Genomic DNA, 57,387 nt, shown 5'->3' on the forward strand with positions numbered 1-57,387 from the left:
GCTACGCTGCACCAGCAGCGGGGCTTTTCAAGGTTCACGAGGGCCTTACATGGGCTCCCGATCCAGGATCAGCAAAAACTACTTGATGATCTTGGTAACGCGTCCTGAACCAACGGTGCGGCCGCCTTCGCGGATTGCGAAGCCGAGGCCCTCTTCCATGGCGATGGGCTGGATGAGCGCAACGGTCATCTCAGTGTTGTCGCCAGGCATAACCATTTCCGTGCCTTCCGGCAGGGTGATAACGCCGGTTACGTCCGTGGTGCGGAAGTAGAACTGCGGGCGGTAGTTGGAGTAGAACGGGTTGTGACGCCCACCTTCGTCCTTGGAGAGGATGTAGACGTTAGCCTCGAAGTCGGTGTGCGGGGTGATGGAACCCGGCTTGACGACAACCTGGCCACGCTCTACGTCATCACGCTTCAGACCGCGGAGCAGGAGGCCACAGTTCTCGCCGGCCCATGCTTCGTCGAGCTGCTTGTGGAACATCTCGATACCGGTAACGGTGGTCTTCTGGATCGGGCGGATACCGACGATCTCGACCTCAGAGTTGATTGCCAGGGTGCCACGCTCGGCGCGGCCCGTAACAACGGTTCCACGACCGGTGATCGTGAAGACGTCTTCGATCGGCATCAGGAACGGCTTGTCACGGTCACGTACGGGGTCCGGAACGGACTCGTCTACGGCTTCCATGAGGTCCTCGACGGACTTGACCCAAACGGGGTCGCCTTCGAGAGCCTTCAGGCCGGAAACGCGAACTACGGGAGCGTCGTCGCCATCGAAGCCCTGTGCGCTGAGCAGCTCACGAACTTCCATTTCAACGAGGTCCAGCAGCTCTTCGTCGTCAACCATGTCCGACTTGTTCAGCGCGACCAGCAGGTAGGGAACGCCAACCTGGCGGGCAAGCAGAACGTGCTCGCGGGTCTGAGCCATCGGGCCGTCAGTGGCGGCAACCACGAGGATTGCACCGTCCATCTGTGCAGCACCGGTGATCATGTTCTTGATGTAGTCAGCGTGACCCGGAGCGTCTACGTGTGCGTAGTGGCGCTTCTCGGTCTGGTACTCAACGTGGGAAATGTTGATGGTAATGCCGCGCTGACGCTCTTCGGGAGCAGAGTCAATAGACGCGAAGTCGCGCTGCTCGTTGAGAGTCGGGTACTTGTCATACAGCACCTTGGAAATGGCGGCCGTCAACGTCGTCTTACCGTGGTCAACGTGACCAATGGTACCGATGTTAACGTGCGGCTTAGTCCGCTCGAACTTTGCCTTTGCCACAGGTTCCTCCTAGAACGTTTTCAAATGACTTACCCTTCAACCGCGCTTGTCGCGGCAGAAACTCCAGTAAGTCTACTTGGGGGGCTTTGGATTGGTGAAATTGCAGATTCAGGAACTAATACTAGTCCCTAGAGCCTGTTCGCGCGGATGGCCGGACCCGGCTTGACCGGGTTGCATCTAACCGGGCCACGGCCACCTGCACCAGGCGAATTTCCGGAGATCGGAAACGCACCCGAGTTTGTCGCTGGAACAGTCGCGAGGACTATTCGCCGCGGGTCTTCTGGATGATCTCGTCGGCAAACGCCTTCGGGACCTCGGCATAGCTGTGGAATGTCATGGAGTACACAGCGCGGCCCTGGGTCTTCGAGCGCAGGTCACCGATGTAGCCGAACATGCCGGACAGCGGAACGTGCGCACGGATAACCTTGACGCCCTGGGCATCTTCCATGGACTGCATCTGGCCACGGCGGGAGTTGAGGTCACCGATAACTTCCCCCATGTATTCCTCAGGGGTTCGGACCTCGACATCCATCAGCGGTTCGAGCAGGATGGGGTTCGCCTTGCGTGCGGCTTCCTTGAAAGCCATACGTCCGGCGATCTTGAACGCCATTTCCGAGGAGTCAACATCGTGGTACGCGCCGTCAATCAGCGTTGCCTTGATGCCGACGACCGGGTAACCGGCCAGCACGCCGTCGTTCAGTGCATCCTGAATACCGGCATCAACCGACGGGATGTATTCACGCGGAATACGGCCACCGGTGACCTTGTTCTCGAACTCGTACAGCTCACCCTCGGACGTGTCCAGCGGTGCGATCGCAATCTGGATCTTTGCGAACTGGCCGGAACCACCGGTCTGCTTCTTGTGCGTGTAGTCATGACGCTCTACAGCACGCTTGATGGTTTCGCGGTAAGCAACCTGCGGCTTGCCAACGTTTGCCTCGACCTTGAACTCGCGGCGCATGCGGTCCACCAGGATGTCCAAGTGGAGCTCGCCCATGCCGGCGATGATGGTCTGGCCGGTGTCTTCGTTGAGGGAGACCTGGAAGGTCGGGTCCTCAGCGGAGAGCTTCTGGATGGCCGTGGAGAGCTTCTCCTGGTCACCCTTGGTGTTCGGTTCGATCGCAACAGAGATCACGGGCTCCGGGAAGCTCATCGACTCGAGGACGATCTGGTTGCTGGAGTCGCACAAGGTGTCACCTGTAGTGGTGTCCTTGAGACCAATTGCTGCATAGATGTGGCCCGCGGTGGCGCCGTCGACCGGCATTTCCTTGTTGGCGTGCATCTGGAACAGCTTGCCGATGCGCTCCTTCTTGCCCTTGGTGGAGTTGACCACCTGCGCGCCGGCTTCAACGTGACCGGAGTACACGCGGACGAAGGTGAGCTGACCGAAGAACGGGTGCGTCGCAATCTTGAACGCAAGGGCCGAGAACGGCTCCTCGGAGGAAGGCTTGCGGGTCAATTCCTTTTCTTCGTCGCGGGGATCGTGACCGATCATCGGCGGGACGTCGAGCGGGTTCGGCAAGTAGTCAACAACTGCGTCCAGCATCGGCTGCACGCCACGGTTCTTGAAGGCGGACCCACAGAATACCGGGTAGAGCTCGGAGTTGATGGTCATCTTGCGGATGCCGGCCTTGAGTTCGTCGACGGTGATCTCTTCACCCTCAAGGTACTTCTCCATGAGCTCTTCGGAGGACTCTGCAACAGCCTCAATGAGGTTTGCGCGGTACTCCTCGGCCTTTTCGCGAAGATCGGCGGGGATCTCCTGGATCTCGTACTTGGCACCCATGGTGACGTCACCCTTGGAGTCGCCGGGCCAGACCAATGCACGCATGTACAGCAGGTCTACGACGCCGACGAAGTCGTTCTCGGCGCCGATGGGCAGCTGCATAACGAGCGGCTTGGCACCGAGGCGGCTGATGATGGTGTCGACGGTGAAGTAGAAGTCAGCGCCGAGCTTGTCCATCTTGTTGACGAAGCAAATGCGCGGAACGTTGTACTTGTCGGCCTGGCGCCAGACAGTCTCCGACTGCGGCTCCACGCCTTCCTTGCCATCGAACACGGCAACGGCACCATCGAGGACACGCAAGGAGCGCTCAACCTCAACGGTGAAGTCCACGTGACCGGGGGTGTCGATGATGTTGATCTGGTTGTTTTCCCAGAAGCAGGTCACGGCGGCAGACGTGATGGTGATGCCGCGTTCCTTTTCCTGTTCCATCCAGTCAGTGGTCGAAGCGCCGTCGTGCGTTTCGCCAATCTTGTGGTTCACACCTGTGTAGAACAGAATGCGCTCGGTGGTGGTGGTCTTGCCGGCATCGATGTGGGCCATGATGCCGATGTTTCTGACCTTACTAAGGTCGGTAAGCACGTCCTGTGCCACGGTGTCTCCCTTTCGGATGGACTACACGTTCGCCGCCGGCTCGTCTGAGCCGGCGGCGTCCGGGAAGTATTACCAGCGGTAGTGTGCGAAGGCCTTGTTGGACTCGGCCATCTTGTGGGTGTCTTCGCGGCGCTTTACAGCGGCACCGAGACCGTTGGATGCATCCAGAATCTCGTTCTGGAGACGCTCGGTCATCGTCTTTTCGCGGCGGGCCTTGGAGTAGCCAACGAGCCAGCGGAGAGCCAGTGCGGTGGAGCGGCCCGGCTTGACCTCAACGGGAACCTGGTAGGTGGCGCCACCGACACGGCGGGAGCGGACCTCGAGGGAAGGCTTGACGTTCTCCATAGCCTTCTTGAGGGCTGCGACGGGGTCGCCGCCGGACTTGGCGCGAGCACCTTCAAGGGCACCGTAAACGATGCGCTCTGCGGTGGATTTCTTGCCGTCAACCAGCACCTTGTTGATCAGCTGGGTGACCAACGGGGAGCCGTAAACGGGATCTAGTACGAGCGGCCGCTTGGGGGCCGGACCCTTGCGAGGCATATTACTTCTTCTCCATCTTTGCGCCGTAGCGGCTGCGAGCCTGCTTACGGTTCTTGACACCCTGGGTATCGAGGGCACCACGGACGATCTTGTAGCGGACACCCGGAAGGTCCTTAACGCGGCCGCCACGTACGAGCACAATGGAGTGCTCCTGGAGGTTGTGGCCTACACCCGGGATGTAAGCGGTGACTTCAACGCCACCGTTGAGGCGCACACGTGCAACCTTACGCAGAGCCGAGTTCGGCTTCTTCGGGGTGGTGGTGTAAACGCGGGTGCAGACACCGCGGCGCATGGGGCTGCCGTTAAGCGCGGGAGCCTTGGTCTTCTTGACCTTAGGCGTGCGGCCCTTACGGACCAGCTGGTTAATCGTAGGCACTCTCGTGTTCTCCGTTTTATCCGGAGCGGCCGCTGACAGCCGCTCTCCTGTTGCTTTGCCCCGCCGCTCGAGCTTTGAAGAAGTCTTCAGAGCAGCTGAGGCGAAGCCTTTAATAGTCTGATCGCAGACTTAGGGAGCGACTCACGTCATCAAAGGTCCCTAGGCATGCAAAAATGTGGCATACGTTGCACAAGAACCCTGCAAACCGGAAACGTCGCTCTGATCCAGCCTTTCAGCTGTAACGGCGCACTCATCCACTGCCACAATAACAATTGGTACCCAGTCTAACACGGACGGCCAGCAGACCTTAATCGGCCCTGCACAGGCCCAGTTCCCGATGGGTTAAACGGGGATGGTCCCCCACCTTGCGGTGCGGGACCATCCCTTTCTCAGACTTGAACAGACTGACTCTTAGCGGAAGTCGCTTCCGAGGTCGTAGTCATCCAGCGGGATGGCGTGGAACTCGGGAGCTCCGTCACCGCCCAGTGAGTCGTAGGAGAAATCGCTGAAGGCGCTCGGGCCGGTGAAGAGGTTGGCCTTTGCTTCCTCAGTCGGTTCAACTGTCACCTCGGTGTAGCGCGGGAGACCCGTGCCGGCCGGAATGAGCTTACCGATGATGACGTTCTCCTTGAGGCCGAGCAGCGGATCGCTCTTGCCTTCCATGGCCGCCTGCGTCAGGACGCGGGTGGTCTCCTGGAAGGAAGCAGCGGACAGCCACGACTCGGTTGCCAGCGATGCCTTGGTGATACCCATAAGTTCAGGACGACCGGAAGCCGGTGTCTTGCCCTCGGATACCACGCGGCGGTTGGCGTCCTCGAAGCGGCTGCGCTCAGCCAGCTCGCCCGGAAGCAGATCCGATTCGCCGGACTCGATGACCGTGACGCGGCGCAGCATCTGGCGGACGATAACCTCGACGTGCTTATCGTGGATACCGATGCCCTGGCTGCGGTACACGCCCTGGACCTCGTCAACCAGGAACTTCTGAGCAGCACGGGGACCCATGATGCGCAGAACCTGCTTGGGATCGACCGGACCGTTGATCAGCTTCTGGCCGACCGTGACGTGCTGGCCGTCTTCGATCAGGAGACGTGAACGGCGCAGTACCGGGTAGGCGATCTCTTCCGTGCCGTCGTCAGGGGTGATGACGAGGCGCATCTGACGCTCGGACTCTTCAATGGTGATGCGGCCGGCTGCTTCAGCAATCGGTGCAACACCCTTCGGGGTACGGGCTTCGAAGAGCTCCTGGATACGGGGCAGACCCTGGGTGATGTCGTCGCCACCGCTGGCCGAAACAGCACCACCGGTGTGGAACGTACGCATGGTCAGCTGGGTACCGGGCTCACCGATGGACTGGGCGGCAATAATGCCAACAGCCTCACCGATGTCAACGGTCTTGCCAGTGGCCAGCGAACGGCCGTAGCACAGGGCGCAGGTACCGACACTGGACTCACAGGTGAGAACAGAGCGGACCTTGACCTCGGTGATGCCGGCCGCGAACAGTTCGGCAATAACAACGTCACCGCAGTCGGTGCCGGCGGCAGCCAGTACCTTGCCCTTGGAGTCGACGACGTCGACAGCCAGGGTGCGTGCGTAGGCGCTGTTCTCGACGTTCTCGTCCAGGGTGAGCTCACCGTTGGCGTCAGCCACGGCGATCGGAGTGACCAGACCGCGCTCGGTGCCACAGTCCTCTTCGCGGACGATGACGTCCTGCGAAACGTCCACCAGACGACGGGTCAGGTAACCCGAGTTGGCGGTACGCAGCGCGGTGTCAGCCAGACCCTTACGGGCACCGTGCGTGGCGATGAAGTATTCCAGCACCGACAGGCCCTCGCGGTAGGAGGACTTGATCGGACGCGGGATGATTTCACCCTTAGGGTTGGCCACCAAACCACGGATACCCGCGATCTGACGAACCTGCATCCAGTTACCACGTGCACCGGAGGACACCATGCGGTTGATGGTGTTCATCGGGGAGAGGCTGTCACGCATCGCCTGGGCGATCTCGTTGGTTGCCTTGTTCCAGATTTCGATCAGTTCCTGGCGACGCTCGTCGTCGTCGATCAGGCCCTTGTCGTACTGGCCCTGGATCTTGGCAGCCATGGTCTCGTAACCGGCAAGGATTACGGGCTTGTCCTTGGGTACCTCGATGTCCGAGATAGCCACGGTGACGCCTGAACGGGTTGCCCAGTAGAAACCGGCATCCTTCAGGTTGTCCAGCGTTGCGGCTGTTACGACCTTCGGGTAGCGCTCGGCAAGGTCGTTGACGATCCGGGACAGTTCGCCCTTGTCGGCAACATCCTCAACCCAGGGGTAGTCCTCAGGCAGGGTCTCGTTGAAGAGGACCTGGCCGAGCGAGGTCTCAACCAGTGCGGTCTGACCCGGCTCCCAGTCCTCAGGAGCTTCCCAGCCGGGGTAAGGGACAAAGCCCTCGAGCCGGATCTTGACCTTGGAGTTCAGGTGCAGCTCGTGGAGATCGTAGGCCATAATGGCTTCCGCGACTGAACCGAATACCCGGCCCTCGCCAGCTGAACCAATGCGCTTGGTGGTCAGGTGGTAGAGGCCGATGATCATATCCTGCGAAGGCAGGGTCACCGGACGGCCGTCGGACGGCTTCAGGATGTTGTTCGATGACAGCATCAGGATGCGTGCTTCAGCCTGGGCTTCGGGGCTCAGCGGCAGGTGGACTGCCATCTGGTCGCCGTCGAAGTCAGCGTTGAAGGCGCCACAAACCAGCGGGTGGAGCTGGATTGCCTTACCTTCAACAAGCTGCGGCTCGAAGGCCTGGATGCCGAGACGGTGCAGGGTAGGTGCACGGTTCAGCAGCACAGGGTGCTCGGTGATGATCTCTTCGAGGACGTCCCAGACCTGCGGGCGGTAACGCTCAACCATCCGCTTGGCCGACTTGATGTTCTGGGCGTGGTTGAGGTCAACCAGGCGCTTCATCACGAACGGCTTGAAGAGTTCCAGAGCCATCTGCTTGGGCAGACCACACTGGTGCAGCTTCAGCTGGGGGCCGACGACGATGACGGAACGGCCCGAGTAGTCAACACGCTTACCCAGGAGGTTCTGACGGAAACGGCCCTGCTTGCCCTTGAGCATGTCGCTCAGGGACTTCAGCGGACGGTTGCCCGGTCCGGTGACAGGACGGCCGCGGCGGCCGTTGTCGAAGAGGCTGTCAACAGCTTCCTGAAGCATGCGCTTCTCGTTGTTGACGATGATCTCCGGAGCACCCAGGTCAAGCAGTCGCTTGAGTCGGTTGTTGCGGTTGATCACACGGCGGTAGAGGTCGTTGAGGTCGGAGGTCGCGAAGCGGCCACCGTCCAGCTGGACCATCGGACGCAGTTCCGGCGGGATCACCGGGACGGCGTCCAGCACCATGCCGAGCGGGCTGTTGTTCGTGGTCAGGAATGCGTTGACCACCTTGAGGCGCTTGAGGGCACGGGTCTTGCGCTGGCCCTTGCCGTTGGCAATGACGTCGCGCAGCAGGTCGGACTCAGCCTGCATGTCGAAGTTCTCAAGACGCTTCTTGATGGCTTCGGCACCCATGGAGCCTTCGAAGTACATGCCGTAGCGGTCGCGCAGTTCGCGGTAAAGGCCTTCGTCACCTTCAAGGTCAGCAACCTTGAGGTTCTTGAAACGATCCCAAACCTGTTCCAGGCGCTCGATCTCGGCGTCGGCGCGCTTACGCACGTTTGCCATCTGACGGTCCGCGGAATCACGGGCCTTCTTCTTATCGGCAGCCTTCGCCCCTTCGCCTTCGAGACGGGCAAGCTCGTTCTCGAGATCGCGGGCGATCGTGGCGATGTCGGAGTCGCGGTTGTCAACCAATTGCTTCTTCTCGATGTCGTGCTCAACCTGGAGGTTGGGCAGTTCCTCGTGACGGCTTTCGGCGTCGACACTGGTGATCATGTAGGCGGCGAAGTAGATGACCTTTTCGAGGTCCTTCGGTGCCAGGTCAAGGAGGTAGCCCAGACGGGAGGGAACGCCCTTGAAGTACCAGATGTGGGTTACCGGAGCGGCGAGCTCGATGTGGCCCATGCGTTCGCGGCGCACCTTGGCGCGGGTGACTTCAACGCCACACCGCTCACAAATGATGCCCTTGAAGCGCACGCGCTTGTACTTACCGCAGTAGCATTCCCAGTCGCGGGACGGGCCGAAGATCTTCTCGCAGAAGAGTCCGTCCTTCTCAGGCTTGAGTGTGCGGTAGTTGATGGTTTCCGGCTTCTTAACCTCGCCGTACGACCATCCGCGGATGTCTTCCGCGGTAGCGAGGCCGATTTGCATGAGGCCGAAGGAGGATTCGCTGGACATATGGTCCCTGTTCTCTCTTGTTCTCTAAATTCTGAAGTCTTGGTTACGGAAAGAGGGAGGAATCCGGGAAAAGCGGCGCCGCTGAGCGAACCGCTTCCCCCGGACGCCTGCTAAACCTCTTCTACGGAACTGGGCTCTGCACGAGACAGATCGATACCCAGTTCCTCCGCAGCCGTGAAGACTGCGTCATCAGAGTCACGCATTTCAATTGTGGTTCCGTCCGTGGAAAGCACTTCCACGTTCAGGCACAGCGACTGCATTTCCTTGATCAAGACCTTGAAGGACTCAGGAACGCCCGGTTCGGGGATGTTCTCGCCCTTGACGATGGCTTCGTAGACCTTCACACGACCATGGATGTCATCCGACTTGATCGTGAGGAGCTCCTGGAGCGTGTAGGCGGCGCCGTAGGCTTCGAGCGCCCACACTTCCATTTCACCGAAGCGCTGGCCACCGAACTGAGCCTTACCACCCAGCGGCTGCTGCGTGATCATGGAGTACGGGCCGGTGGAGCGCGCGTGGATCTTGTCGTCCACCAGGTGGTGGAGCTTCAGGATGTACATGTAGCCGACCGAGATCGGATCCGGGAACGGCTCGCCGGAGCGGCCGTCAAACAGACGGGTCTTGCCAGAGGAGTTGATCAGGCGTTCGCCGTCGCGTGTCAGGTTGGTGGAATCCAGGAGGCCTGTGATTTCCTCTTCACGCGCACCATCGAAGACCGGCGTCGCGACAGTGGTCTGGCCACTTTCGCGTGGCAGGTTCGGCAGCTGCTTCATCCACTCGGGCTCGCCTTCGATCTTCCAACCGGTCTTGGCAACCCAGCCAAGGTGCGTTTCCAGCACCTGGCCGACGTTCATACGTCCCGGAACACCCAGGGGGTTCAGGACGATGTCGACGGGGGTTCCATCAGCAAGGAAGGGCATGTCCTCGACCGGGAGGATCTTGGAGATGACACCCTTGTTGCCGTGACGGCCGGCGAGCTTGTCGCCGTCGGTGATCTTACGCTTTGCAGCCACGTAGACGCGGACCAGCTGGTTGACGCCCGGGGGCAGTTCGTCGTCGTTGTCGCGATCGAAAACGCGGACACCGATGACGGTTCCCGACTCACCGTGGGGAACTTTCAGGGAGGTGTCGCGCACTTCGCGGGACTTCTCACCGAAGATGGCACGCAGCAAGCGCTCTTCCGGGGTCAGTTCGGTTTCACCCTTAGGGGTGACCTTTCCGACCAGGATGTCGCCTGCTTCAACCTCGGCACCGATGTGGATGATGCCGCGCTCGTCCAGGCCTGCGAGGACTTCCTCGGAGACGTTGGGGATGTCACGGGTGATTTCCTCGGCACCAAGCTTGGTGTCGCGGGCATCGATCTCGTGCTCCTCGATGTGGATGGAGGAGAGAACATCCTCAGCGACGATGCGCTGGGACAGGATGATGGCGTCCTCGAAGTTGTGGCCTTCCCATGACATGAATGCCACAAGGAGGTTCTTACCGAGGGCGAGCTCGCCCTGGTCCGTTGCCGGGCCGTCAGCAATGATGCCGCCGACCTCGAGGCGCTGGCCTTCGCTCACCAACACGCGGTGGTTGTAGCAGTTGCCCTGGTTGGAACGGGCGAACTTGTTGATGCGGTAGTTGGTTTCCGTGCCGTCGTCGTTGAGCATGATGACGAGTTCAGCGGACACCTCGGTGACCACACCTGCCTTCTTCGCGATGACTACGTCACCGGCGTCGACGGCTGCTGCACGCTCCATGCCGGTGCCCACGAAGGGGGCCTCGGAACGGACCAAAGGCACGGCCTGGCGCTGCATGTTGGCACCCATGAGTGCGCGGTTGGCGTCGTCGTGCTCGAGGAACGGGATCAGGGCTGTAGCCACCGACACCATCTGGCGCGGGGAAACGTCCATGAACTGCACCTCGGCGGCGGGAACCAACACGGGCTCGCCTCCACCACCACGGGCGCGGACCAGAACCGTCTCTTCGGCGAACTTCTTGTTGGAGTCCAGCGGAGCGTTGGCCTGTGCGATCAGGACCTCTGCTTCGTCGTCGGCGGTGAGGTACTGGACCTCATCGGAAACGACGCCTTCGGCAACAAGGCGGTACGGGGTTTCGATGAAACCGAACGGGTTGATGCGTCCGTACGAAGCCAGCGAACCGATCAGACCGATGTTGGGGCCTTCAGGAGTTTCGATGGGGCACATACGTCCGTAGTGGGACGGGTGTACGTCTCGGACTTCCATGCCTGCACGGTCACGGGACAGACCACCCGGGCCAAGCGCAGACAGACGGCGCTTGTGGGTCAGACCCGAAAGCGGGTTGTTCTGGTCCATGAACTGAGACAGCTGCGAAGTTCCGAAGAACTCCTTGATCGCTGCAACAACCGGGCGGATGTTGATCAGGGTCTGCGGCGTGATCGCTTCGACGTCCTGCGTGGTCATACGCTCGCGGACGACGCGCTCCATACGGGACAGGCCGGTGCGGACCTGGTTCTCGATGAGCTCGCCCACGGCGCGGATGCGACGGTTGCCGAAGTGGTCGATGTCGTCGATTTCAACACGCAGCTCGTGATCCTGGCCGTCGCGCTTGCCCATGAGGGTTTTCTCGCCGGCGTGCAGGGCCACAAGGAACTTGATCATTGCGACGATGTCTTCAACGTGCAGGACCGAGGCTTCCTTGTCGCCAAGGGAGCGGTCGATGCCAAGCTTGCGGTTGATCTTGTAACGGCCAACCTTGGCCAGATCGTAGCGCTTGGAGTTGAAGTACAGGTTGTCCAGGAGCGACTGGGCAGCCTCAACTGTGGGCGGCTCGCCTGGTCGCAGCTTCCGGTAGATATCCAGCAAGGCGTCTTCACGGGTTTCCGTGGCGTCCTTCTCCAGCGTCGCACGCATGGAGTCGTACTGGCCGAACTCTTCGAGGATCTGGCCTTCGGTCCAGCCAAGGGCCTTCAGCAGAACGGTGACCGACTGCTTGCGCTTGCGGTCAAGGCGAACGCCGACCTGGTCGCGCTTGTCGATCTCGAGTTCAAACCATGCACCGCGGGACGGGATGATTTTGGCAGTGAAGATGTCCTTGTCACTGGTCTTGTCCGCGGTGCGCTCAAAGTAGGCGCCCGGCGAGCGGACCAGCTGGGAGACAACAACACGTTCGGTGCCGTTGACAACGAACGTTCCCTTCTCCGTCATCAGCGGGAAGTCACCCATGAACACGGTCTGCTGCTTAATTTCGCCCGTGTTGTTGTTCATGAATTCGGCCTTGACGTACAGGGGTGCCGAGTACGTAGCGTCCCGGTCCTTGCACTCAGCCATGGTGTACTTCGGGTCAGCGAACTCCGGGTCGGAGAAGCTCAGGGACATGGTGCCCTGGAAGTCCTCGATCGGGGAGATCTCTTCGAAGATGTCGGAGAGGCCGGAGGAAGTAGCGACGCTGAGGTCGCCTTCTTCCACAGCTTTCGCAACGCGTGCCTGCCAGCGTTCGTTGCCGACCAGCCAGTCAAAGCTGTCCGTCTGCAGGGCAAGCAGATTCGGAACATCAAGCGGTTCGTGAATCTTTGCGAATGAGAGCCGGCGAGTGGCACCATCGGTGCTGTCGGCGTTGATAGCGGTTGCGGCGTTATTTACATTAGAGGTGCTCGAGGCGACCAAGAGGGATCCTTCCACAGACCTTCAGGCGTATTCAGATCTTCCCCGCTAAGTACCCTGCGGAACTCTCCGCAGTGCTACCAGTCCGGTTCCGCTATATGACCCGGGACCCGTGCTGTACAAGAAGGAGCCGTCGTCGACGGCGCGTTCGTGAAACAGCTGCCAGGCAAAGCCCACCGCTATATGAAGGCTGAAGGTAAACAGGGAAGACGCAAATATCCACAATACGGCAAATGCGCCTACGTGTCTACCCCACTTCCCGCCGTAATGCAAGCACTGTTGCCGGGGGCACCTATCCGGTCCAGAAGAGTGCCGGATTCGTACAGATTCCGCGGGCCTCGGGTGGGCATTAAAGCCTGAGAGTAACGTCCACAGCTGTGCAGGCGGGGGCCGCGGCAAAGACTTGGTCGCGGACCGTGTCCTTCGACGCCTGCTCGGGCCCCTCGCCGGAACCCGCCGAGCCCGAGTGGTCGATGGCGATCAGGCTCAGGGCCGCAAACAACCCATATACGGCCTTCGGAGCTGTCTTCTTTGCCTCCTCGGAGACGAAGTAGATGTCCTCGTACGCGTTCACATCGTTGACAGATACCGCCTTATAGTCCGCGTACAGAGTGTTGAAAAGCTGGCACGCGCCCTTGACGTCGCCAGCCCCGGCGGCCCTCGCGGAAATTTCCGCATCCGTGGCGTTTGGACGCGCGGAGGTGGTCTCGGCGGAACCGGAGGTGGTCTCGGCGGAACCGGAGGTGGTCTCGGCGGCACCGGCGGTGGTGACCGGTACGGGCTCGGAGGCGGCACAGGACGTCAGCCCGGCGATGGTGATAACGGCAGCGACTGCTGCGGCTGTACCGGCAATGGTCTTCTTCAAAATAACTGCTCCTGGTCCCCAATTTGACGTCGTATCCCAATCTGGGGCCGTCCACGTACCACCCTACGCACGCAGGTTCAAGGGCGCAGTCTCCGGTCATGGGTAGTTCTCCCCTCCAGGACCACCCCACGCTGAACCACGGTGAACTGGACGGAATTGAGGGGGCAGTGGAAACGTTAAACAAAGAAGCAGCGGGCATCGCGGCTGTTCTGCCCGGGATAGCCTGTCCACACGGTTAGCCTGTCCATACGTCAACGGAACGGAAGATCACCATGACCTACTCGTCAGACGACAATGACGTTGTCATCCTGTCCGGCGCCCGCACACCACAGGGCCGGCTCAACGGACAACTGGCTGGCTTCACCGCCGTCGAACTCGGTGCACACGCCATAAGGGCGGCTATTGCAGCCAGCGGCCTGGACGCCGGGCGGGTGGAAGCCGTCATCATGGGCCAGGTGCTGCAGGCCGGTGCGGGACAGAACCCCGCACGCCAGAGCGCCGTCGGAGCGGGAATTGGCTGGAATGTTCCCACTGTCACCATCAACAAGGTTTGTCTTTCGGGGCTGACCGCCGTCATCGACGCTGCCCGGATGATCCGCAGTGGTGACGCAAGTGTCGTCGTCGCCGGTGGTCAGGAGTCCATGACAAGGGCGCCGCACATCCTTCCCGGCTCCCGGCAGGGGTGGACCTACGGTGCCATCCAGGCGCTGGACGTGGCCGCGCACGATGGACTAACGGATGCGTTTGACGGGCAATCGATGGGTCTTTCCACTGAAACCAAAAACGTTGTTTTGGGCATCGACCGCACCGCCCAGGACAATGTGGCCGTCGAGTCGCACAGGCGGGCAGCAGCGGCTTCCACGAATGGAGTGTTTGACCAGGAAATTGCGCCTATCAACGTCAAGCAGCGCAAAGGCGAGCCGGTGACTCTGACATCTGATGAAGGCGTCCGGCCTAACACCACTTTGGAGACTCTCGCCGGCCTCAAGCCCGCTTTCGCAACCGACGGCACCATCACCGCGGGCAACTCCTCCCCTCTTTCCGACGGGGCAGCAGCGTTGGTCCTGACCTCCCGCAAATACGCAGCAGATAACAACCTGGAGTACCTGGCAGTTGTGGGCAAGCCCGGACAGGTGGCAGGCCCCGACAATTCGCTGCACTCCCAGCCGTCCAATGCCGTACAGCACGCGCTCAAGCGGGCTGGCTGGACCACTGCCGACCTTGACTTCATCGAAATCAATGAGGCTTTCGGCTCTGTTGCTGTCCAGTCCCTGAAGGATCTGGACTACCCGCTCGAGAAGTGCAACCTCCACGGCGGCGCCATAGCACTGGGTCACCCGATCGGAGCGTCCGGTGCACGCTTGGCCCTGCATGCAGCGCACGAGCTGAAAAGGCGCGGGGCGGGCAAAGCGGCAGTTTCACTCTGCGGAGGCGGGGGCCAGGGCGAGGCCTTGCTCCTGTACCGGGACTGACATCGAGGATCCGGCACGAAGACCGCCCTTGGGACATTGCCCCGGGGCGGCGGACACGAACGAAAGAAGTAAATGACTGACGACGACGGCGGGACTACAGGCCGGCAGCGATTCCTGAGCGACGCTGCAAACAGGGGGCTGGAAGTACAACTGGTGGAGCGACCCCCGGCTAAGAGCCTTGAGGAGGCAGCCGCCATCCTTGGGATCCGGCCGTCGGACATCGTGAAGTCGCTGGTGGTCAAGCACAAGGACGGCAGCTTCTTCTTCGCCCTTGTGCCAGGGGACCGTCAGATTTCCTGGCCCAAACTCCGGAGCCTGTTGGGCGTCAACAAGCTTTCCCTTCCAGCGGCCGACGTCGCGTTCGACGCAACCGGCTATGAGCGCGGGACTATCACGCCTCTCGGCAGCACCACTGCCTGGCCCGTTTTTGCCGATCAGTCCATAGCCGGGCGCCGGATCTCGCTAGGTGCCGGACAACACGGCTACAGCGCTTTCGTTGACGCTGATGCCCTGACCGCTGCTCTTGGAGCAGTGGTCGCGGATATCAGCGAGGAAGCTTAGGCGGTGACCGTCAATGGCTCCCCGTTGACCACAAGCCTCCAGTTCTGCTGGCTGAACACGGCAGGGTCAAGAGTTCCCGTTGCCAGGACGTAATCGATAATCCGCTGGCGGATCTCCTGCTGGCTGTTGGAAAGCAGGGGCGCTTCCTTCACGCCAGGAAAGTTGCCTCCGCCGCTTTGGCGGTAGTTATTGATGGCCAAGGCGAACTCTTGTCCGGGCCCGATGGACGCGCCTCCATAACTGAGGTTGATGATGCGCTCCCCCACCGGCCGTGCGACGTCAATGTCATAGGTCAGCGGCGCGTCCAGGCCATACACGACGTCGTAGTTGTAATCGGGGGTGCCGGCCGGGGCCATAGAGGTGGGAGCGTTGGTGAGGTCCTGCGGCGCCACTGTGATGGTGCTGACCGCTTTGAAGTACCTGGCTGACCATTCGAGATAGTCCTTGACCAACGCCCCGTCGACCTTGATGGAGAGCAGGGTGTTGTCGAAGATGTAGAGACCGGCGACGTCTCGGATGGTCAGCGGCCCGGCCTTGACGTCGACCGTACGGGAAAAGGCTGCCGCAATGGAAAGAACAGGGAGCTGCGACGCCGGACCACCGGCAAGTTCAGCTTTGATTGTGGTGGCCTGGACATAGTTGATGGCGTCTATCGCAGGTGAATCGGACCAGCATGCTGTAGCGGTATTCAGATCCGCCGTCGAAGTCCCGATGACCGTGTTCACGTATTTAACGGTTGCGTCGTGTCCGGCTTGAACTGCGCTTACGACGGCGGGATCCGCTTCCGCTGTTTTGGCGTCCAGCAAGTGGGAGCTTGCGGAAGTCACCGACCACCTGCCGCGTTCCTTGGCCAGCACAAGGTCCATGACCGACACCCGCATCCCCCATTTCAGGGGTTCGGTGAGGAGAACCTGTTTTCCGGTGGCCTTGTTGAGCACGAACCGCTCAGGAATCTCGATGTGGGCATGGCCGACGAGGATGGCGTCGATACCGGGCACGTCTTCGGCCAGCTGCGTGGAAGCATTTTCCGGGAACGGCAGGGCATCACCGTAGGAGGATCCCGGCGTCGCCCCTGAATGGCTGGAAACAATAACCACGTCGGCTCCGGCCGCGCGGACTTCCGGGATCACGAGCTTGGCCTCCTCGACGATTCCATTGAAGTCAAGGCGGCCGTGAACGTTGTCGCGGTCCCAGAGGGCACAACCCGGGGTTACCAATCCAACCAGGCCGACGGTTACCCAGCCGTTCCCGGTATCGATGCGTTTGAGGACGTAAGGAGTAAACGCACGCCTGCCGCTGGCGACGTCGCGGACGTTTGCACCCAGCAGCGGGAAGTCCAGCTGGCTCTCCCAGGTGCGGAGCAGCGGAATGCCGTAATTGAATTCGTGATTTCCCAGGGCCACGGCGTCGTAGCCCACCTCATTCATGGCAAGCGCCATTGGATGCTTGACTGTTCCGGAAGCCGGTTTGACCTTGGCATAGTAGTAGGCAAGAGGCGTTCCCTGAATAGTGTCGCCGGCGTCCAAGGTGAGGCAATTCCCTGCTCCACGCTCGGCACGCATCGCCTTGATGAGGGTGGAGGCCTGGGCAATGCCGATACGGTTGCCCGCAGCGTCGGTGTAGGGAACGTCCTTGAAGTAGTCCCAATTGAGCACATTGTTGTGCAGGTCCGTTGTACCCAGCACCGTGAGGGTAAAGCTCTTCCCGCCTGGCTGCAGCCCCGGCCGCGCCTGGGCTGCAGGCGCCCCTGCCAGTGACGCGGCGGCAGCGCTCCCTCCCACGAGGGCTGCGGCAAGCATCGTTCGGCGGGACACGGATGAACCGGGATCTGTCATGAAGTGGGCTCCTGTGCGCTTTGCTGATCGGGTTCTTCCACAATCGCTAAAGCCACAGTCTAGGGTCCTCACGTTCCTAACCCGGGGATTAAGCAGGAAACCCCGCCCACAAAGTGGACGGGGTTTCCCGGAAGCTAGCGGCGGGCTCAGGTGCGGCCCGCCGGACACAGAATTACTTGAGGGTAACGCGTGCGCCGGCCTCTTCGAGCTGTGCAACTGCCTTCTCGGCAGCTTCCTTCGTAACGCCCTCGAGAACAGCCTTCGGTGCGCTGTCAACCAGGTCCTTGGCTTCCTTGAGGCCGAGGGAGGTGATGGCGCGAACTTCCTTGATCACTGCGATCTTCTTGTCGCCAGCAGCTTCGAGGATGACGTCGAATGCCGTCTTCTCCTCTTCCTCTGCAGCAGCGCCGCCACCGGCGGGGCCGGCTACAGCAACAGCAGCAGCGGTAACTTCGAAGGTCTCTTCGAAGAGCTTGACGAACTCAGAGAGTTCGATGATGGTCAGTTCCTTGAAAGCTTCAATGAGCTCTTCGTTGGTGAGCTTCGCCATGGTTGGCGTCCTTCCTGTAATGGTGATCAGCAGGGGCCTTGGGCCGCGCCTTCACACCGGAGTCTGGTGGTAAGAGAGTTAGTTCTCTTCGGTGGCTGCTGCGGGAGCTTCAGCCGGAGCTTCTGCTTCAGCGGCCGGAGCTTCTTCGGCTGCGGGTGCTTCTTCAGCGGCGGGAGCTTCGGCTACAGCCGGAGCACCGTTCTCTTCTTCAAGCTTGAGGCGCAGAGCGTCAATGATGCGTGCAGCAGCGGCAGCAGGAGCCTTGAGGACACCTGCAACACGGGCGAGCTGCAGCTCACGGGACTCGAGGGCTGCCAAAGCGATAACTTCGCTGGCATCCATCTTCCTGCCCTCGAAGTAACCGGTCTTGATAACCAGCTGCTTGTTGGTCTTGGCAAAATCCGTCAGGCTCTTAGCCGCTGCAACTGCGTCACCCTTGATGAATGCGATTGCAGTAGGGCCGGCAAGCTGACCGTCGAATGCTTCGACACCAGCTTCCTTGGCTGCAATTGCGGTCAGGGTGTTCTTGACGACCGAGAACTTGGTGTCCTGGCCGAGGGAAACACGCAGCTGCTTGAGCTGTGCAACAGTGAGCCCACGGTATTCGGTCAGGACAGCGGCGTTCGATTCCTTGAAATCGTTAGTGATCTCAGCTACTGCTGAAACCTTTGTAGGCGTTGCCATAACCCTCCTTCCGGGGATAGTGCCGGTATTCCGGGTCCCCGCTCAAGTGAGCTAAAAACTAAAAACGCCCCGCGCAGATGCACGGGGCTTGGCTCAACACAGTCTCGAAGACTGCGGAACTTCACTTCGTTCACCTGCGCCGGCCGCCCTATGTTCAGGGTCCTTCGTCTGAAAATCCACTGGCTCTTCCCGCACACGACTGCAGAAGTGAGTTGTGTTTGAAAGAGTGGATTCCAACAACCGACGGTCTTTGGTAGTTCAAGCTTACGGGAAGCCGTGTCCTTCGGCCAAATCCGGTCTCAATACAGGTCTAAGTCAGCTGGTGCTCACACGACAAATCAGCTGGTGCTGTCCCTGAAATCCGGCAATTCCTTCTGCCAGATCCCGGTGACGCCAGCGGTGGTAAACCCCAGTTGCCGGTTCACAGTCAGCAGGTAGCGGTTTTCCGGAGCATTCCACGTATAGATAACGCGCGCATCCGGAAACTGCTCCGTCAGCCGCTCCATATTGGCCACCTTGATGAGCAGGCCGAGTTTATTTCCGCGGTGCTGCTCCAGCACCATGGTGTCGTCCTGGAAGACGACGTCCTGACGCTGGGCCAGGACACTGATGGTTGTCAGTCCCACAAGCTCACCGGAGGCAACGTGCTCGACGGCGGTGACAACCGTGCGCCTTCCCTGCGAGATGGTGACAGCCTCAGCTTCCCGGAGGACATCGGCGTCGAAGACCATTCCAGCCTGCTCCTGTCCGGGCGGCAGGTTATCCACCCCGGCCTGGTTTTCCAGGGCGGCGACGGCCTCCAGCCACTCATCCGGGCAGCGGTCCGTCCAGTGGTGCAGCCGGTAGCGGCCGGCGTTGGCGGCCTCAGCCTCCGCCTCCAGCTCAGCAACAAGCTGGGTGTCCAGCGGAAGGGTGCATGCGCTGAATTGTTCGATGTGCTGCAAGGTGTATCCGGAACGCCGGGCGAATTCCACTTCGCGGCTCCCCAACGGGACAAATCCATCTCCGGTTCCGGGGATGAGTTGTTCGGATTCAAAATCGCTCAGCGAAGTGCCGGGATGGTTGGTGTCGACCAGGATCATGGACCGGCCTTCTCCCCTCGCCACATCCTCGGCCGCTTCGAGCAGTTGCTTGCCTACTCCGCGCCGCTGGTACTCGGGCAGAATGTCGAGCGTGAATTCCGCCAGGTCCTGGTTGTCCGCGAGAGGCAGCGCTATATCCACTGTGCCCACAATTTCATGACCCATCTTGGCCACGAGGATTACTTGCCGTTCGTAAGGATCTGCCAGTTCGAGGAGCTTCTCAAGCGGGGCGTAGGCGAGGTCGTCACTGCCCCACGTCTCCATCCGGACTCTCCGTCCCACCTCGACGGCGGCCAGGAAGTCTGCAGCGTCAGCTGCTTCCAGAGAATCCGGAATCCACAGCTGCTCTATCCGTACGTCATGTGCCATAAAGGGGATCATCCAGCCGTTTCTGCCACTCGCCTTCAAATCCGGAGGGCTTGAATCCGAGCGATGTATTTATCGCCAGCATATGACGGTTTTCACTGGCATTCCATGTCAGCACAGAGCGCGCCGCGGGCCACGCTTCCTGCGCCCGGCGGATATTGGCGATCTTTACCAGCATCCCGAGCCTGTGGCCGCGGTGGCCGAAGGCAACCAGGGTGTCCTCCTGAAACACCACATGAGGTTTGGTCTGCCGATATGAAAGCACTGTATAGGCAGCAAGTCGGCCGGTGCTGTTGTGCAGGGCGGCCGAAACCAACGCTTCCACGCCGCTCTTGACCCAGGTCTGCTCTTCCTCGCGGACGCGGTCGGTGTCCCAATTCACCTTTTCGAGTTCCAGCCCCGCAGTTGGGGCATCGGTGCTCATTCTGCCCCGCAACTCCGCATACGGCGCAACGAACTCCTCGGGACAGGAGCCTTCCCAGCCGACCAGGCTGTAGCCCGCCGCATGCTCCAAAGCCCCACTCTCCAGCTTGCCTAGAAGCTCCTCGGGCACAGGCAGCGCCAGTCGGCTGGAGGTTTCCACTTGCTCCAGGCTGTACCCTGCTCGCCGGGCGAAGATGCTGGAAGGCACGGCCAGGGGAAGGCTTCCGCTGCCGGACTTCGCATGCAGCATTTCGCCGGGACCGTCAGCACTTTCAGCAGGTTCCTCGCAAAAGCCCTGAAAAATACGCCGCCCTCGGTCTGCTGCCATCTCCTCCGCCGTCTGCAGGAGCCTGCGGCCTATCCCCCGCCGCCGGTGATCTTCAGCAACGAGTACATTTATCCACGCGGTATCGAGGTTGTCCTTCAGCGAGAATTCCACCGAGCAGCTGCCCACCGGCATTCCGTTCTTGCTGGCCAGGAACAGAAGCCGCTCGAAATAGCTGTTTCCGCGCCAGTAGTAGAGTGCCTCACCGAACGTGCCACACCGATCGGTGTTCCCCCACACGGCGTGGTTGTGCGCTTCTTCGAGGCGGAGGCACTCCCGCAGTTGGGGAGCGGTGGCCGGACTGTCCGGCTGGGCATCCTCAGGGATCACGACGGCGGTAAGGTCCAGGTCGGTCATGGAAGCATCCGCTGCCACTCGCCGTCGTACCCTGCCGGCAGGAACCCCAACGCAACATTGATGGCCAGCATGTGTTCATTTTCGGCCGCGTTGAAAGTAAGGACCCGCTCCACTGAAGTGTGTGCGGCCATGAGGCTCCGGAGATTGTGTATTTTGACGAGCATGCCGAGACGGTGGCCCCGGTGTGCCTTCGCCACCAAAGTGTCATCCTGATCCGCCATCCACGGCTTGGCGCGTGAAAACTGCAGGACCGAATATGCTGCGAGCTCTCCGGTGTCCTTGTGCATGGCAGCGGCCACGAACGATTCCTTCCCGGAAAGTTTCCAGGTGTCCTCCACATGGCGGACACGGACAGCGTCCCAATCCGCGGCCTCAATGTGGAGACCTCCCGCGGGGGCATCGATGCTCATGCGGCCCATCAGGACGGACAGCTGATCCAGATACTCCTCCGGGCAGCGATCTTTCCATCCCAGCAGTTCGTACTGGTCGCCGGCCACAGACCAAGCCTGGGCCTCCAGGGCGGCCAGGGTTGCTTCCGCCGGCGGCATGTCCAGAGCGCTGAACCGTGCGACCTGTTCGAGGCGGTAACCTGCGGCAAGGGCAAAGCGGACAGGACGGTCATTTGCCGGAACGCCCCCAGTCCGCGTGGCGGGTTTGAGCAACCCAGGCCCGTCCGGATCGAAGGCCGCCGGATGTTCCGTGAAACTCTGCAGAGTCCTCCGCCCCCGCTCAGCTGCGAGGGTCTCGGCGTGCCGGAGCAACTGCTGACCCATCCCCTTGCCCTCGAAGGCGTTCAGGACGTCTACCCGGACCAGGGCGTCACCGAGGTTCTCCTTCAGCGGGAACCAGATCCAGGAACGGGCCACCATGGTGCCCTCGTTCCGGATGAAGTACATCCGGAACTGCTTGTAGGAATCGTCACGCCACGCTTCCAGGCGGGCAGCCGGCGGAGTGGCGCGGTCGAGGTTCCCCCACGTCTCCAACACACGGGCATCGGTGAGGGCATTGAACTCGAGGAACTCCTCGGCGTCCGGGTGCTCAAGGGAGGCAGGGAGTACCAGTGGCTCGATAAGGTACGGCGGCGAAGTCACGGGTTCAGCCTAGTGGCATGCCCTGTTGGCCTCTAGAGCGTACAGGGGCCCAATTGCGGGCCCAAAGATTGGAAACGAAACAAGGGACCGCCCGGCGCGAGCCGGACAGTCCCTTGTTGTTGGTTCTTATTTCAGATCCAGAAACTGAACCTTAGACCTCAGTGAGAACCTTGGTGACGTTGGGGTCAACGCTGATGCCGGGACCGAAGGTGGTCGCAACCGTTGCCTTCTGGATGTAGCGGCCCTTGGAAGCGGACGGCTTCAAGCGAAGAACCTCTTCCAGTGCTGCTGCGTAGTTCTCGGCCAGCTTGACGGCGTCGAACGAAACCTTGCCGATGATGAAGTGGAGGTTAGAGTGCTTGTCGACGCGGAAGTCGATCTTTCCACCCTTGATGTCGTTGACAGCCTTGGTGACATCGGCCGTGACGGTACCGGTCTTCGGGTTCGGCATCAGGTTACGGGGACCCAGGACCTTACCAAGACGGCCAACCTTGCCCATGAGGTCAGGGGTGGCGACGGCGGCGTCGAAGTCGGTCCAGCCGGCTGCGATCTTTTCGATCAGGTCATCGGAACCAACGAAGTCGGCGCCTGCAGCGATTGCTGCTTCAGCCTTGTCGCCCGTTGCGAAAACCAGGACGCGGGAGACTTTACCGGTGCCGTGAGGCAGGTTGACCGTTCCGCGGATCATCTGGTCGGCCTTGCGAGGGTCTACACCCAGGCGGAAAGCGACCTCAACGGTGGCGTCGAACTTGGACGGGTTGGTGTCCTTGGCGAGGGTCACTGCCTCGAACGGCGCGTAGAACTTCTCCGCGTCGATCTTGGCTGCGGCTGCCTCGTATGCTTTGCTGCGCTTTGCCATGCTGCTTATTTCTCCTTGTGCAGTTGTGGTCTGCGGACCGCGCTGGGCCCTGCCACAGTTGGGATGTCCGGCTGGATATCCGGCTGTTTGTCCGGATGGGATGCCCAACATTTCGGTTTGTGCCGGTGGTCCGGCAATGGTGCCGGTTACCCGGCGGGTGCTGCCCGGCGTCGTCGATCTTCATCCGACTTTGCCCCAACAGCGGTGGGCCTAACCTTCTACGGTGATGCCCATGGAGCGTGCGGTGCCAGCGATGATCTTCGCGGCGCCTTCAAGGCTTGTGGCGTTGAGGTCTTCCATCTTGGTGGTGGCGATCTCGTTAACCTGGGCCTGGGTCAGCTTGGCAACCTTGACGGTGTGCGGGGTAGCTGAACCCTTGGCGACGCCTGCAGCCTTTTTGATGAGCTCTGCAGCCGGCGGGGTCTTGGTGATGAACGTGAATGAACGGTCTTCGTAAACCGTGATTTCCACGGGGATGACGTTTCCACGCTGGGCTTCTGTCGCAGCGTTGTACGCCTTGCAGAATTCCATGATGTTGACACCGTGCTGGCCAAGCGCAGGACCGATCGGCGGAGCCGGGTTAGCGGCACCTGCCTGGATCTGCAGCTTGATGAGGCCGGTGACCTTCTTCTTGGGAGCCAATGTAGGGTCCTTCTCTCAAATGCGTCCTGGGACACAGGAGCGTGCCTCAGGTATGTGGCCGCCATGGCGAGGCGGCCGGCCGCTTCGGAGCTGCTAAGCGGGCAGTTCCGGAGCGAAATCTAAAGTGATCGCTAGATCTTGGTGACCTGGTTGAATGCCAGGGTAACCGGGGTTTCGCGCTCGAAGATGGAAACGAGCACCACGAGGGTCTGGGAGTCAACCTTGATCTCGGAGATCGTTGCCGGGAGGGTCTCGAACGGACCTTCCTTGACGATGACGGACTCGCCAACCTCGAAGTCAACATCCACCGGAGCAGCAGCGTGCTTGACGGGCTTGCCCTTTTCGGCCTGCTCTTCTTCGAAGACCGGAGCCAGCATGGAGAAGACCTCGTCGAGGCGCAGCGGAACCGGGTTGTGGGCGTTACCCACGAAGCCGGTGACACCGGGAGTGTGGCGGACGGCACCCCAGGATGCATCCGTCAGGTCCATACGGACCAGCACGTAGCCGGGGATCCGAACGCGGTTGATGACCTTGCGCTGGGCGTTCTTGATCTCAACGACTTCTTCCATGGGAACCTGGATTTCGAAGATGTAATCTTCCATGTCCAAGGTCTGGATGCGGGTCTCAAGGTTGGCCTTGACGCGGTTTTCGTAACCGGCATAGGAGTGGATGACGTACCAGTCACCTTCCTGGCGGCGCAGTTTGGATTTGAATTCCTCGGCCGGATCAGCCTCCGCCGCGGCTGCTGCCGCTGCCAAGGCATCGGTGGACTCGTCGTCGGAGTCCTCTGCCTCAGAGTCGGAGTCGTCTACGGTTACGTCGGCGTCCTCGTCGTCAGCGTCAACGGCGGAATCGGGCGCAGAAAACTCTGCCTCAGACTCTTCCACGGCTCCTGCCGTGGCGTCCGTTGTGCTGTCCGTGGACCCATCCAGCTCAGTCTCGGTTACCTCGAGCTCCTGCTCTGACACTTGGTCTCCTGCTTCCTCATTGCCTAACATGCCTATTTAAATGGCTCAATTCCGCACACTCCGTGGAACCTCCTTGTTCAGGAGTCCACGCAGCCTGCGGACCGATCGCCCTAGTTGTCCGTGGGGCCTGAACCGTTGAAGACCCATTGCACTCCGGTCCCGAAGGCCAGGTCCAGGAGCGTGACGATGACCATCATGATGATCACGAATACCAGCACCACGAGCGTGTAGTTGATCAGTTCCTTGCGGGTGGGTGCCACGACCTTCTTCAGTTCGCCGATTACCTGGCGGACAAAAAGTGCGATTCGAGCAAAGATGCCAGCCTTGGCGGCATTCTTGGCGGGGCGGCCCTTGGAGCTGCTTGCAGCTGTTTCGGTCACCTGGTCCTCACTCATTCTCGCAATGATCGGATACCCGGCTCTGATCTGAACCATGGTTGCTGCGCTGGTTCCGGCTTATCACCGGAACAGCTTGCGCAGGGCAGACAGGACTCGAACCTGCAACCTGCGGTTTTGGAGACCGCTGCGCTACCAATTGCGCCACTACCCTATGGATCAAAAACACGCATGACGCTTTCAGCAACCTTCACTGAGGCGCACGCCATCAACATGTTTTCAACACCGGAGAACTATTCTACGCAAGAACTGCGCCTACGTCGAACCAGCCTCGTTGCGGACCATCCAGGGATGCCAATCAAAGAGCACGACCAATATGCGGTCACTTTTCCCTGTCGCCAACGAACGATCCGCTGAACAGCATAGAGTAGAACTCGTCGAATCCCATATCCAGCCACTGAGCTGTCAAAAGAATGGACCCGCCATGTCTGCCGCCCGCGTTTCCCAGCGCATCTCCGCCATTGCCGAATCCGCCACCCTCGCCGTTGACGGCAAGGCCAAGGCGCTCAAGGCGGCCGGACGGCCCGTTATTGGCTTCGGTGCCGGTGAACCTGATTTCCCCACGCCCGGCTACATTGTGGAGGCAGCCATAGAGGCTGCGGGCCAGCCGAAATACCACCGCTACTCCCCCGCGAGTGGGCTGCCTGAGCTGAAGAAGGCAATTGCCGAGAAGACGTTCCGCGACTCCGGCTACCGCGCGGATCCTTCCCAGATCCTCGTTACCAATGGCGGTAAGCAGGCTGTCTACAACACCTTCGCTACCCTCGTTGACCCAGGGGACGAGGTCATCGTGCCGACGCCATTCTGGACCACTTACCCGGAGGCCATCCGTCTGGCCGGCGGAGTCCCGGTCGAGGTGTTTGCCGGTCCTGAACAGGGATACCTGGTGAATGTGGAGCAACTGGAAGCCGCCCTGACTGAGCGCACCAAGATCCTGCTGTTCGTTTCCCCTTCCAACCCGACCGGCGCTGTCTACACTCCGGAGCAGGTGGCTGAAATCGGCAAGTGGGCCGCCTCCAAGGGTCTGTGGGTGGTCACAGACGAAATCTACGAGCACCTCACCTTTGACGGGCTGCCTTTCACCTCCATCGCCACGGCTGCTCCCGAACTGGGCGACAAAGTAGTCATCCTCAACGGCGTGGCCAAGACTTACGCCATGACAGGCTGGCGCGTGGGCTGGATGATCGGCCCGGCTGACGTCATCAAGGCAGCCACCAACCTTCAGTCCCACGCCACGTCGAACGTCTCGAACATCATGCAGATCGCTGCCCTCGCAGCAGTCTCCGGTCCGCTGACCGCCGTCGATGAAATGAAGGTTGCCTTCGATCGCCGCCGTAAGGCGATCGTTGCCGGATTGAATGCCATTGAGGGCGTTGACTGCCCGACGCCGCAGGGCGCCTTCTACGTCTACGCTGACGTGCGCGCCTTGCTGGGTAAGGAGTTCCCGACGTCGAACGGGCTGGTGCGGCCTGAAACCTCAGCCGATCTGGCGGCATTGATCCTGGACGAGGTAGAGGTAGCGGTGGTGCCGGGTGAGGCCTTCGGCCCTTCCGGTTACCTTCGGCTGTCCTACGCACTGGGCGACGACGACCTTGCCATTGGTGTGGCACGGCTCCAGGACTTCCTCGGCAAGGCCAGCTAGGCTCCGCCTGCATTTTCAGGGCGCTCCCTCACTTCAAAAGTGAGGGAGCGTCGGTGGTTAACCCGCGAAACGTGAGGGAGCGTCGGTGGTTAACCCGCGAAACGTGAGGGAGCGTCGGTGCGGCTAGAGGAGGCGACGCTCGGCAGCCCACTTGGTGAGCTCGTGGCGGCTGGAGAGCTGCAGTTTGCGGAGCACTGCGGAAACATGGGTCTCCACAGTCTTGATGGAGATGAACAGCTCCTTGGCCACTTCCTTGTAGCTGTAGCCGCGCGCTATCAGCCGCATGACCTCAAGCTCCCGGGCGGAAAGCCGGTCCAGTTCGTCGTCGGCGATGTCTGCTGGCGAGGTGCCGAACGCGTCAAGGACGAATCCGGCCAGCCGGGGCGAGAAGACAGCGTCGCCGCCGGCCACCCGCATGACGGCGTCGGTGATTTCTGCCCCGGAGATGGTCTTGGTGACGTATCCCCGGGCGCCTGCCCGAATGACGGCCACAACGTCCTCAGCAGCATCGGAAACGCTCAAAGCCAGGAACCGTGTTGTGCCCAGGAGCGCAATTGAGCCGGCAATGACTTCACGTCCACCACCGCCCAGCCCGCCAGGGAGGTGAACATCCAGGAGCACAACGTCCGGCCGGGTCTGGGCGATGACGGCAATAGCCTGCTCGACCGTTCCGGCCTCCCCCACTACCGAGATCCGGGAGTCGAGGTCTGCCTTAAGGCCTGAACGGAAGATGGCATGATCGTCGACGAGGACAACCCGGACGCTGCCTTCTCTCGCCGGCACACCCTCTGCTTCAATGCTGCTCACGACGTCGTTTCTCCTTGTTCCGCGGCCATTGCAGGCAGTCCGAGGCGTACCTCGGTGCCCTCAGGGCCACTGTTGATCACGGCTGTGCCGCCGTGGCGCTTCATGCGTCCGATGATGGATTCCCGGACGCCCAGCCGGTCGTCAGGCACCTTGTGAAGATCGAAGCCGGCTCCCCGGTCCTTGACAAAAACCTCGACCTCTTTGTCTGAAGCCTCGACGTAGACCGAAACGGAACCCCCACCGTGGCGGGCGGCATTCAGCATGGCTTCCCGGCTCGCCTGGACCAGTGCTTCATGGCGCTCCGTCATTACGGTGTCACCCACGTTTACCACTTCCACCGCTTGGCCGTGTGCGTCTTCCACCTCAGCAGCCACAGCCTTGATGCGTTCCGACAGGTTGCCAATGTCCCTGCCCTCGTCGCGATACAGCCAGCTGCGCAGTTCCCTTTCCTGCGCCCTGGCCAGCCGGACGACGTCGTGCTCGTTGCCCGCCCGTCGCTGAATAAGAGCCAGCGTCTGCAGGACCGAGTCGTGCAGGTGGGCAGCGATTTCGGCCCGTTCGGTGGCGCGCACCCTCCCGGCTCTTTCCGTCTCCAGATCCCGCCAGAACTTGAGACCCCAGGGCAGGAGCACCACTGCGACCCCTCCCAGGACAGCGACGGAAGCGAGCAACGCAAGCCACGTCTGTTCCCAGGAGCCAGAGCCGGAAACCATCACCAGCACGCCTGCGACTACCAGGGCAAGCCCGGCGGCCAACCGCACCCACCCGCCGGCCTGGTTGGCCTTGGCCTTGTCCACAATTCCGGCCCGACGGGTCTCGTCGAGCTGCATCCAGGCGATGGAAGCACCGCCAAGGATCGCCGCGGCCGGAATAAGCGTTCCCAAGGGCACATCGACTCCAAGAAGCCGGGCGATAAGAATAGCTCCGGCCAACAGCAGCCCGATTCCAAGGAGGATTTCCTTGGCGTACGGCATCCTGCGGAATCGGAACCAGGCTGGTCCGTCCCCGCTGGTTGGACGGACCATGCCTGAGACTGATTGGGATGCTCCCGACGCCTGGACGTCGGCGGGAAGTCCGGACGGCCACGATGGATCTATGAAGACTTTCTCCCCTGATGGGTCCAGCCAGGCAAACGCCGAGGAATCCGAAGATCCCGACTGCGCCGGGTAACCAGTCAGGCCAGGGAGCCCCCTTTGGTGAGTAGATGACCATTGTGTTGACGGCGCTGCCAAGGGTCCGCTGACGGCCGGCGCAATCGGTGACGCTGGCCGGCGTGCGTTTCTTTTAGCGCTTTCATCAGCCGTGGGAACCATAATCCACAGCCAGGCGTAAAACACCAGGCCGGCTCCGCCAGCCAAGGTTGCTACCACCATGCCGATGCGAATGAACCGCACAGGCCAGCCCAGGTGCAGGGCGAGTCCCGCGCAGACGCCGGCTATGACACGGTCGGCGCTGCGGACCAGTGGCGGCCGCAGGACAGTGGTACTCATGAATCCATCCAAGCACGGATCAGGGTTCCCCGGACCTGTTTTGCACCGGAACCGGGGGTCGTTCAGGGATAGCTCAGGGTGTTCCCCAGTAGAGCTGATCACGCTATGCGCGGGAGGATCGAAGCATGAACCCGCACAACGTCAACCCAGAAGATCAACAACCGGCTGACAACCATCAGCCGTCGGCAACACCTTCCGATTCCGCAGGCGACTCCGCGGCGGAATCCCCTGCCAGCCCGGCTGCCAACTCCCCAGCCGATACCCCAACGGGCTCCACATCGGAATCCCCTTCGGACAGCATGGGACAAGCACCGGACTCCCCCGCAGCACAGTCCGAAAGTACAGATCCCGGCTTCCAACAGACTTACCCGGACCACGGAACCTCCAGCCAGGGGTTTCCCGGCCCACGACAGGAAAGCCAAGGATACGCAGCCCCGGGATACCCGCAGCCGGCGCCGTACGCCGTGGCACCTCCGCGAAACTTCTTCGATTGGATTCGGGGAAACGGAGTTTACCGGGGCAGCGACCGCTGGATCGGCGGCGTCGCCAGCGGGATTGCGCACCGCGCCGGGGTAGACCCGCTCATTGTCCGGGGCGTCTTTATCGTCCTGGCCTTGTTCGCAGGCATAGGCGTTCTGCTATACGGCATCGCGTGGGCACTGCTCCCGGAGCCTGACGGCCGCATCCACGTCCAGGAAGCCGCTGCCGGACGCTGGACGGGCGGCATGACCGGCGCCCTGATCACCACCATCCTGGGGTTCCCCAGCCTTGGCACAGGATTCTGGGGTTGGGAAGGGAACGGCTTCGGACGCTTCATCTGGGCTGTTTTCTGGATAGGCGCCATCACATATCTCATCTACTACCTGGTACAACGGAACAGAAACCGGAGTGGAAACCCCGCCATGAACACCAATTCCCAGCCCGGTGCTCCCGGAGCAGCCGCCTTCAGTGGCGGGCCCTATGGCACCTACCCTGGCAGCTCTTACGCCGCCAGTGGCCCAACTGCAGGCTCCAACAGTGCCCCCTTCACCAGCCAGTTCAGCACAACCACGTCGGCCGGTGGCTCCCAGACCGGGTCGGGCGGGTCTGTGCCAGTACCGCCGTCGGGATCCGTTCCCCCGGAGGGCCCCAACGGCCCCTACGGACCTGGCGGACCCTATGGCCCCAGCGGCCCGTACAACGGCGGCTTCCGCAATCCTGCCGGAGCCACACCTCCGCCGGCCAAGCCGCGCAAGTTCGGACCCGGCGCTCCCGCGGTGGCCATCACTGCCGGCACAGCCTTGCTGGTGGGCGGCGGTATCAAAGCCCTCGACGCCGGCAATGTAATCGAGCTCGGCAATTCGGCCAATGCCGTGGTCTGGGCCAGCGCTGCTGCGGTCCTCGGTCTGGGCATCCTGATCTCCGGACTCCGCGGCCGCACGTCAGGCATCCTGGGGTTCTTCGCAGTGGTTGCCTTGATCATCGGCGGCATATTCAACGTGGTGCAAAACGGTGACAGGTTCCGTTCCCAGCAGGTCGACTGGACTCCTGTCAGCATCGAGCAGGCACGGGAAGGCTTCGACATCACAGGCCGCCGGGGAACAGTTGACCTCACGAAGCTGAACGTCACCACCCCCTTGACCTCCGACGTCGTGATCCCGCTGGATATCACTGCCAGCAACGTGGACGTCATCATCCCCGATAACGTCCCGGTGGAAATAGAGGCCGACATGACGATGGGAAACCTCAACGAGGGTTCTGAACACCATGGCGGGATGACGACGAAGCAGAGCACGTACAACACCGACAAACCAGGGTCGCCCCTGATCCTTGAGATTGACGGCACCATGAGCAACGTGACCATCAAGGAAGGAAACTGACATGAGCAGCTACGAGCACACTCCGGACCCTGCTCCGGATGCTTCCACCACATCCGCCACCCCCGTGGCCTCCCCCGAACCGGAACCCTCAGTCCGCGTAGGAACCGTCGTCTGGGGCCTGATCGTCCTGGCGCTGGCCGTCCTGATCGTCGTCGCGCAGCTTGGCATCGTGGAACTGAACGGCACCTACGTGTTGATCGGACTCATGGTGGGTGCGGGCGCCGCGCTGGTGATCGGTGGTCTCCTGTCCGCCCGCCGACGTGACAAAGAAACCACAACAGGGAAGTCTTGAACCATGGATAAATTCTTCAGCATTGTCAGGGGCATGGGCCTGCGGCGCGGCCCACAGCGATTGCTCGGCGGAGTATGCGGCGGAATTGCTGCGAAGCTGAAGGTGGACGTCGCCTTCGTCAGGATTGCATTCCTGCTCCTCGCCCTCCTGCCGGGCCCGGCCTTTGTTTTCTACGTCGCTGCGTGGCTGATTTTGCCGGATCAGCGGGACAGCATCCCACTTCAGTCGTTCATCGATAAGCGGGCAAACAAGCAGCTGTAGACCCCGGCAGGAACCGCCAACTACGTGCCTCCGCTCCATGAGCGGGGGCACGTTTTTGTAACCGTTTGTGTCCTGTCCCACACTGCCCACTACAATCTAGATGAGCTCAGCGTGGCGCTCTGCCTGTACACCCTCAACCAGGATTTGAGCCTAAAGATATGAAAATTGGAATCCTCACCAGCGGCGGCGACTGCCCTGGACTGAACGCTGTCATCCGTGGCGCGGTTCTCAAGGGCATTGCCATCCACGGACACGAATTCGTGGGGTTCCTGGACGGCTGGCGCGGCGTTGTCGAGGGTGACATCATCCAGATCCCCCGCACCATGGTCCGCGGCATCGCGAAGCAGGGCGGAACCATATTGGGAACGTCCCGCACCAACCCGTTCGAAAACGGCGGTGGCCCTGAAGTCATCAAAGACCACATGAAGAGGCTTGGCATCGATGCCATCATCGCCATCGGCGGCGAAGGCACTCTCGCAGCAGCGAAACGGCTCACCGACGCCGGCCTGCGGATTGTGGGGGTTCCCAAGACGGTAGACAACGACCTTGACGCCACCGATTACACGTTTGGTTTCGACACTGCAGTACAGATCGCCACCGAGGCCATCGACCGGCTCCGGACCACCGGTGAATCCCATCACCGCTGCATGATCGCCGAGGTCATGGGCCGCCACGTCGGGTGGATCGCCCTGCACGCAGGAATGGCCGCCGGCGCCCACGCCATCCTGATTCCTGAACAAAAGGCCTCCATGGACCAGATCACGGAGTGGGTGCAGGAAGCCCACGACCGCGGCCGCGCACCGCTGGTAGTGGTGGCTGAAGGCTTCGTCCCGGAAGGCCAGGAGACGCCCCACTCGGAGCGCGGCCTGGACACCTTCGGCCGGCCCCGCCTCGGCGGCATCGCAGAAATGCTGGCCCCGGAACTGGAAGCACGGACCGGCATCGAAACGCGGGCCACCGTGCTCGGGCACATCCAGCGCGGCGGCGTGCCTTCTGCCTTCGACCGCGTCCTGGCAACCCGGCTTGGAATGGCGGCAATCGATTCTGTGGTGGACCATCGCTGGGGCACCATGGTGTCTCTCAACGGCACCGACATCGTGCACGTCGGTTTCGAAGCCGCGCTCGGCAACCTCAAGTCAGTCCCACCCCACCGCTACGAGGAAGCAGCTGTCCTCTTCGGCTAGTCCCGCAGCCATTTCCCGCCGCGGCTTTTCAAGAATGACGGCGAACAGCAGTTGACCCGCCTGCTCGGTAGGGTGGAGGCATGACACTTGAGGTCGGTTCAGCCGACATCATCCAGCTTGCCTGGGCCCGCCATCTGGGACTTGATGACGACGCTTTCACCGCTGCCCGCTCAGCTGGAACGGGACCGTCGGCACGGATCACCCGTGCCGACGAGTCCGAACGTTGCGTGCAGTTCGTCCGAATCTTCGGTACCTCCGCCCTGGTGGGCCCGCAGTGGGTCCTGGATGCCGCCGTCGGAATTCCGGACGAGGATCTTGCCCAGCACGTCACTCTCCTGACCATCACGCGCTCCCATGGCGGTCATGGCCTCGGAGCGGCTGCTTTGTTCTTCGCGGACGATCTGCCGCTGCTTCAGGCCCCTCAGGAACTCACGGTCTCACACGGGGAACAGGAAGCGATCCAGCTGGAAGGTCTCTGCCCGCCGGACGACGTCAATGAAGTAGGGCTTTCTGACCTGGAGAACCGCTTTACGATAATGCGGGGCGACGACGGGAACCGCGTTCCGGTGGCGTGTGGTGCTTACGCCGAGTGGGAGGGCATCCTCGCGCACATGGGCGTGCTGGTGGATCCGGTGTGGAGGCGGCAAGGCCTCGGCTCGCTCGCGGCGTCGGTGGCAGCGCATGAGGCCCTCGCTTCAGGCCTGACGCTGCAGTGGCGCGCCGATGTCAGCAACAAGGGATCGCTGGCAATTGCGCGCAGCATTGGATTCGCAGCCGGAGGCATCCAGACCAGCGTGCTCCTGGGCTGACCGAGATGACAGATAACGGCAATGTTCTCTGCAAACATTGCCGTTATCTGTCATCTCGCGCCGGTGAATCTACTCCAGCAGGGCCAGGATCTCCGAGCGCGCAAACATCTCGGCTGCAGCCCGCGCGCTGGGCGTGCCGGCGTCCGGATCAGCTCCTGCATCCACCAGCACACGGGCGACGTCCGTGTACCCCTTAAAGGCGGCACCTGCCAGGGGTGTCTGACCGCGGTCATTGGAAGCGTTGGCGTCGGCGCCATGATGCAGGAGGAGCTGAACGGTGTCAGCATGTCCGTGGTAGGCCGCGAGCATCAACAGCGAGTCTCCCGCTGCGTTGGTGAGTGTTGCGGGCGCCCCGGCATTGAGGTAACTCCGCAGCATATCGGATTCACCCTGGCGTGCCGCTTCGAACAGCGTATGGGCCAGGGCCAACGTCTCGTCGTCGGGTCCGAGCTCCTCGTCTGCGTTTGAATCTTCGCCGCGATAATCGCTCATCTGGTTCCCTTCAGAAAGCCGGTCTGCCTGCCTACTACCTGACCGGCGTCGGGAGCCACGATGACTTCCTGGGCAGCCGTGTACGGTTCGTCGCCATCCATGACGGTCAGCACCTCATCCGGCGAGACCGACCGTTTGATCACCGCAAGGGCAATCGGGCCCATTTCATAGTGCTGGACCGCTGAGGTCACAGTGCCCACTTTGCGCTCCCCCAGGAGCACCGGACTGCCGACGGCGGGCACCGTGTGCTGGGACCCGTCGAGCTGCAGGAAAACAAGACGACGAGGCGGATGGCCGAGGTTGTGCACACGCGCCACGGTCTCCTGGCCCTTGTAGCAGCCCTTGGCGAGGTGCACCGCCGTCCGCAGGAGGTCCAGTTCGTGGGGAATGGTCTTATCGTCGGTCTCAGCACCAAGGCGTGGCCGCCAGGCAGCGATCCTCAAAGCCTCGGAAGCCCAAACGCCGGCAAGCGGCCGGTCACCGATGGTGGATTCCAGTTCACTGGCCGGTACGAGGTATTCGAACCAAGGCCGTTCCAAGCCCGGATGGGCCTCTTCACCCACGACGGAATACGAGTATCCGCCCGCGCCGATGTGAGGCCAAGGGTCCTCCCAGACGAGCAGTCCGGACCACTCATTGACCTTGCGCGTGGAGGCCACGACGGCCCAGTCGTCCGAAACGTCAGCAATCTCTACCCGCAGCATGAATTTCATCCGGTTAAGCCACTCCGCCAAGGGCGCTGCCTCTTGGGCTTCGACGATCAGCCAGGTGGTGGCGCCGTCGTCCACTACCCGTGCGTCAAACTCGATCCGGCCCTGCACGCTTAGCAGCAGCAGTTCGGTGGATTCGGCGGGATTGAGATTGGCGACCTGCTGGGAGGACAGCGTGTTAAGCCAGCTGAGGCGGTCAGGACCGGTGACGGTAACTACACCGCGGTGTGAAAGATCGACGACGGCGGTCCCTGCCGCCAGAGCCCGCTGCTCCCGCAACGGCTCCCCATAGTGGGAGGCGACGCCGGCGTCGCCGCCTCCGGCTTCAACAGCACCGGGGCGCGACAACAGGGGGCTCTTAATAGTCATATGTACTAGAAGTCCTTTGACGCCGGCTCTATTCCGCGGGACGGCGGAACTAGCTGACTTTTTTCAGGATGGCGGAAGCGTGTGCCTCAAGGCCGCTTCCGGTGGACGAAGAGCCGCCCGTTGCAACGTCCCAGCGCCACAGGAGGTTGCCCTCCACAAGACCAAAAATCCTGGTAGCGGCGCTGTAATCCTTTGAGTGGCTGCCCCGCATCACCATGTCCGTGCTGAGCTGAATCTGCGGGCCCTTGATCTGGCCATAGTAAAGCTCGGAGATACCACCTGGATGAGAGATGGAGACTGAAATATCGAAGCCGCCATCCTTGTTGCGCAGGGCTTCAACCTCATCGGCACTCTTGAGTACGGGAACGATGTCGGCGGGGACCAGACCCGGGCCACCGTCTTCGTCATGCTGTTTACGTTCCAGTGCCCAGAAGCCGGTCTCCACAGTCAACGGCCGGAGCTTGACGCCGTCGTCGTCGACAAGCCAGCTTTCCGCCCGGTACTGCAGGTAGGGCAGTCCGTTGTGGGTGAACGACACGTGCTGGAGGAAATGTTCCGAGCCCTCATCACCGGAGCCGAGCCGGCCTCGTCCTTCCCACTCACCTATGAGCCAGGACAGCGGGACGAGTTCGGGGGTCAGGTCTGTGGGAATCTCAATCGGCACAGCTATTACCTCTGGAAACGGTCTGGATTATTGGATGCGAGGCGTGCTTACTTCTGGCCTTTGAAGAGCCGGTAAACGACGAACCCGGCGAACCAGGCCATGGCCAGGCCGGCAATGCCGAGCAGGACGAGGAAGAAAATTTCAAATGCAAGTACGGACATGATGCCATCCTAACGCGTTAGTAGATGAGTATTTTGTCTATGAAGTAGGCCAAGGAACCCACGGCCAGCACCGGCGCAATTGCCACACTGATGGCCGCGGCCACGTTCAATGCCTCCCCGCGGAGTATAACCAGCCGCCGGAAACTGACGAGTACCGAGCCGATGACGACACCTACCAGGGCGGCAGGAACGACGGCGATATCGGAGAAGATGAGCCCGGCCAGCGGGCCGGCCAATCCGGCGAGGACGATACCCAGGGGCGCCACGATACGGTCAGGCCACCGGACAAGGCCTGTCAACAGGGCCACGGCCGCACTGATGGCGGCCACGAGAAGCATTTCGCGAACCCCGTTGAACCGGGAGGCAGCGATCCACCCGGCACCGAGGCAACCGAGAAGCACGCCAGCGCAGGATCCCAGGATGGACTCCAGTCGCTGCGCTTGTCCGGTCCCGCGGATGAGCTGCATCACGAATACGGCCACGACCCCGGCCGCAATGAAGGCCGGCGTCCAGTCCAGGAAAGCAGGAGCGGGTACGTAAGTGGCAGCGACCGCTGACCCGGCACCAGGAAGGCCAATCAGGACAGCAAGTGTTTTGCGCGCGGGAATCCCCAGGAAATGCGGCCATCCGACACCTACCGCCAAAGCAAGGACGACGGCTGCGACCATCAGGACAACAGGTGAGCTGTAAGCTCCTACGACTATTGCCGCCAGCCCGGTGAGGCCAATGGTGCCCATTTGCCACGGCTTCACGTCCCACCCCCGCTCACTGCGTACCCGACTTCGGCATACTCATCTTCGACTCCGCACCTAATTCTGCTGTGTCCTTTTTGCCGTTGTGACCTTGGGTCACCACAGGAGTCCCAGTGAAGAAGGACTTGCCGGCCCCCCGACCATCCAATCCTGCCTCATCTGCACGTCATATGTCGCAAATTAGACGCGGGGTGCCTCAGGTTCAGTGTCCGCGAAGGGGTGTTTAGGTATACTCAAGGTTCAGCTACGCTTTCCGCGAACAAGGCTGGTGGGAAATGCTGGTGAGACCAGCGTCACCCGCCGCTCCTGTTTCGGGATGTACAGTACCGGCCGGTGCAAGCCCGGTTCAGACGCCCAATGATGTGCGGACAGCCCCTTGGAGGAACAATGTCACACATCCTGCTACTGACGAACAGCGCCGGCTCATCGGTGGACATATTGCCTGCCCTGGAACTCCTCAACCACCGGGTGCACATCCTTCCGGCCGAGCCAACAGCGCTCCTGGAAACAGACCCCTGTGACATCGTGCTGCTCGACGCCCGCAAGGACCTCGTTGGTGCCCGTTCACTCACCCAGCTGCTGAAAGCCACCGGCCTCAGCGCCCCTCTCGTATTGATTCTTACGGAGGGCGGCATGGCAGCCGTTTCATCCGCCTGGGCCGTGGACGACATTGTCCTCGAATCAGCGGGACCGGCGGAGGTCGAAGCCAGAATCCGTCTGTCGGTGGCGCGGGCTGTTCCCGCGCAGGAGGACGCCCCCACTGAAATCCGGGCCGCCGGCGTCGTGATTGACGAAGCCAGCTATACGGCGCGCGTCAACGGGGCACCGCTGAATCTCACGTTCAAAGAGTTCGAGCTGCTTAAGTACCTCGCGCAGCACCCGGGCCGCGTCTTCACCCGCCAACAGTTGCTCACCGAGGTGTGGGGCTACGACTACTACGGCGGCACGCGCACCGTGGACGTCCATGTCCGGCGCTTGCGGGCAAAGTTGGGTGCGGACCACGAGAACCTGATCAGCACTGTGCGCAACGTCGGCTACCGTCTGACACTTGTCCGGTTGCCGGAGGAAGAACTCAGCGAGGCCTGATCCAGCCCCCTGTAAATACCAGATGCAAGAAGCCCCGGACTCTTTGGAGTCCGGGGCTTCTTGCATTCCTGCATCAGTGGAGGACATACGGGTCGAACGTATCGAGGCCACCCCAGTGGTGGATCCCCCTCGCGTCCTGCTCAGCGAGCCGGACGAGTATCGACTATATCGGACGGACTGAGTGCTTCAAAATCCTGACTCTTGCCCTGGCCCAGCCACATCCCCAGCCGTAATCGATCAAGGCGTATAGCCTTACCTCATGAGTCCCGCACATCCTGAAACCTGGCCGGTACTGGTTGCAAAAGACACCCTTGAACCTCAGCTGTACAGGGACTTCAAGGATCTCGCAGCAGCGGCGGAGGAGTCCGATGGAAATCCGCCCCTTTCCGAGCAAACACTCCTTACCCTGCGCGCCGGCGGGTCATCCGGTGCAGGCGGGCATTCGGTGCTTGCCCTTGCGCTGTACGCCGTTGATGAGGACTCGCAGCCAAGCAGCGCCCAGGATCTGGCCGGGCTCGCCGTCGTGATTGAGGAAACGGACGGTTCCGGTGTCCTGGAAGTGGCCGTTCACCCGAGTTACCGCAACCAGGGCGTGGCGGACCGGTTGATCCGGACCCTCGAAAAGGAGCGCGGCTTCACTGGACTCACCGCCTGGTCACATGGCAACCATGAGGCCGCAGCGGCGCTTGCCGCCAGGTATGGCTACCGGCCCGTCCGTGAGCTGTGGAAGATGCGCCTCACCACCGCGAACGCAGAATTGCCGATGGCGCCGATGCCTGGTGGCGTAGCGCTCCGGGCTTTTGTTCCAGGCCAGGATGAAGATGGGTGGCTGGCCGCCAACAGGGCCGCCTTCTCGCACCATCCGGAGCAGGGGAACCTGGCCCTTGCAGACCTCGAGGCCCGGATGGCCGAGGACTGGTTCGATCCAGAAGGATTCCTCCTCGCCGAAGACACCGCCGGGAAACTGCTCGGCTTCCACTGGACCAAAATCCACCCGCGGAACGGGAAGCATCCTGCAATGGGCGAGGTCTATGTGGTTGGCGTTACGCCGGAGGCCCAAGGCATGGGGCTCGGCAAGGCACTCACGGTGGCGGGCATCAAGTACCTGCAGGAGCAAGGCCTGCACGCCGTCATGCTGTACACCGACGCCGACAATCTGCCCGCCGTATCTCTCTACCGCCGCCTGGGCTTTTCACGCTGGGATGTCGATGTCATGTATGGGCCGGTTACTCCCGGTTAGACCTCAGGCCTGACGCACTTGAGGCGTGAAACAATCTGTGGGTCTCTGCTGAATCGAATGCTTGTAAGGTTGAAACTAAACCGCGCCAGCAAAAGGAGAGACCATGCAGCCGGAATCCGGCGGGACCACCACGTCCGAAGCCAAGGTGCCATCGGTTCGGGCACGCTTTGGCTCCTCGGAAGTGCCGGCGTCCCGCGCAACGCAAGACCGGATCGACATCCCGGAATTCGCTCCGAACCTGGAACCTGAGGGTGACATCAGCCCGGACCGCTTCCTTGACCGGGAACTCAGCTGGCTCGCCTTCAACGCACGTGTCCTGGAGCTGGCCGAAGACCCCGATCTCCATCTCCTGGAACGGGTTGGCTTCCTCTCAATTTTTGCTTCGAACCTGGACGAATTCTTCATGGTCCGCGTTGCCGGGCTCAAACGGCGCATCGCGACAGGTCTGGCTGTTCCGTCGCCTGCAGGGCTAAGCCCTGTGCAGGTCCTGGAACAGATCGGCGAGGCCGCCCACGAGCTACAGCAACGGCACGCGCGCGTCTACGCCGAGCAGATCCGCCCTGCCCTGGCCTACGAGCACATCCACCTCATGCACTGGCACGAGCTGGATGACCAGGCCAAGGACCAGCTCAGTGCAATGTTCGCGGAGAAGGTCTTCCCCATCCTGACGCCCCTGGCCGTGGATCCTGCCCACCCCTTCCCCTACATTTCCGGGCTGTCGCTGAACCTCGCCGTCGTGGTCCGAAACCCGGTGAGTGACAAGGAGCTGTTCGCCCGCGTCAAGGTACCCGACCAGCTTCCCCGGCTCATTTCCATCGACGGGCCGCGCGCCGGCTCCATCCCGGGCCGGGTTGCGCGCTTCATCGCCCTCGAAGAGGTCATCGCCGTCCACCTTGACCAGCTGTTCGCCGGCATGGAGGTCCTGGAGCACCACACCTTCCGTGTGACCCGCAACGAAGACGTTGAGGTTGAAGAGGACGACGCCGAGAATCTCCTGCAGGCACTTGAAAAGGAACTGCTGCGACGGCGCTTCGGCCCACCCGTCCGTCTTGAGGTCACCACTGACATCAACCCGAACATCCGCGCCCTGCTGATCCGGGAACTTGGAGTGGAGGAGTCTGAGGTTTACTCAGTGCCTGCGCCTCTGGACCTCCGGGGCATGTCCGTCATCGCCGGCATCGACCGTGCAGATCTCCACTACCCCAAGCACGTACCGCACACCTCCCGGTACTTGAACGAGTCCGAGACGTCAAAGGCAGCGAACGTCTTCGCGGCCATGCGGCGTCGGGATATCCTCCTGCACCACCCATACGATTCGTTCTCGACGTCGGTCCAGGCTTTCCTGGAGCAGGCTGCCGCGGACCCCAAGGTCCAGGCCATCAAGCAGACCCTGTACCGGACTTCCGGCGACTCCCCCATTGTGGATGCCCTGATCGATGCCGCCGAAGCGGGGAAGCAGGTCCTGGCGCTCGTTGAGATCAAGGCCCGCTTTGATGAACAGGCCAACATCTCCTGGGCCCGCAAGCTTGAGCAGGCCGGTGTGCATGTGGTGTACGGCATTGTTGGCCTCAAGACACACTGCAAGCTCTCCCTCGTGGTCCGCCAGGAAGTGGACGGACTCCGGCGCTATTGCCACATTGGCACGGGCAACTACCACCCCCGCACCGCCCGTTACTACGAAGACCTTGGACTCCTGACCGCTAATGAGCAAGTGGGCGAGGATCTGTCCAAGCTGTTCAACCAGCTCTCCGGCTACGCCCCGAAATCCACGTTCAAGCGTCTTCTGGTAGCTCCGCGTTCCGTCCGGTCAGGCCTGATCGACCGGATCGAAACGGAGATCCGCAATGCACGTGCCGGGATTCCGGCCCGTGTCCAGATCAAGGTGAACTCCATGGTGGATGAAGCCATCATTGACTCCCTTTACCGGGCGTCACAGGCCGGGGTGCAGGTGGACGTCATCGTCCGCGGTATTTGCTCCCTTCGGCCCGGCATCCCCGGCTTGAGCGAGAACATTATCGTGCGCTCGGTGTTGGGCAGGTTCCTGGAGCACTCCCGGGTCTTCGCGTTCGCCAACGGCGGTGATCCTGTGGTGTTTATCGGTTCCGCCGACATGATGCACCGCAACCTTGACCGGCGGGTGGAAGCGTTGGTCCGCCTCAGGAGTGGTGACGACACCACCTACGTCCTGGACATGCTCCGTAAATACATGGACCCGGGAACTTCCAGCTGGCATCTGGACAGCCTTGGAGAATGGACGCGGCATCACTTGGCCGAGGACGGAAGGCATCTGGAGGACGTACAGTCATGGCTTCTGGCTTCGCGCTCCCGCCAGCGGTCGGCGAGCCGACGATAGGCACCGGGTTGAAGAGCGATTCTCCGATTGCTGACCTTGACATTCCCGTTGCCGACCAAACCGACCACCCCGGGGAACCCATTGCGGTTACGGCCGCCGGGGCCATTCCCTGGCGCCTCACCAAGGACGGTTTGGAAGTCCTCCTGATCCATAGGCCGCGCTACGACGATTGGTCCTGGCCCAAAGGCAAAATCGACGACGGCGAGACCGTCCCTGAATGTGCCGTCAGGGAAGTGGAGGAGGAGATAGGGCTCAAGGCAGCCCTGGGCATTCCCCTTCCGCCGATTCATTACCATGTTTCGGCGGGGCTGAAGGTTGTGCACTACTGGGCTGTCGACGTCGACGGAGCCACGTTGCGCCCTGACGGTAAAGAAGTGGACAGCGTCATGTGGTGTTCCCCGGATAAAGCCGCCCGGCTGCTAAGCAACCCCAGTGACGTGGGTCCGCTGGAAGAACTTATGGCGGCCCACGAACGCAACGCCGTGGACACGTGGCCCTTGGTGATCCTCCGCCATGCCAAAGCAAAGCCACGTTCGTCCTGGAGCAAGGCTGAAGGCGAACGGCCCCTGGCCGCGACCGGGCTCAGGCAGGCCCAGGCAGTCCGCCGTCTGCTGATGGCATGGAAGCCCCTCCGCGTCAGCACCAGTCCGTGGCTTCGCTGTGTAGCCACCGTGGCGCCCTACGCAAAGGCCATGGATGCAAAGGTCAAGGTGATTGAGGCGTTGACCGAACACAAGCATGCACGGAGTCCTCAGAAGACAGCCGCCGTCGTCGAATCCCTTTTGGACAAGCAGCGGGCCACGTTGTTGTGCACGCACAGGCCGGCACTGCCCACCGTCTTCAAGCAGCTGGGCCATCACATGAATCAGAACCTCCGAACGCTCCTGCCTTCCAAGGATCCCTACTTGGCGCCGGGGGAAATCCTTGTGTGCCACGTGTCCCGTGGAGACCGCAGCAGGGTTGTCGCTGTGGAGAAGTTCAGGCCCTTCGACGACTGAGCGCTGCAGGTCCGGCCACGATCTCCGCTGACCGGCAAACCTTGACTTGACCCCACCGGTTCTGTGCCTGACACTTTGTATCAAGTGCTTGATACAAAGTGCGGATGCAAGTTCTGAAACGTGGGGGAACCATGCCTATTGCCGTCACTCTGCCGCCAATGGTGCTGCTATGGCCGTTCATTGTGGCCGTCGTGGTGTACCTCTGGCTGAGGTGGGGCGTGTGGGGTGCAGGCACAGCTTCTCCCGTTTCGGCTGCAAAGCATGCAAAGTGGGTAGGGGTCTTGGGCTGGATGGCCAGCAGCCTCCAGGGAGCGGCAAACGCCGGGACGATCGCCGGGGAATTTCCCTACAATTCATCGGACACCCCGGGGGAGATCGCAGCGCTGCTGTCGTGGCCTGTCCTGGGCTGTCTTTTGATCCACGCCATCGGTCAGATCAGTTATCCGGGGCACAAGGGAACACGCCGTCGGGCCAGCCTCTCGGTGCGAAGGCTCAGGGACTTTGCGCCGCGCAAGCTCGCCTGGGTGACAATCGGGATCTTTGTCTTCTCTGCCTCTTTCATCGCCTGGGTCGCGGGCTTGCCGGCCTTTCCTGCTGTGGAACGCATACAAACAGCTGACGGATATCCGACCCGGATGGGGCAGCCCGGCAGGATCAGCGGCATTGAGCTCGCTGCTTGCCTCGGCGGCGCACTCCTGGTTCTGGCCGTCGGCACTGTACTGGCGCTGCTGCTCATCACGCGCCGCCGGCAACTCGAAGGTCTGACCGATACGGACAACCGGCTCCTTCGCTCCATCGCCATGAACCGCCTGCTTCGAACAGTGGCGACCGTGGCCTCGGGCCTGGCCGCGATCGCAGGAAACTTCTCCATGAACACACCTCCCGGAGCCCCTGCGCCGCTCGGTGGGATTAACTACGCCGTCGTGGTGAATCTTGTCGTGCTGCTCGTGATGTGGGGTTGGGGACCTCCCCGGCTCGAGGCCGAGGAAGCGGCGGCGAACCTTGCTGCCGCTGAAGCCGGTCCCAAGATCCGTCCTGGCCATCCCGCGGCCATGCTCGTGGCGTCGCTTGGTCCGTTGAGTGCGGCAGCTGCAGCCCTCCCCCTCATCTTTGCCTGGCTGTTGTCAGGACTGTTTATCGAAGCCAGGGAGGCCAACGGCGTTCCCTTTAGTCCAATGATGTTTGTCGCTCTCTCTGCTTTAGCCGCCCTTGGGGTGATAGCTGCGGGGGAAGTTCTACTGGGCCGCAACTACGCCGTTGCCGGCCTCCCCAGAGGATTGCCGGTAAAAGCAATCAGCCCTGCTCTTGCCACTATTGCGATAGTGGCGTGCGTTCTCTACCTGTCTGTCCTGGCAACTGCCGCTTCCGGCGAAATGCTCCTCGGGACAGGTTCTGCATGGATTGAGAGCAGTGTGTGCGCCGGCGTAGTCGTTGCAGCCGTACTCAAGGTGCTCAAGAGCATCAGAACGCGGCCCGGTATCAGGGACGCAGCCGGGCCCGACGCCACATTTCGCAGCATCGCATACGTTCGGACCACCCGAACTCTTGCGGCCTTCTTCTTGGCGGAGGCCGCCGTTTTCCTTCTCTTCGAACAGGCAGCCGTCACCGCGGGATTACGCGTCAGCCCGTCCAGCTTTTCTGGCTTCTCGGAGCTTCTTTCAGGAGCCGGCGTGTTTCTGGCTGCCTGTGCCGTATTCATCGCCCTGATTCCGGTCCGGACAGCCCCACGCGGCCGTGTTCTTGAAGTTGAGATGGACCGCGTCCCGTGACTGTGGACATCTCCGTCAACCTGAAGTCACCTACGCCACCCTATGAACAGATCAGAGCGCAGATTTCCTCCCTTATCACTCTCGGCGCCCTGGAGCGGGGAGCCAGGTTGCCGCCGGTCCGCGGCCTCGCAGCGGACCTCGGCCTGGCGGCCGGAACCGTTGCCAGAGCCTACAAGGAACTGGAGCAGGCCGGCCTGATCGAGACCCGACGACGGAACGGTACTGTCGTCGTCGGCCCGCCCGCCGTCGTAGCCCCGCGCTGGGGTGAGGCTCCAGCGTCGGTGACGGCCGCCGTCGAACATTACATAGCCGAGGGCCGCAAAGCCGGGCTTGCGAACGACACACTGCTCCGGCTCCTGGCAGAACGTCTTGGCGAGCGTCAGTAGACTGGAACCGTGAGCATTCCTACGCCCTATGAAGACCTCCTGCGTGACGTGCTGGAACATGGCACCCACAAATCAGACCGGACCGGCACAGGTACGCGCAGCGTATTCGGCCGCCAGATGCGCTTTGACCTAAGCAAAAGTTTCCCCCTGATCACCACAAAGAGAGTTCACTTCAAATCTGTGGCTGTGGAACTGCTGTGGTTCCTGCGCGGCGAAACCAACGTGAAGTGGATGCAGGACCAAGGCGTCACCATCTGGAACGAATGGGCAGATGCCGACGGCGAACTCGGGCCCGTTTATGGCGTCCAGTGGCGCAGCTGGCCCACTCCTGACGGCGGACACATCGACCAGATCGCCGAGCTCGTCAAGAACCTGAAGGCCAACCCCGACTCACGCCGGCACATCGTTTCCGCCTGGAATGTTGCCGAACTCCAGGACATGGCGCTGCCGCCATGCCACGTCTTCTTCCAGTTCTACGTGTCTGACGGGAAGTTGTCCTGCCAGCTGTACCAGCGTTCGGCAGACACCTTCCTGGGCGTCCCCTTCAACATCGCTTCCTACGCCCTGCTGACCTGCATGTTGGCGCAGCAGGTAGGCCTGGAACCAGGGGAATTCGTCTGGACCGGCGGCGACGTGCACATCTACGAGAATCACATGGACCAGGTTCTGAAGCAGCTCGCCCGGGAACCGTATGAATATCCGCAGTTGAAGATCAACCGCAAGCCTGACTCGATTTTTGACTACACCCTGGACGACTTCGAGGTCGTTGGCTATCAGCACCACCCCACGATTAAGGCCCCGATCGCCGTATGAACAGCAAAGATTCCGAATCCCAGGCAGCGCCGGAAGGTTTCACTGCAGACCTGGCTGAAAGCATCACCGGCGTCGGCTTGGTGTGGGCACAGACCACCGCCGGAGTTATTGGCAAGGACGGCGACATGCCGTGGCACCTCCCCGAGGACCTGAAGCACTTCACGAAGCTCACCGCAGGGCACCCCGTGATCATGGGGCGCAAGACCTGGCTGTCCTTCCCTGCCAAGTACCGTCCGCTGCCCGGCCGGACCAACATCGTGATAACCCGGCAGGAAAACTGGGGCAGCACTCCCGAAGCGGAGGGCGCCGTCGTCGTGAAGTCCCTGGATGACGCATTGCTCGAATCCCAGTTCGTGCCCGGCGGGAGTACCGTCTGGATCCTGGGCGGCGGGGAAATCTTCGCCCAGTCCGTGGATATTGCCGACGTCGCCGTGGTCACCTTCATCGATTCAGAGGCCGACGGCGACACTTACGCCCCGGAGCTCGGTTACGAATGGGAGAACTCGGCCAACGAACCGCCCAAGGGCTGGCTCACGTCGGCCAACGGCACACGCTACCGGTTCACTGTATGGCGCCGGAAGGGTGCATAGATGTTGAAGAAACCAGAAACTCTATTCGTGCTGGGCTACATGCTGTTGCCTCTGCTCGCGCTGCTGTCTGCCATCGTCGGCCTGACCATGATCCTGGGCGGAAACAAGATCGTCGGCATCGTTGTGCTGGTTGTTGTGGCCCAGGTCTTTGCCTTTGGCGCCTTCTTTGCCATCCGGGCGCGGAAACAGTTGCTGCTCTCGGAGGGTCCGGGCGCCTGATCTGCGTCTTTGGTGCCTGATCGGCTTCTTTGGTGAGCTATTTCGCCGTCCGCCGGGAGTGACGTAACCGACTGCGCCTTTGCGGTTCTGAAGTCTAAACTGAACGAATGACTACAGCAGCTACACCTTCCGTCGGCCTGGTCGGATGGCGCGGTATGGTCGGCTCCGTCCTGATGCAGCGTATGCAGGACGAGGGCGACTTCGCCAACATCAACCCGGTGTTCTTCTCCACCTCGAACGCAGGAGGTGCCGCGCCTTCCTTCGCAGAGGGCTCAGGCAAGCTCGAGGACGCGTTCGACGTCGACACGCTGGCTAAGCTGCCCATTATTGTCACCGCCCAGGGCGGCGACTACACCAAGCGCGTCCACACCGAGCTTCGCAGCCGCGGCTGGGATGGCCTGTGGATCGATGCCGCCTCCACCCTGCGTATGAGCGATGACTCGATCATCGTGCTGGACCCGATCAACCGCGACGTCATCGACAAGGGTCTGGTCAATGGAACCAAGGACTTCATCGGTGGCAACTGCACAGTGTCTTGCATGCTGATGGGCATGGGCGGATTGTTCAAGAACGGCCTCGTCGAGTGGGGCACCTCCATGACGTACCAGGCTGCCTCCGGTGGGGGTGCCCGCCATATGCGCGAGCTTCTGAGCCAGTTCGGCACTCTCAACGCCGAGGTCAGCTCGGAACTGGACGACCCGGCGTCGGCCATTTTGGAAATCGATCGCAAGGTTCTGGCACACCAGCGCACAGATATCGACGCGACGCAGTTCGGTGTCCCGCTTGCAGGCTCGCTGATCCCCTGGATCGACGCGGACCTGGGCAATGGCCAGTCCAAGGAAGAGTGGAAGGCGGGTGTGGAGACCAACAAGATCCTCGGCACTTCCGCCGAGAACCACATCATGATGGACGGCTTGTGCATCCGGATCGGCGCCATGCGTTCGCACTCCCAGGCTCTGACCCTCAAGCTCCGCGAAGACCTCTCCGTAGCTGAGATCGAGAGCATCCTGGCCTCTGACAACGAGTGGGCCAAGGTGGTGCCGAATACCAAGGAAGACTCCATGGCGAGCCTTACCCCGGTGGCTGCGTCCGGCACGCTGGATATCCCCGTGGGCCGAATCCGCAAGCTCGAAATGGGCCCGGAGTACATCAGCGCCTTCACCGTGGGCGATCAGCTCCTCTGGGGCGCCGCCGAACCGCTGCGCCGCATGCTGAACATCGCTACCGGGACTCTCTAGCCCTTTTAGCTGCACCCCGCTCATCAACACACCCCGCTCACCAACACACCCCGCTCACCTCAATCACGGCCGTGCCCCGCTTGAGCTGCCCTTTCCCGGGCCGCTCAAGCGGGGCACGGCCGTCTTTGCGTGGTTAGCCAGCCAGCCGTTTCTGCGCCCGGACAAGCGTGGCGCCAACCCGCCGTCGTATTGCCCAGGGGTCTTCGAGCTGCTGCCAATCGAGCCGCAGAAATATCCACCCTTCTTCGGTGAGGGCATTTTCACGCCTCCGTTCAGCCAGAAGTACTTCGTCTGCCGGCTTGTAATCGCCGTATTTTGCTTTGCCGTCGAACTCAATGACCACCCTGGAAGCCGGGTCCGCAAAGTCTGCACGGAAGAGCCCGGCGCTCGTCGGAATCTCGTACTGGGGGACAAACGAGTGAAGGCCAAAGGAATGCAGCAACAGGCGTGTGCGGGTTTCTCCGGCAGATTCCGAACGGACGTCCAGGGCATCCAGCACCGCAGCCGCACGCATGCTCCCCCGCTTCACCGGACTTTCCTCAAGCATCTTCCTCATGCTCGCCAGGTCCGCCCCCTTCCGCAAGGCATCGTCCCCGATCACGGCGGCAGCGTCGAGACGGAGGATCCTGGCACAGTCCAGTACTGTGCGTTCCAGGCTGGTTACCTGAATGTCCCTGCCATCGGCAGTCTGCAGCGTGATGAGGTCTGAGGAGTCCAGCGGAAGGCGGTGGGTCCGAACATCGGTCCCAGTGCTCGTGGCGGAGTTTGAATAGCTCGTGGTGACATGGACCAACCGCCCACAGTTCCAGACCTGGCACGAGTGAAGTCGCGCGGCACTCGAATGGCTGTAGCAAGACGTTCCACCCGTGGATTCGTAGTGTGCGTGGATCCGCAGGTCGTCACGCTCCCACGGTGTGAGTCGATTCCATTCGTCAGTGCGCACATACGCCCCGCGGCGCAGGCGAAGCAACACCCCGGAGCGAACACCGACAGTCAGCACACGATCACCCAGTTCAGCCAGAGCGAGTTGTTGAGTGGAGGCAACGGCACGTGCTGGCCAGCGCGAGTCGATGACCGTGATCAGCTCGTGGGGGTTCATGGTTCAAGGCTGGATGCCTGAGCCTCGTATCGGCAGGCCCCAGGGGCCGTATGTGGAAAAGTCAGCGGTCCAGCTCTTTGCTCCCGCGCCTCCACGAGCCCTACGACCGGCCCCAAGCCACAAAACCGCTCCCGCCCAAGGCCGGTCAAGCGGGACAGGGCCGGGTCCAGCCTCCACGAGCCCTACGACCGGCCCCAAGCCACAAAACCGCTCCCGCCCAAGGCCGGTCGAGCGGGGCAAGGCCGGTCAAGCGGGGCAAGGCCGGGTCCAGCCTCCACGAGCCCTACGACCGGCCCCAAGCCACAAAACCGCTCCCGCCCAAGGCCGGTCGAGCGGGGCAAGGCCGGTCGGGCCGGACAGGGCCGGGTCCAGCCTCCACGAGCCCTACGACCGGCCCCAAGCCACACGACCGCTCCCGCCCAAGGCCGGTCGAGCGGGGCAGGGCCGGTCGAGCCGGCCGGACCCCTCAGGTGGACAGGAACTTCAGGTAGCGTTCACCGGCTTTCCGGAACCCTGCCGCTGTTGCTGAGCCCAGGGGCTTGGCCTCGTCAAAGGTTACGGGCACGACCGCGGCAGCCTTGCCACTCCCCTGCAGCGCCCAGGTGCCCACCACCTCACCGCCTGAGACGATGATTTTCTTGAAAACGCCGTTGCCGCCCGGGACGATCTTGTCTACATGCTCCGGGGAAAGCACCAGGCTGCGGTCCGTGTAACCGAGCAGAAATTCGTCGAAGGCGGGGAGGGCCAGCACCGAACGCTGCCCAGGTACGCCGGCGTCGAGCATTTCCGCCGTGGAGGGCGACAGCCAGTAGGTGGTCCCCTCAAATTCCAGCTTCACAAGCTCGGACCCGACCGATCTCAACCCTTGGCGGACCTCGGTGAGGGGGATGCCGGACCACCAGGAAAAATCGCGTTCAGTGGCAGGCCCGTGGCTGCGCATGTAACGAAGAACCCATTCAGCAATGCCCTCCTCGCGTTCCAGGCTCCGCGACTCGGGAATCCACTCGTCGAACGCAGAAAACTTCTGCTGGTTTCCAGCCAGTGGACCAAGGACGATCGAGGCGGTTTGACACAGCAGACCCAGCAGATGGACTCCGCGCTGCTCCTTGGTCACCTGGCCAGCAGCCTCGAAGGCCGCGAACATTTCCTGCCGGGTGGCTGCTTTTCCACCCGTCAGCACTTCCAAGGCGACGTCACGGCACAGTTTGATGTCGCCTTCGGAAATCTCAAGTTGCCGGTGCCGTGTCGCAGCCCCCCGGATCATCCGCGGGGTGGTGATGCTCAGCATCCAGCGCAGGTCCTCCGGAGCCACCAGATGCAACGTCCCACGCATGGGCCAGGAACGGACGATTTCGCCGGCGTCAAGGGCAGACCGAACCGATCCAAGCCCTGCACCAGATGAGCGCAGGCCCACCGCCCAGAGTGCTGCCGGCAGGTCCTGGGCCTGCATTGCGGTCATCCACCGGACCGTCTCAGGCACGGAGCCGAGGCCCTCGCCCTGTACACCTTGGGATACCAGACGCAGCCGCCCCATAATCCGGGCCGAAAGCCGCACGGGCACGTTCGAAGAATCGCGGGTGGGAACTGAAGCTGAGTCGCCCGCCGAATGCTGAGCCTGCGCCTGTGCCGTCATGGCAACATCCTAGGACCAGCTGCGGACGAATACAGTCCGCGGTGAGCCACTCCCTGGACTTCCGTGCCGATAAGGTGTCCTGGTCCGATATAAGCCCGGTCTAAAAGCAAAGTACAGCCAACTCCCAGTTGGGGCCCAGCCCGCGCTCCTACGCTGAATTCATGACCATGGGTGACTTATGGCCCCTCCTGCGGCCCGTATGCCGGAGGCTCGCCCTGTTGGGTTGGGCCTCCAGCGCTGCAGGCATGGCTGCTGGACTTGCCGTGGCTGTGGCCAGCGGGACCAGTCTTTCACCGGCCATGGCGACGCTGCAGCGGGTCTCTTCGGCAGGCATCGTGCTGGCAGTATTCAGCTTCACTGCGGCGGTATTTCTCCAGCCGCACCAGGAAAGGGCCGCCGAAGCTGCTCGGGAAGCTGCTCCGGACACCGGGGAAGCGCTCCCATCCACGCTGCGAAGCTTTCTGCCCGGCACAGTGGTACTCCTGCTTGGAGCCGTGGCCTTCGCGGGAGCCGGACTGCTTCTTCGAAGCGGGCCCAGTCCCCAATCGGTGGCCTTCTGCCAGGTCTTCGGACTGGCAGCAGCGGCATCGGGCTTCACCTATCTGCTGTTCACCAGGGCGGCGCCGCACCCCCCGACGGAAAACAGGCCATCCAGCCCACCTCCAGAAAGCTGAACTACAGCTCGACGCCGATCAGGAGGGGTTCCGGATGCAGTTCAATGCCAAAGCGTTCGACGACGCCGCGCCTCACCTCACGCGCGATAGCCGCCATATCGGAGGCCTTGGCGGAGCCGCGGTTGGTGATGGCCAGGGTGTGCTTGGTGGACAACGCAGCCCGGCCTCCCGAGACGCTGTCCGGTTCCAATCCGAAGCCCTTGGCGAAGCCCGCCTTATCGATGAGCCAGGCAGCTGAGAGTTTCACCAAGCCATCGGTACCGGCCGGGTAGCGGGGCGCGTCCTGTGGCAGCTCGTCCGCGACAGCAGGAGGAACGATCGGGTTGGTGAAGAACGATCCCGTTGAGTAGGTGTCCCTGTCCGCGGCATCCAGGACCATACCCTTGGAGGCCCGGAGCCGCAGCACTTCCCGCCGTACGTCATTGGAGTACGCCCTCTTGCCCTGTTCGACTCCAAGCGCACGCGCCAGTTCGGCATAGCGGATGGGTGCACTCATACGGCCTAGCGGCAACTGGAACTCGACCGTGAGCACCACAAACCGGGGGGACCCCTTCACCGTTGTCTGCTTCAGCAGGGAATCCCTGTAGCCGAACTTCAGCTCGGAGTTCGTAAACGTCCGCACAGCGTTCTGCTCCCGGTCCCACGTCCGCACGGCTGCTATGGTCTGCGAGACATCTGCTCCGTACGCACCCACGTTTTGAACCGGAGTGGCGCCCGTGGAGCCGGGTATCCCGGAGAGGGCTTCGATGCCGGACCAGGCGTGCAGCACCGCGTGCTTCACCAGGTCATCCCAGTTGTGGCCCGCCTGGACCACCACGGCCACCCCGCCGCACGATTCTTCGGCGCTGACTGTGAAACCCTCGGAGGCGAGCTTCAGGACGGTTCCGGGGAACCCGTCGTCGGAAATCAGGAGATTGGATCCGCCGCCGATGATGAGCAGCGGCTCCCCCGCGGCGTCGGCGGAACGCACGACGTCGATGATCTCGGCTTCCGTGCGGGCCTCCACGAAGGTGGCGGCGGGACCGCCGACGGCGGCAGTGGTGAGTTCGGCGAGCAGCGTCTGGGTCACCTCAACAGCCTAACGGGGATCGAAGGATCCACAGTTTCAGCCAAGCCTGACTACGGCTTGGGCCTTCATCAGCACTTTTTGTCCTCCGGAGACGACGGTGAGGTCCACGCGCGCAGTCTTGGCATCCTCATCGAGTGCTCCGACTGCACCGCTGACCTCGATGCTGGCGCCGGGCTCGTCGGTTCCCGTGGTGTCGGTTACCGGGACGGGCTTGGTGAAGCGGGTCTGGAAATCCACAATCGCTGCCGGGTCGCCAGCCCAGTCGGTGACCAGCTGCACGGCGGCTCCCATGGTGAACATGCCGTGGGCGATGACACCGGGGAGGCCCACACCCGTGGCGAATGACTCGTTCCAGTGAATGGGGTTGAAGTCCCCCGAGGCGCCGGCGTACTTGACCAGATCCTGCCGGGTGACGCTGATGGTACGGCTGCCAAGATCCTGGCCGATAGTGAGGTCTGTGAAGGAAGGTGTCATGGTTACTGTTCCTCTCCGCGAACCAGGATCGAGGATGTGGTGGTGGCGACGTTCCTGCGTGAAGCGCCCTCTGACAGGGCGAAAATCTCTGAACGGGTAGTGATCATGGCCCCGCCGCCCATGGAGCGGACTCCGTCCACGTGGAGTTCAGCCACCAGCCTGTCGCCGGCGATTATGGGCCGGTGGTGGACAAAACGCTGGTCTGCGTGGACCACGCGGGAGAAGTCAATGCCGGAATCCGGATCCTCGATCAGCTGGGCATCGGCCCGCTGCGCAACGATGATCGCAAATGTTGGGGGTGCCACCAGGTCCCGGTGTCCGAGGGCGATGGCTGCGTTCAGGTCGAAATGGGCGGGATGCGTTGCCTTGACCGCGCGGGCAAACTCGCGGATTTTCTCGCGGCCGACGTCGTACACCTCTGCGGCAGGGTAGCTACGGCCCTGCAGATCCGGATTGATACTCATGGCCTCAAGCCTATCGTCCGGGCGGACTACCTCTTGTAACCCTTCCGGATCTGTTGACCCCGGACCACCAGGCCCACAATGTGCAGGACGAGCCCCAGCCCGATCACCGGCAGGGACGCCACGGAAAGTCCCTGGTTCTGCGAGGTGTTGCCCAGAATATTGAGGATGATCCCGACGGCGATCAGCCCCATCGCACTGAAGACGACGATTTTGTACGCGGTTGAGGCCGAGGCCCAGAATTCGTTCAGCACCGTGCCAGTTTACTGGCTGTTCAAAACAGTGATTTCAAAACAGGGACTCCTGAACTGCCGGTACCTCGGACCGATGATTGCCCAGTTCGATCCTGCGGGCCTTGAGCAGGCCGAGGCTCACCACGAACTCGAGCTCGGAACCTTCGATGGACGCAAGGGCGTAGCCGCCGTTGAGGGAATTGATCCGGAACCCGTGCACGCCCTCGCTCAAATCGTGCGGGTACGGGTGGCGGAATCCCGAGCCCGGTAAAGAGACCGGATCCGCCTGGGACGGACGGATCCACTGCTCATCCACCACAGCGAATCCTCCCAGGGCTGCACCCGCGAGCAGCGTGCGGACCTTGCCTGCCAGCTGCTTGTTCCATGCATCCAGCCCCACTGCGGGGGACGGTTCGGTCAGGGCAGCAGCCTTTGCTGCAGACCGGATCTGTTGTGGCAGCCCTGCCTCCCGGCTGACCATGTCCTCCAGCACCCTGACGATCCGGCCGTCGTCGGCACGCGCAACATACCTGGCAACCACAGCACCCTGTTCGGCGAGGCGGTTCCACTTGCGCAGGTTCGACGCCGTTCCTACTTTGCTGGCGCCGTCCCCGAACGTTGCAATATAGAGCCAGTGCTGCTGGGACAGATAGGCACGCAGACCTGGCGGCACACGCCCGCCACGGTGGAAATCGTGGATCAGTCGGGAATCGTCCACCACGAAGCAGCGCTCACACTGGTTCCCCTTCACGGCGGGAGCCTGCTTGGGGCACAGGACGTGATCGCGCTCGGATGCCGAGTGCACCTTGTGGTGCCCGAGGCAGAATTTTCCGGACTCGGACAGGCGGAAGCCAAGGTGGGTGCCGGTGGCAAGCGGGATCCCACTGAACCCGCCGCCACGGTGCTCAAGCCGCAGGTGTGGGGTTCCGCCGTCGGCTCCCGGACGCGCGGCCGCAGGACCATCCCAAAAGACCCCGTGGACCAGATAAGTGGAATCGGTCACGGGGTCCCCTGTGGATCAATAGTGGCGTACTGAGAGTCAGAGCGCGGGCTGTACCCCAAAGGCTACCGCGAGCTTGATGATCTTTTCTGCCCGGCCCAGGCGCGGAAGGTCGGAACCGTCCCGGATTACCCGGCCGTTGGCCTCGAAGTCAGCCATGAAGTCAGTGGCCCATGCGACGTCCGAGGGCGTGGGGCTAATGACCTCGTTGATGACGCTCGTCTGGTCGATGGCAAGGCAGAGCTTGCCGGTCATGCCCATCATGACTGTGATGCCTGTTTGCTCACGCAGGATCGGGTGGTTGGTTCCCACGGTGGGGCCGTCGATAGGGCCTGGCAAGTTACCGACCCGGCTGGCGACGACAAGTTTGGCACGGGGGTAGGCCATGGCTTCGGGCGTAGCTGCCATGCCGGTGTCGCGGCGGAAGTCGCCGGAACCGAAGGCGAGCCGGAAGACGCCCTGGGCTTTGGCGATGTTGTTGGCTTCTTCAATGCCGACTGCCGATTCGACGAGGGCGATGACGGGAGTGTTGCCGTCCATGCGGTGGAAGCTCTCGGTGACCTGGTCTGCGGACTCGGTCTTTGCAAGCATCACGCCCAGAAGCCCGGGGGTGCCGCGCAGTCCGGCAAGGTCTGCTGCCCAGAATGGGCTGGTGGCATCGTTGATCCTGACCCAGGCCTTGCCTCCGGCTGTCAGCCATTCGATGATGTTCTGGCGGGCAGCGTCCTTCTGGGAAGGGTCGACCGCATCTTCGATATCAAGAATGATCGAGTCAGCGCGGGAGACAGCAGACTGCTGAAAAAGCTCCGTCTTCATGGCGTTGACGAGAAGCCAGGAACGGGCAATTTCAGCGGGAATACTGCGTGTCGGCCGTACAGTTTCGGCGGCGGTGGTAGACGTCATACATCTACCGTATCCGGCGAGGGCGGCCTACGGCGAAGTAATGCGCTTACCTGTTGTGAACAATATGACCAATTCTCCCCTTGGAAACGGGACCATCCCGCCCGACACGCCGGAAGAAGGCCTGCCGGGCGGGATGCACTTTCCGGCAAGTGTTACTTCGCCTGCCAGCGCAGCCAGACCGTGGTGTTAGCCGGCAGCCTGCCACCTTCCAGGGGCCCGCTGCTGACCAGAAGTTCCCCGGGGGGAAGCTCGACTGACTCCTCGCCGAAGTTTGTCACAACGTGCCAGCCGCCCGGACGGGTGAAGTGCAACACTTCGCCTTTGGCGTTTTCGTGCCAGGTCAGTTCCTCCGCAGCCTGCAGCTCACGGCGCAGGCGCAGGGCCTGACGGTAAAGCTCCAGGGTGGAACCTTCCTGCTCCTCCTGAACCCCGACGGCGTAATCGCTGAACCATCGCGGCTGCGGAAGGTGGGCACCGCCGTCGCCGAACCCATAGGAAGCACCCTCGGCAGTCCAGGGCAAAGGCACGCGGCAGCCGTCCCGGCCGATCTCGACACCCCTGTTGCGGAAGAACGACGGGTCCTGGCGCTCGGACTCGCGAATCTCCGACACTTCCTGAAGGCCGAGTTCCTCGCCCTGGTAGAGGTAGGCGGAGCCTGGCAGTGCCAGCATCAGCAGGGTGGCGGCCCTGGCCCGGCGAAGGCCCAGCTCACGGTCCAGCTCCTCCTCGGGTGCCCCTGCGAGGAGCCATGCCTTGCCGTCCTGGCCCTTGCCGCGCTTGTGCGCCTCGGGTGTGGCTTTGGGCAGGCCGTAACGCGTGGCGTGCCGGACGACGTCGTGGTTGGAGAAAACCCAGGTGGACGATGCACCGGTAGCGGCCGCTTCCAGAAGGTTGCGCGTGATAATTTCCCGGAACTCCCGGGCGTCGAAATCGGCCTGGAGGAGGTCGAAGTTGAAGGCCTGGCCAAGGCCCTTCGGGCTGGCGTAGCGCGGACGGCGGCTTGCATGGACCCATGCCTCGGCGACGGCGGTGCGGGGCGGGTTGTACTCGTTGAAAACCTCGCGCCACTCGGCGTAGATCTCATGGACCTCGTCACGGTCCCAGAACGGATGCGAGCCGTCCAAAGTGCCGTCCTCGGTACCGATTTCCAGCTTGGACTGCAGCGGTTCGGTCAGGTCCTTGGTGAGGGCGTGGGCCACATCGACCCGGAACCCGTCCACGCCACGGTCCGACCAGAACCGGAGCGTCTTGAGGAAGTCATCGCGGACCTCCCGATTGGCCCAGTTCAGGTCCGGCTGCTCCTTGGCGAAGATATGCATGTACCACTGCCCCGGGCTGCCGTCCGGCTCGGTTATTCGCTCCCAGGCGGGACCGCCAAACACAGAGTCCCAGTCCGACGGCGGGAACTCGCCGTCGGGACCCTTGCCATCGCGGAAGATGTAGCGGTCACGTGCAGCAGAGCCCTTGGGTGACGCCAGTGCCTCCTGGAACCACTCGTGCCGGTTGGACGAGTGATTCGGGACGATGTCCGCGATCAGCTTGATGCCGGCTGCATGCAGGGCTGCTGACATCTCTGCGAAGTCTTCGAGGGTGCCCAGCTTCGGGTCCACGTCACGGTAATCGTCGACGTCGTACCCTCCGTCGGCGAGCGCCGAGGGGTAGAAGGGGCTCAGCCAGACGGCGTCGATTCCCAGCTGTTTCAGGTAAGGCACCTTGGCGGTGATGCCTCTGATGTCGCCTAGTCCGTCCCCGTTGGAGTCAGAGAAGCTGCGCGGGTAGATCTGGTAAACGGAGGCCTGGCGCCACCAGTTGGGATCGGTTGCGAGGTCAGAATCGGACAGGGTTGCCAGAGTGGCAGTGGTGGACAAGGGGATTTTCCTTTTCTGGTGTGTTTGTTTGATTGGTATTGAAGGATTGGTCGGCCTGGCTGACGGCCTTATTTGACTGCACCGCGCATTACTCCGGAGAGTACCCACCGCTGAGCCAGGATGTACACCACGAGGGTGGGCGCCATGGCCATGAGGTAGGAAGCGAAGGCGAGACTGTAGTCAGTGTTGAATTCGCCTTGGAAAAGCATCTGCACCACGGGGAGAGTCTGCAGCGCAGGATCGGCGATCATCATCTGCGGCAGCAGGAAGTCATTCCAGGAGCCGAGGAAGGCGAAGATGCCCACAGTGGCGTTCATCGGGGCCAGCAGCGGAAAGATAATCTTCCGGAACACCTGCCATGTGGTGGCCCCGTCCATCCGCGCTGACTCCTCCAGCTCCACCGGGATGGAGCGGACAAACGCGATGTACAAGAGGGTGTTGAACGAAATGCCGCCCAGGACGTGCAGGAAGATCACTCCGCCCGGGTTGTCCAACCCCAGCAGGGCCGTCTGCTTGATAAGCGGCAGGATGATGACGGGAAACGGTATGAACATGGCCGAAAGCAGATACACGAACGATCCGCGGAAAAACTTCCGGTGCCAGTTGCGCACGATTGCGTAAGCGACGAGCGAACTGGATGCCAGTGCACCAAGCACACTGAACACAGTAACAAACGCTGTGGACAGGAAGGCCTTGGGAAAGTTCGTAGCTACATAGGCCTCAGCGAAGTTGTTCCAGTTCATGGGTAAGGGCCAGGCCAAGCCCGTGCCGGTGCCGATCTGATCCGCCGACTTCAGGGCCATGGCAACCGTGAA

Annotated in this window: 53 protein-coding genes and 1 tRNA gene (1 of these 54 only partly in view); 20 read left to right on the top strand and 34 right to left on the bottom strand. The window is 62.0% G+C overall.

The window, feature by feature from the left end; all coding sequences use genetic code 11:
* Positions 1-78: 78 nt before the first annotated feature.
* The 7 genes from tuf to MU551_RS06680 all read right to left on the bottom strand — a co-directional run bounded on the left by tuf (position 79) and on the right by MU551_RS06680 (position 13,364).
* The gene (gene tuf / locus MU551_RS06650) at positions 79-1,269 is read right to left on the bottom strand and encodes an elongation factor Tu (RefSeq protein WP_247041846.1); all 1,191 of its coding nucleotides are present in this window, start codon (positions 1,267-1,269) and stop codon (positions 79-81) included.
* 262 nt (positions 1,270-1,531) lie between these two features.
* Positions 1,532-3,646 (bottom strand): elongation factor G, encoded by a 2,115-nt coding sequence (gene fusA, locus MU551_RS06655; protein WP_247041849.1) that lies wholly within the window; start codon positions 3,644-3,646, stop codon positions 1,532-1,534.
* Between the two features lie 69 nt (positions 3,647-3,715).
* Positions 3,716-4,186: a 30S ribosomal protein S7 gene (rpsG, locus tag MU551_RS06660; protein WP_011692813.1), complete on the bottom strand. Its 471-nt coding sequence runs from the start codon at positions 4,184-4,186 to the stop codon at positions 3,716-3,718.
* A gap of 1 nt (position 4,187) precedes the next feature.
* Positions 4,188-4,562 carry a 30S ribosomal protein S12 gene (gene rpsL / locus MU551_RS06665; protein WP_011692814.1) on the bottom strand — a complete coding sequence of 125 codons (375 nt, stop codon included), beginning with the start codon at positions 4,560-4,562 and terminating at the stop codon, positions 4,188-4,190.
* Positions 4,563-4,973: 411 nt separating this feature from the next.
* The gene (locus tag MU551_RS06670; RefSeq protein WP_247041851.1) at positions 4,974-8,873 is read right to left on the bottom strand and encodes a DNA-directed RNA polymerase subunit beta'; all 3,900 of its coding nucleotides are present in this window, start codon (positions 8,871-8,873) and stop codon (positions 4,974-4,976) included.
* Positions 8,874-8,983: 110 nt separating this feature from the next.
* Entirely contained in the window at positions 8,984-12,502 is a 3,519-nt protein-coding gene (gene rpoB / locus MU551_RS06675; RefSeq protein ID WP_247041852.1) for a DNA-directed RNA polymerase subunit beta, read from the bottom strand.
* 346 nt (positions 12,503-12,848) lie between these two features.
* Positions 12,849-13,364 carry a hypothetical protein gene (locus MU551_RS06680; protein ID WP_247041854.1) on the bottom strand — a complete coding sequence of 172 codons (516 nt, stop codon included), beginning with the start codon at positions 13,362-13,364 and terminating at the stop codon, positions 12,849-12,851.
* Between the two features lie 98 nt (positions 13,365-13,462).
* Here MU551_RS06680 and MU551_RS06685 point away from each other — a divergent pair, with 98 nt between their 5' ends.
* From MU551_RS06685 to MU551_RS06695, 3 genes are all read left to right on the top strand, one after another.
* Entirely contained in the window at positions 13,463-13,603 is a 141-nt protein-coding gene (locus tag MU551_RS06685; protein WP_247041855.1) for a hypothetical protein, read from the top strand.
* A 33-nt stretch (positions 13,604-13,636) separates the two neighbouring features.
* A complete protein-coding gene (locus MU551_RS06690) occupies positions 13,637-14,836 on the top strand; it encodes an acetyl-CoA C-acetyltransferase (RefSeq protein WP_247041856.1) in 1,200 nt (399 codons plus the stop codon).
* Between the two features lie 72 nt (positions 14,837-14,908).
* Positions 14,909-15,397 (top strand): aminoacyl-tRNA deacylase, encoded by a 489-nt coding sequence (locus MU551_RS06695; RefSeq protein WP_247041857.1) that lies wholly within the window; start codon positions 14,909-14,911, stop codon positions 15,395-15,397.
* Here the strand turns inward: MU551_RS06695 and MU551_RS06700 are convergent.
* The 11 genes from MU551_RS06700 to MU551_RS06750 all read right to left on the bottom strand — a co-directional run bounded on the left by MU551_RS06700 (position 15,394) and on the right by MU551_RS06750 (position 25,128).
* On the bottom strand, positions 15,394-17,232 hold the full coding sequence (locus tag MU551_RS06700) for a 5'-nucleotidase C-terminal domain-containing protein (RefSeq protein ID WP_247041858.1): 1,839 nt from the start codon (positions 17,230-17,232) through the stop codon (positions 15,394-15,396). The two genes, MU551_RS06695 and MU551_RS06700, sit on opposite strands and share 4 nt — an antisense overlap.
* Before the next feature lie 172 nt (positions 17,233-17,404).
* A complete protein-coding gene (gene rplL / locus MU551_RS06705) occupies positions 17,405-17,782 on the bottom strand; it encodes a 50S ribosomal protein L7/L12 (RefSeq protein WP_247041859.1) in 378 nt (125 codons plus the stop codon).
* A gap of 78 nt (positions 17,783-17,860) precedes the next feature.
* Complete coding sequence (gene rplJ, locus MU551_RS06710; protein ID WP_247041866.1) at positions 17,861-18,466, bottom strand: 50S ribosomal protein L10; 606 nt, start codon at positions 18,464-18,466, stop codon at positions 17,861-17,863.
* Between the two features lie 338 nt (positions 18,467-18,804).
* Entirely contained in the window at positions 18,805-19,917 is a 1,113-nt protein-coding gene (locus MU551_RS06715; protein WP_247041868.1) for a GNAT family N-acetyltransferase, read from the bottom strand.
* The gene (locus MU551_RS06720; RefSeq protein WP_247041871.1) at positions 19,907-21,019 is read right to left on the bottom strand and encodes a GNAT family N-acetyltransferase; all 1,113 of its coding nucleotides are present in this window, start codon (positions 21,017-21,019) and stop codon (positions 19,907-19,909) included. The genes MU551_RS06715 and MU551_RS06720 overlap by 11 nt, the downstream gene beginning before the upstream one ends.
* Positions 21,016-22,110, bottom strand: coding sequence for a GNAT family N-acetyltransferase (locus tag MU551_RS06725; protein ID WP_247041873.1), 1,095 nt, complete (start codon positions 22,108-22,110; stop codon positions 21,016-21,018). The genes MU551_RS06720 and MU551_RS06725 overlap by 4 nt, the downstream gene beginning before the upstream one ends.
* A 151-nt stretch (positions 22,111-22,261) precedes the next feature.
* Positions 22,262-22,969: a 50S ribosomal protein L1 gene (rplA, locus tag MU551_RS06730; protein WP_247041875.1), complete on the bottom strand. Its 708-nt coding sequence runs from the start codon at positions 22,967-22,969 to the stop codon at positions 22,262-22,264.
* A gap of 210 nt (positions 22,970-23,179) precedes the next feature.
* On the bottom strand, positions 23,180-23,611 hold the full coding sequence (gene rplK / locus MU551_RS06735) for a 50S ribosomal protein L11 (RefSeq protein WP_018773647.1): 432 nt from the start codon (positions 23,609-23,611) through the stop codon (positions 23,180-23,182).
* 131 nt (positions 23,612-23,742) lie between these two features.
* Entirely contained in the window at positions 23,743-24,579 is an 837-nt protein-coding gene (nusG, locus tag MU551_RS06740) for a transcription termination/antitermination protein NusG (protein WP_247041882.1), read from the bottom strand.
* A gap of 110 nt (positions 24,580-24,689) precedes the next feature.
* Positions 24,690-24,974 carry a preprotein translocase subunit SecE gene (secE, locus tag MU551_RS06745; RefSeq protein WP_247041883.1) on the bottom strand — a complete coding sequence of 95 codons (285 nt, stop codon included), beginning with the start codon at positions 24,972-24,974 and terminating at the stop codon, positions 24,690-24,692.
* Positions 24,975-25,055: 81 nt separating this feature from the next.
* Positions 25,056-25,128 (bottom strand) — tRNA-Trp (locus MU551_RS06750).
* 270 nt (positions 25,129-25,398) lie between these two features.
* Here MU551_RS06750 and MU551_RS06755 point away from each other — a divergent pair.
* Positions 25,399-26,616, top strand: a complete 1,218-nt coding sequence (locus tag MU551_RS06755) for a pyridoxal phosphate-dependent aminotransferase (RefSeq protein ID WP_247041884.1) — start codon at positions 25,399-25,401, stop codon at positions 26,614-26,616.
* 123 nt (positions 26,617-26,739) lie between these two features.
* Here the strand turns inward: MU551_RS06755 and MU551_RS06760 are convergent, their stop codons facing one another.
* Both MU551_RS06760 and MU551_RS06765 read right to left on the bottom strand, forming a co-directional pair.
* Positions 26,740-27,414, bottom strand: coding sequence for a LuxR C-terminal-related transcriptional regulator (locus MU551_RS06760; RefSeq protein WP_247042345.1), 675 nt, complete (start codon positions 27,412-27,414; stop codon positions 26,740-26,742).
* 5 nt (positions 27,415-27,419) lie between these two features.
* On the bottom strand, positions 27,420-28,913 hold the full coding sequence (locus tag MU551_RS06765; protein WP_247041885.1) for an ATP-binding protein: 1,494 nt from the start codon (positions 28,911-28,913) through the stop codon (positions 27,420-27,422).
* Between the two features lie 125 nt (positions 28,914-29,038).
* Between MU551_RS06765 and MU551_RS06770 the strand changes: the two genes are divergently transcribed.
* The 5 genes from MU551_RS06770 (at position 29,039) to MU551_RS06790 (ending at position 33,318) form a co-directional block, all read left to right on the top strand.
* On the top strand, positions 29,039-30,772 hold the full coding sequence (locus tag MU551_RS06770; protein WP_247041886.1) for a PspC domain-containing protein: 1,734 nt from the start codon (positions 29,039-29,041) through the stop codon (positions 30,770-30,772).
* Position 30,773: 1 nt separating this feature from the next.
* Positions 30,774-31,064, top strand: coding sequence for a hypothetical protein (locus MU551_RS06775; RefSeq protein ID WP_247041888.1), 291 nt, complete (start codon positions 30,774-30,776; stop codon positions 31,062-31,064).
* 3 nt (positions 31,065-31,067) lie between these two features.
* Complete coding sequence (locus MU551_RS06780; RefSeq protein ID WP_247041889.1) at positions 31,068-31,325, top strand: PspC domain-containing protein; 258 nt, start codon at positions 31,068-31,070, stop codon at positions 31,323-31,325.
* A 158-nt stretch (positions 31,326-31,483) separates the two neighbouring features.
* Positions 31,484-32,509 (top strand): ATP-dependent 6-phosphofructokinase, encoded by a 1,026-nt coding sequence (locus MU551_RS06785; protein WP_247041891.1) that lies wholly within the window; start codon positions 31,484-31,486, stop codon positions 32,507-32,509.
* A gap of 80 nt (positions 32,510-32,589) precedes the next feature.
* Positions 32,590-33,318: a GNAT family N-acetyltransferase gene (locus MU551_RS06790; RefSeq protein ID WP_247041893.1), complete on the top strand. Its 729-nt coding sequence runs from the start codon at positions 32,590-32,592 to the stop codon at positions 33,316-33,318.
* 69 nt (positions 33,319-33,387) lie between these two features.
* Here MU551_RS06790 and MU551_RS06795 read toward each other — a convergent pair whose 3' ends face one another.
* The 4 genes from MU551_RS06795 to MU551_RS06810 form a co-directional block, all read right to left on the bottom strand.
* A complete protein-coding gene (locus MU551_RS06795; RefSeq protein WP_247041895.1) occupies positions 33,388-33,810 on the bottom strand; it encodes an ankyrin repeat domain-containing protein in 423 nt (140 codons plus the stop codon).
* Complete coding sequence (gene ygfZ / locus MU551_RS06800) at positions 33,807-34,889, bottom strand: CAF17-like 4Fe-4S cluster assembly/insertion protein YgfZ (RefSeq protein ID WP_247041896.1); 1,083 nt, start codon at positions 34,887-34,889, stop codon at positions 33,807-33,809. The genes MU551_RS06795 and ygfZ overlap by 4 nt, the downstream gene beginning before the upstream one ends.
* A gap of 49 nt (positions 34,890-34,938) precedes the next feature.
* Complete coding sequence (locus MU551_RS06805) at positions 34,939-35,553, bottom strand: nitrobindin family protein (RefSeq protein ID WP_247041898.1); 615 nt, start codon at positions 35,551-35,553, stop codon at positions 34,939-34,941.
* A 178-nt stretch (positions 35,554-35,731) separates the two neighbouring features.
* Entirely contained in the window at positions 35,732-36,466 is a 735-nt protein-coding gene (locus tag MU551_RS06810) for a permease (RefSeq protein WP_247041900.1), read from the bottom strand.
* A 387-nt stretch (positions 36,467-36,853) separates the two neighbouring features.
* Between MU551_RS06810 and MU551_RS06815 the strand changes: the two genes are divergently transcribed.
* The 10 genes from MU551_RS06815 (at position 36,854) to asd (ending at position 47,158) form a co-directional block, all read left to right on the top strand.
* Complete coding sequence (locus MU551_RS06815; RefSeq protein WP_247041901.1) at positions 36,854-37,552, top strand: winged helix-turn-helix transcriptional regulator; 699 nt, start codon at positions 36,854-36,856, stop codon at positions 37,550-37,552.
* Positions 37,553-37,811: 259 nt separating this feature from the next.
* Positions 37,812-38,792: a mycothiol synthase gene (mshD, locus tag MU551_RS06820; protein ID WP_247041902.1), complete on the top strand. Its 981-nt coding sequence runs from the start codon at positions 37,812-37,814 to the stop codon at positions 38,790-38,792.
* A gap of 103 nt (positions 38,793-38,895) precedes the next feature.
* The gene (locus tag MU551_RS06825; protein ID WP_247041903.1) at positions 38,896-41,145 is read left to right on the top strand and encodes an RNA degradosome polyphosphate kinase; all 2,250 of its coding nucleotides are present in this window, start codon (positions 38,896-38,898) and stop codon (positions 41,143-41,145) included.
* Positions 41,097-42,143 (top strand): NUDIX hydrolase, encoded by a 1,047-nt coding sequence (locus MU551_RS06830; RefSeq protein ID WP_247041905.1) that lies wholly within the window; start codon positions 41,097-41,099, stop codon positions 42,141-42,143. Before MU551_RS06825 ends, MU551_RS06830 begins: the two co-directional genes overlap by 49 nt.
* 104 nt (positions 42,144-42,247) lie before the next feature.
* Entirely contained in the window at positions 42,248-43,912 is a 1,665-nt protein-coding gene (locus MU551_RS06835) for a hypothetical protein (RefSeq protein ID WP_247041906.1), read from the top strand.
* A complete protein-coding gene (locus tag MU551_RS06840) occupies positions 43,909-44,298 on the top strand; it encodes a GntR family transcriptional regulator (protein WP_247041908.1) in 390 nt (129 codons plus the stop codon). The genes MU551_RS06835 and MU551_RS06840 overlap by 4 nt, the downstream gene beginning before the upstream one ends.
* A 9-nt stretch (positions 44,299-44,307) precedes the next feature.
* A complete protein-coding gene (locus MU551_RS06845; protein ID WP_247041910.1) occupies positions 44,308-45,111 on the top strand; it encodes a thymidylate synthase in 804 nt (267 codons plus the stop codon).
* Positions 45,108-45,701, top strand: coding sequence for a dihydrofolate reductase (locus tag MU551_RS06850; protein ID WP_247041911.1), 594 nt, complete (start codon positions 45,108-45,110; stop codon positions 45,699-45,701). Before MU551_RS06845 ends, MU551_RS06850 begins: the two co-directional genes overlap by 4 nt.
* On the top strand, positions 45,702-45,920 hold the full coding sequence (locus MU551_RS06855; RefSeq protein WP_247041912.1) for an NF038396 family protein: 219 nt from the start codon (positions 45,702-45,704) through the stop codon (positions 45,918-45,920).
* Between the two features lie 107 nt (positions 45,921-46,027).
* The gene (gene asd / locus MU551_RS06860; protein WP_247041913.1) at positions 46,028-47,158 is read left to right on the top strand and encodes an aspartate-semialdehyde dehydrogenase; all 1,131 of its coding nucleotides are present in this window, start codon (positions 46,028-46,030) and stop codon (positions 47,156-47,158) included.
* Positions 47,159-47,291: 133 nt separating this feature from the next.
* Here asd and MU551_RS06865 read toward each other — a convergent pair whose 3' ends face one another.
* A complete protein-coding gene (locus tag MU551_RS06865) occupies positions 47,292-48,257 on the bottom strand; it encodes a hypothetical protein (RefSeq protein WP_247041914.1) in 966 nt (321 codons plus the stop codon).
* A gap of 466 nt (positions 48,258-48,723) precedes the next feature.
* Complete coding sequence (locus MU551_RS06870) at positions 48,724-49,791, bottom strand: winged helix DNA-binding domain-containing protein (protein ID WP_247042347.1); 1,068 nt, start codon at positions 49,789-49,791, stop codon at positions 48,724-48,726.
* A gap of 260 nt (positions 49,792-50,051) precedes the next feature.
* Between MU551_RS06870 and MU551_RS06875 the strand changes: the two genes are divergently transcribed.
* The gene (locus MU551_RS06875; protein WP_247041915.1) at positions 50,052-50,564 is read left to right on the top strand and encodes a hypothetical protein; all 513 of its coding nucleotides are present in this window, start codon (positions 50,052-50,054) and stop codon (positions 50,562-50,564) included.
* A 1-nt stretch (position 50,565) separates the two neighbouring features.
* Here MU551_RS06875 and MU551_RS06880 read toward each other — a convergent pair whose 3' ends face one another.
* From MU551_RS06880 to MU551_RS06915, 8 genes are all read right to left on the bottom strand, one after another.
* Positions 50,566-51,633 carry a UDP-N-acetylmuramate dehydrogenase gene (locus tag MU551_RS06880; RefSeq protein WP_247041917.1) on the bottom strand — a complete coding sequence of 356 codons (1,068 nt, stop codon included), beginning with the start codon at positions 51,631-51,633 and terminating at the stop codon, positions 50,566-50,568.
* 36 nt (positions 51,634-51,669) lie between these two features.
* Positions 51,670-52,107: a MaoC family dehydratase gene (locus tag MU551_RS06885; RefSeq protein WP_247041918.1), complete on the bottom strand. Its 438-nt coding sequence runs from the start codon at positions 52,105-52,107 to the stop codon at positions 51,670-51,672.
* Between the two features lie 2 nt (positions 52,108-52,109).
* Complete coding sequence (locus MU551_RS06890; protein ID WP_247041920.1) at positions 52,110-52,571, bottom strand: FAS1-like dehydratase domain-containing protein; 462 nt, start codon at positions 52,569-52,571, stop codon at positions 52,110-52,112.
* Between the two features lie 26 nt (positions 52,572-52,597).
* The gene (locus MU551_RS06895) at positions 52,598-52,822 is read right to left on the bottom strand and encodes a DUF3188 domain-containing protein (RefSeq protein WP_247041922.1); all 225 of its coding nucleotides are present in this window, start codon (positions 52,820-52,822) and stop codon (positions 52,598-52,600) included.
* Positions 52,823-52,856: 34 nt separating this feature from the next.
* On the bottom strand, positions 52,857-53,804 hold the full coding sequence (locus MU551_RS06900) for a DUF2797 domain-containing protein (protein WP_247041923.1): 948 nt from the start codon (positions 53,802-53,804) through the stop codon (positions 52,857-52,859).
* A gap of 36 nt (positions 53,805-53,840) precedes the next feature.
* A complete protein-coding gene (locus MU551_RS06905) occupies positions 53,841-54,704 on the bottom strand; it encodes an HpcH/HpaI aldolase/citrate lyase family protein (protein ID WP_247041925.1) in 864 nt (287 codons plus the stop codon).
* Positions 54,705-54,856: 152 nt separating this feature from the next.
* On the bottom strand, positions 54,857-56,572 hold the full coding sequence (locus MU551_RS06910; protein WP_247041927.1) for a glycoside hydrolase family 13 protein: 1,716 nt from the start codon (positions 56,570-56,572) through the stop codon (positions 54,857-54,859).
* 68 nt (positions 56,573-56,640) lie between these two features.
* On the bottom strand, positions 56,641-57,387 hold the 3' portion of the coding sequence (locus MU551_RS06915) for a carbohydrate ABC transporter permease (RefSeq protein WP_372489808.1). Its footprint extends 171 nt past the window's final position; only the last 747 of its 918 coding nucleotides appear in the window; the start codon falls outside the window, past its right edge; the stop codon is at positions 56,641-56,643.

Origin of the sequence: Arthrobacter rhizosphaerae (genome assembly GCF_023062595.1) — a bacterium.
Taxonomy (GTDB): domain Bacteria; phylum Actinomycetota; class Actinomycetes; order Actinomycetales; family Micrococcaceae; genus Arthrobacter; species Arthrobacter rhizosphaerae.

Excerpts from the sequence above, each read along its gene's own strand:
- MU551_RS06830 (WP_247041905.1), top strand. The coding sequence starts at position 41,097 with ATGGCTTCTGGCTTCGCGCTCCCGCCAGCGGTCGGCGAGCCGACGATA.
- MU551_RS06715 (WP_247041868.1), bottom strand. The coding sequence starts at position 19,917 with ATGGCACATGACGTACGGATAGAGCAGCTGTGGATTCCGGATTCTCTG.
- asd (WP_247041913.1), top strand. The coding sequence starts at position 46,028 with ATGACTACAGCAGCTACACCTTCCGTCGGCCTGGTCGGATGGCGCGGT.
- MU551_RS06780 (WP_247041889.1), top strand. The coding sequence starts at position 31,068 with ATGGATAAATTCTTCAGCATTGTCAGGGGCATGGGCCTGCGGCGCGGC.
- MU551_RS06755 (WP_247041884.1), top strand. The coding sequence starts at position 25,399 with ATGTCTGCCGCCCGCGTTTCCCAGCGCATCTCCGCCATTGCCGAATCC.
- MU551_RS06885 (WP_247041918.1), bottom strand. The coding sequence starts at position 52,107 with ATGACACCTTCCTTCACAGACCTCACTATCGGCCAGGATCTTGGCAGC.
- MU551_RS06835 (WP_247041906.1), top strand. The coding sequence starts at position 42,248 with ATGCAAGTTCTGAAACGTGGGGGAACCATGCCTATTGCCGTCACTCTG.
- rpsG (WP_011692813.1), bottom strand. The coding sequence starts at position 4,186 with ATGCCTCGCAAGGGTCCGGCCCCCAAGCGGCCGCTCGTACTAGATCCC.
- rplL (WP_247041859.1), bottom strand. The coding sequence starts at position 17,782 with ATGGCGAAGCTCACCAACGAAGAGCTCATTGAAGCTTTCAAGGAACTG.
- MU551_RS06790 (WP_247041893.1), top strand. The coding sequence starts at position 32,590 with ATGACACTTGAGGTCGGTTCAGCCGACATCATCCAGCTTGCCTGGGCC.
- MU551_RS06850 (WP_247041911.1), top strand. The coding sequence starts at position 45,108 with ATGAACAGCAAAGATTCCGAATCCCAGGCAGCGCCGGAAGGTTTCACT.
- MU551_RS06685 (WP_247041855.1), top strand. The coding sequence starts at position 13,463 with ATGGGTAGTTCTCCCCTCCAGGACCACCCCACGCTGAACCACGGTGAA.
- ygfZ (WP_247041896.1), bottom strand. The coding sequence starts at position 34,889 with ATGACTATTAAGAGCCCCCTGTTGTCGCGCCCCGGTGCTGTTGAAGCC.
- MU551_RS06700 (WP_247041858.1), bottom strand. The coding sequence starts at position 17,232 with ATGACAGATCCCGGTTCATCCGTGTCCCGCCGAACGATGCTTGCCGCA.
- MU551_RS06865 (WP_247041914.1), bottom strand. The coding sequence starts at position 48,257 with ATGAACCCCCACGAGCTGATCACGGTCATCGACTCGCGCTGGCCAGCA.
- mshD (WP_247041902.1), top strand. The coding sequence starts at position 37,812 with ATGAGTCCCGCACATCCTGAAACCTGGCCGGTACTGGTTGCAAAAGAC.
- MU551_RS06795 (WP_247041895.1), bottom strand. The coding sequence starts at position 33,810 with ATGAGCGATTATCGCGGCGAAGATTCAAACGCAGACGAGGAGCTCGGA.
- MU551_RS06825 (WP_247041903.1), top strand. The coding sequence starts at position 38,896 with ATGCAGCCGGAATCCGGCGGGACCACCACGTCCGAAGCCAAGGTGCCA.
- MU551_RS06775 (WP_247041888.1), top strand. The coding sequence starts at position 30,774 with ATGAGCAGCTACGAGCACACTCCGGACCCTGCTCCGGATGCTTCCACC.
- MU551_RS06905 (WP_247041925.1), bottom strand. The coding sequence starts at position 54,704 with ATGACGTCTACCACCGCCGCCGAAACTGTACGGCCGACACGCAGTATT.
- MU551_RS06875 (WP_247041915.1), top strand. The coding sequence starts at position 50,052 with ATGACCATGGGTGACTTATGGCCCCTCCTGCGGCCCGTATGCCGGAGG.
- MU551_RS06815 (WP_247041901.1), top strand. The coding sequence starts at position 36,854 with ATGTCACACATCCTGCTACTGACGAACAGCGCCGGCTCATCGGTGGAC.
- MU551_RS06785 (WP_247041891.1), top strand. The coding sequence starts at position 31,484 with ATGAAAATTGGAATCCTCACCAGCGGCGGCGACTGCCCTGGACTGAAC.
- MU551_RS06765 (WP_247041885.1), bottom strand. The coding sequence starts at position 28,913 with ATGAGTACCACTGTCCTGCGGCCGCCACTGGTCCGCAGCGCCGACCGT.
- rplJ (WP_247041866.1), bottom strand. The coding sequence starts at position 18,466 with ATGGCAACGCCTACAAAGGTTTCAGCAGTAGCTGAGATCACTAACGAT.
- MU551_RS06770 (WP_247041886.1), top strand. The coding sequence starts at position 29,039 with ATGAACCCGCACAACGTCAACCCAGAAGATCAACAACCGGCTGACAAC.
- MU551_RS06690 (WP_247041856.1), top strand. The coding sequence starts at position 13,637 with ATGACCTACTCGTCAGACGACAATGACGTTGTCATCCTGTCCGGCGCC.
- MU551_RS06855 (WP_247041912.1), top strand. The coding sequence starts at position 45,702 with ATGTTGAAGAAACCAGAAACTCTATTCGTGCTGGGCTACATGCTGTTG.
- MU551_RS06720 (WP_247041871.1), bottom strand. The coding sequence starts at position 21,019 with ATGACCGACCTGGACCTTACCGCCGTCGTGATCCCTGAGGATGCCCAG.
- MU551_RS06890 (WP_247041920.1), bottom strand. The coding sequence starts at position 52,571 with ATGAGTATCAATCCGGATCTGCAGGGCCGTAGCTACCCTGCCGCAGAG.
- MU551_RS06695 (WP_247041857.1), top strand. The coding sequence starts at position 14,909 with ATGACTGACGACGACGGCGGGACTACAGGCCGGCAGCGATTCCTGAGC.
- rplA (WP_247041875.1), bottom strand. The coding sequence starts at position 22,969 with ATGGCAAAGCGCAGCAAAGCATACGAGGCAGCCGCAGCCAAGATCGAC.
- secE (WP_247041883.1), bottom strand. The coding sequence starts at position 24,974 with ATGAGTGAGGACCAGGTGACCGAAACAGCTGCAAGCAGCTCCAAGGGC.
- MU551_RS06870 (WP_247042347.1), bottom strand. The coding sequence starts at position 49,791 with ATGGGGCGGCTGCGTCTGGTATCCCAAGGTGTACAGGGCGAGGGCCTC.
- MU551_RS06670 (WP_247041851.1), bottom strand. The coding sequence starts at position 8,873 with ATGTCCAGCGAATCCTCCTTCGGCCTCATGCAAATCGGCCTCGCTACC.